The sequence below is a fragment of the Mycobacterium sp. IDUB_1 genome (assembly GCF_055419625.1).
Window position 1 is genome coordinate 782,449 of record NZ_JBVAYA010000001.1, and the last position, 56,540, is coordinate 838,988.

The following is a 56,540-nucleotide window of genomic DNA, read 5'->3' on the forward strand; positions in this document are numbered from 1 at the left end:
CCATCGTGCGCCGCGACACCCGGATGTTCGACGATCCGCTGCAGTTCTACAGTCGCGCCGTCAGTGCCGGCATCATCATCGCTGTCCTGATCTGCCTGGGCGCCGCGTTGCTCGCCTACTTCAAACCGCTCGGAAAGCGCGGCGGGGACAGCCTTCTCGTCGATCGCACCACCAATCAGCTCTACGTCGTCCTGCCTGACAGCGGCCAACTCCGACCGGTGTACAACCTGACCTCGGCGCGGCTGATCCTGGGCAGCGTCGGCAACCCGTCGGCGGTGAAATCCCAAGAGCTCGACAACATGCCGAAGGGTCAGCCGCTCGGCATCCCCGGCGCGCCGTACGCCACACCCGTCGCTGCGGCGCCGGAGACGCAGTGGAGCCTGTGCGACACCGTCATCAAGCCCGACAGCGTCGCCCCGACCGTCGACACATCCGTGCTGATCACCCCGCTCTCCCTGGACGGATCCGTCGGAGCGATGCGTCCCGAGCAGGGAATGCTGGTGTCGTTCAAGGGGGCCGACTGGCTGGTCACCTCGACCGGACGCCACGCGATCGACCTGTCCGACCGCGCGGTGACCTCGGCAGTCGGCATTCCGGTCACGGCCAAGTCGACACCCATCTCCGAGGGGCTGTTCAACGCGCTGCCCAACGCAGGGCCGTGGCGGCTGCCCGATATCCCCGCGATCGGTGCGCCCAACACGGTCGGCCTGCCGCCGGAGCTGGTGATCGGGTCGGTGTTCATGACCGTCACCGACTCCGACGAACAGAACTACGTCGTGCTGCCCGACGGGGTGGCGAAGGTCAACGCCACCACGGCCGCCGCGCTGCGCGCCACCAACTCCTTCGGCATGATCACGCCTCCGCCGATGGAGGCCAGTGCCGTGTCCCGGATCCCGGAGCGGGTGTACACCTCGCCGCTCCCCGATGTGCCGATGACCATGCTTGGCCGGCAGGACACCCCGGCCCTGTGCTGGGCGTGGCAGCGCGAACCGGGTGACCAATCTCCGAAGACCACGGTGATCGCTGGTCGCCACCTGCCGCTGCCGCCGAGCGCGATGTCCACCGGGATCAACCAGATCAGTGGAGATGCCACGGTGCACATCACCGGCGGGCAGTACATCCGGCTGCAGTCACCCGATCCGCGCTACGGCGAGAGCCTCTACTACATCGACCCCCAGGGCGTGCGCTACGGCATCCCGGACGAGAAGACCGCCGGGACACTGGGTTTGAGCGCACCAACGACGGCTCCGTGGCAGGTGGTCAGCCTGCTGGTGGACGGCCCGGTGCTGTCGAAGGAGGCGGCGCTGGTCGAACACGACACCCTGCCCGCCGACGTGAACCCCCGCAAGATCAGCACCGACGGTGCGGTGCCGGCGAGCAACGGAGGTGGCGGATGACGACACGCAAGTTCACGCCGATCATCAAGCGCGGACCCCGGTTGACGCCGGGCGAGATCAACGTCACCCCGCCCGACGACCTCGGCATCGACATACCGCCGTCCGGCATGCAGAAGGCTCTGCCGTGGGTGCTCGGCGGGTGCATGCTCGGCATGATCGCGATCATGATCTTCAGTGGGGTGCGCCAACTTTCGCCCTACATGCTGATGATGCCGCTGATGATGGTGATGGGCGCGGTGGGCCTGGTCGCCGGCGGTGGCAGCGGCGGCAAGAAGGTCCCCGAGATCAATGCCGACCGCAAGGAGTACCTGCGCTACCTCGCCGGGCTGCGGACTCGGGTCACGTCGTCTGCAGCCGCACAGGTGACGTTCTTCAACTATCACGCGCCGCACCCCGACGACCTACTGTCCATCATCGGCACCCATCGGCAGTGGTCACGCGCCGCCAACGCGGACTTCTACGCGGCCACGCGGATCGGTCTCGGCTCGGAGCCGGCGGTGGACCGGCTGCTCAAACCGGCCGTCGGAGGTGAACTCGCCGGCCCGACCGGCGCGCCGCAAGCGCATCTGGAACCCGTCAGCCACATGTGGGTGACGAAGTTCCTGCGCACCCACGGGCTGATCCACGACTGCCCGAAACTGGTGCAGCTCAAGACGTTTCCGACGATCGCCGTCGGTGGGGACGAAAACGGATCCACCCGCCTGCTCGCGGCGATGGTCTGCCACCTGGCGGTGTTCCACCCGCCGGACATGCTGCAGATGCGGGTGCTCACCGACAACCCGGAAGACCCGGCATGGGCATGGCTGAAGTGGCTGCCGCACGTGCAGCACCAGTCGGACACCGATGCCGCGGGAACCACCCGGATGGTGTTCACCCGTCCCGACGGCCTCAGCGATCTGGCCGCCCGCGGACCGCACACCGCCGACGCGACGCCGAACGGCCCGTACGTCGTCGTCATCGACCTGACCGGCGGCCGCGCCGGCTTCCCCGCCGACGGCCGGGCCGGCGTGACGGTGCTGACGCTCGGCAACCACCGGTCGAGCTACCGCATCCGGGTCAGTGCCGACGGCACCGCTGATGACAGCCTGCCGAATGCGCCGTTCCGTTTGGTGGCCAGCGACGTCGACGGGCTCTCACCCGCTGGGGCCGAGCGGATCGCGCGCAAGCTGGCCGGCTGGTCGATCACCGGGACGATCATCGACAAGAGCACCCGCGTACAGAAGAAGGTCGCCACCGAGTGGCACGAGATCGTCGGCGCGCAGACGGTCGAGGAAGTCACCCCGGCCCGCTGGCGGATGTTCACCGACACCGACCGGGACCGGTTGCGCATCCCGTTCGGGCACGAACTCAAGACCGGCGAGGTCATGTACCTCGACATCAAGGAGGGTGCCGAGTTCGGCGCCGGACCACACGGAATGCTGATCGGCACAACAGGTTCGGGTAAGTCGGAGTTCCTGCGCACGCTGATCCTGTCGCTGGCGGCCACCCACCACCCCGATCAGATCAACCTGCTGCTGACCGACTTCAAGGGCGGTTCGACCTTCCTGGGCATGGAGAAGCTCCCCCACACCGCGGCCGTGGTCACCAACATGGAAGAGGAAGCCGAGCTGGTTAGCCGCATGGGTGAGGTGCTCACCGGTGAGCTGGACCGTCGCCAGTCGATCCTGCGCCAGGCCGGCGTGCAGGTGGGAGCGGCGGGCGCGTTGTCCGGCGTGGCCGAGTACGAGAAGCACCGCGAGCGCGGCGCTGACCTGCCGCCGCTGCCGACGCTGTTCGTGGTCGTCGACGAGTTCGCCGAGCTGCTGCAGAACCACCCGGACTTCCTGCAGCTCTTCGACCGCATCTGCCGCGTGGGCCGATCATTGCGGGTGCACCTGCTGCTGGCGACGCAGTCGTTGAACACCGGCGGTACGCGCATCGACAAGTTGGAACCGAACCTGACCTATCGAATCGCGTTGCGCACCACCAGCTCGTCGGAGTCCAAGGCCGTCATCGGCACACCTGAGGCGCAGTACATCTCCAACAAGGAGAGCGGTGTCGGCTTCCTGCGCGTCGGAATGGAGGACCCGGTGAAGTTCCAGAGCGTCTACACCGGCACCCCCTATGTGCCGACGGTCGTCGGAGCGGGCGACGCCGACGCCGGCCCGCGCACCCAGGCCGACCGCAGCCTGCGGATCCACCGCTTCACCGCGGCGCCGATCATGGATGCGACGGTGAGCTCATGACGAGCAGCGAATCGCAGGTGCTGCGCGAGGTCGTCCTGGAGCAGCTCACGACCGGAGAGAACCACGCTTACCGGATGTGGTTGCCGCCCTTGGCCGATCCCACGCCGGTCAACGAACTCGTCGCGCGCGACTATGCGCGGCGGCCGCTGCGCATCGGCGTCGGCGTCATGGACGAGCCGCGCCGGCACCGCCAGGAAGTGTGGGGGATCGACATCGCCACCGCGGCCGGCAATGTCGCGATCGGCGGTGCGCCGCAGACCGGCAAGTCGACGTTCCTGCAGACGTTCATCCTGTCGGCCGCGGCATCGCACACACCGCGGCAGATACAGTTCTACTGCGTCGACATGGGTGGCGGCGGTCTCATGTACGTCGAAGACCTGCCACACGTCGGTGGTGTCGCGACCCGCGCCGAACCCGATCGGGTGAACCGCGTCGTCGCCGAGGTGAAAGCCGTTCTGCGGCAACGCGAGCAGACGTTCAAGCAGTACCGGGTCGGATCGATGGCCGACTACCGGCAGATGCGTGAGGATCCGAACAATCCCGCGTCGGCCGACCCTTTCGGTGACGTCTTCCTCGTCATCGACGGCTGGCCCGCGTTCGCTGCGGAGTTCACCGATCTCGAGCCGGTCGTGCAGGACATCGCGGGGCAGGGCCTCGCGTACGGCGTGCACACGATGATCTCCACGCCCCGCTGGACCGAGTTGCGCGCCCGTGTGCGCGACTACCTCGGCACCAAGGTCGAGTTCCGGCTCGGCGACGTCAACGAGACGCAGATCGACCGCATCACCCGCGAGATCCCGGCGAACCGGCCGGGCCGGGCCGTGTCGAGCGAGAAGCACCACCTGATGATCGGGGTGCCGCGACTCGACGGAGTGCACAGCGCCGAGGGACTGGTCCCGGCGATGGCCGAAGCCGTGCGCGAGATCGCGGCGCGGCACACCGACTCTGCGCCGCGTGTCCGCGTGCTCCCGAGCCGCGTCCATCTACAGCAGCTGGATCCGCAGCCGCCTGGCCCGGACGCCGATTACCGGACCCGGTGGACGGTTCCTGTCGGGGTGCGCGAGTCCGACCTCACGGTGGCGCACAACCACATGCACAACACCCCGCACCAGCTGATCTTCGGCGCCCCGAAGTCCGGCAAGACCACGATCGCCACCGCGATCGCGCAGGCGATCTGTGCCCGCAACAGCCCCCAACAGGTGCGGTTCATGATCGCCGACTACCGGTCGGCGCTGCTCGAGGCGGTGCCGGAGAGCCATTTGCTGCCGGCCGGCGGGATCAACCGCAACCACGACAGTCTGGTGGAGTCGGTGAAGGCGCTGGCGGCCAATCTGACGAAGCGGTTGCCGCCCGCCGACGTGACGCCGGCGCAGCTGCGTCAGCGGTCCTGGTGGACGGGCCCGGACGTGGTGTTGCTCGTCGACGACTGGCACATGATCGTCGCCGCCGGCGGGATGATGTCGCCGATGGTCCCGCTGGCACCGCTGCTGCCCGCCGCCGCGGACATCGGTCTGCACATTGTGGTCACCTGTCAGATGAGCCAGGCGCACCGGGCCACGATGGACAAGTTCGTCGGCACCGCGTACGGCGCCGGAACCCCCACGATGTTCCTTTCGGGAGAGAAGCAGGACTTCCCGTCCCGCGAGATCGTGGTCAAGAAGAGACCCCCTGGCCAGGCATTTTTCGTTACGCCGGATGCCAAGGAAGTCATCCAGGCCGCCTACGTCGATCCCCCCGCAGAAGAAGTGTTCGGAGCACCCCGCGAGGGCGGTTAACATGATTACTGCGGTCGTCCAGCAAACGCAGACCACGCGGGAGCGGCGACCGGGTCGGGGATTCAGCTCAGCGCAGAGCGGGTTATTCCCTGGACAACAGTAAAAAAACCCGTGTAGATGCGAGCAGGAGCGAGGAGCTAGCAAATGCAACCACTGAATCACGATCCAGGCGCCATCGGAGTCGGCGGCCAGGTCACCGCCAGCGGTGCACGTGGTCTGGCGACCGGAACCGCGGCCACCACCGAGGTCTCCGCGCTGGCTCCCGCCGGTGTCGACGAGGTGTCCGTGCACGCCATGGCGGCTTTCATGGCCGAGGGTGTGCAGACGCTCGGCATCAACGCTCTCGCGCAGGAAGAGATCGCTCGCGCCGGCGCCACGGTCATCGAACTGGCCGGCGTGTATGACGCGGTTGACGCCGCCAACGGCGCCACCCTGATCTGATCGACGAACCACGACGTCTGGTTGAGCAATGGCTGCGCCACCGATTCTCATTCCGCCTGTGTGGGGAGCGTTCCCCCCGGAGGTGAACACGGCTCGTCTGCAGGCCGGGGCCGGCCCCGCGCCGATGCTGCAGGCTGCTGCGGGGTGGGAAGCGTTGGCGATCTCGCTGGAGACCCAAGCCGACGAATTGGCGGCCAGCCTGGCTTCGCTGGCGCAGAACTGGCAGGGCACCGGCGCCGACCGGGCGATCAGCGCGGCGATGCCGATGGTGATCTGGTTGCGGATGCTGGCGCTGCAGGCCCAGAAGAGGGCCCTGCAGGCGTCGGCGCAAGCAAGCGCCTACACAACGGCCTTCGCCGCGACCCCGCAGCTCACCGAGATCGAGTTGAACCACATCACGCACGGCGTGCTGGAGTCGACGAACTTCCTCGGCGTCAACACGGTGCCGATCGGGATGAACGAAGCCGACTACATCCGCATGTGGGATCTGGCGGCCACGGTGATGAGCACCTACCAGGCCGAGACCGTGACCAACGCGACGTTCGAGCCGATCACACCGCCGAAGCCGATCGTGGTGCCCGGTGGCGCCGAGGCGGCGCTGGCGACGGGCCTGACCGGTGCGGCGCCGGGGATGGCCAGCGCGGTAGCGCGTGACGCCACGATCGCGAAAGTCAGCGCGAGCGGCAAGATCGACGAGGCGGGCCAGAAGGCCGGACACTTCGAGGGTGCAGCCAATCAGGCTGCGCAGCAGGCGAAGTCGCCGGCCGAGCAGGGTCAGCTGATGCAGCAGGGCCCGCAGATGGCGATGCAGATGGCCTCCCAGGTGGGGTCGACGCTGGCGCAGGCGCCGCAGCAGCTGATGCAGGGCGTGACGCAGCCATTCCAACAGCTCACGCAGCCGTTGCAGCAGATGTCGTCGCTGTTCGGGCAGATGGGTATGGGCGGCGACAAAGGTGCCCAGGTCGGAATGCTCGGCGCCACACCGTTTTCCAATCATCCGGCGATCGGCGGGAACGGACCGGCGGCCGGGGCGGGTTTGGTTCGCGCCGCGTCACTGCCCGGCGCCGGCGGGACATCAGCACGGACGCCGTTGATGTCGAACCTGGTCGGCAAGGAACTCCAGCCCAACCTGTCCGCGGTAGCAGTCGGCGCGGCCGCGGGAGGCGCCGCGGCCGGGCTGGCTCCGGTTGGTCAGGGCAGCGGTGCCGGTGGCGGCCCGATGGGAATGGCGGGCCACCGCGGCCAGGGGGGCGGGGGAGGCCACCGGTCTTCGCTGACCGCGCCCGCGCTTTTGGACTACGACCTCGACGAGGACGACACGGACGACTGGTAGGTCGTCCACCACCACAGACTTGCCGGCCACCAGGGTCGGGGAGCCCGCCGCAGCGGCGGGAACACAGTAAACCGGGAACGGTAAGAGAGGGAAGGTAGGGACATGGCACTTGAGGCAGATGTTGCTGCATTAAGTGCGGGAGCGGCTACGTTCGACCGGATCTCCGGCGAACTCCAGGCCGTCCGCGCTCATGTTGAGACGATCGCCGCGTCCGCGAAGGCAAACCTCGACAGCCCGCAGGCGGGCATCGCCCTGCAGGCAGCGTTGACGCGCTACCACGAGGCCGCCGACCAGCAGACTCGGTTGCTCTCCGATATTTCGCACAACATTCAGCAGAGCGGCTTGCAGTACGACAGCACCGACGCGGACAACTCGTCCAGCCTGACTCACGCGATGGGCAACGTGCTCGGCCACTGAGCGCCACCATCGGACGATCGAAACACTCAAGGAGACAACAATGAGCGGACCCATTTCCTACAACTTCGCCGGCATCGAGAATGATGCTGCGGATGTCCATGGCGCGGTCGGCCGCGTCAACGGGCTGCTGTCCGAGGGCCAGAGCGCGCTGAATTCGCTGCAGGCAGCGTGGGTCGGCACCGGTTCGGATTCGTACCAGGCCGTCCAGCAGCGCTGGAACCAGAATTCCGAGGAGCTCAATCAGGCTCTGCAGAACCTCGGTCATGCCGTGGCCAATGCCGGCCACGACATGGGTTCCACCGAAAAGGGTGTCGAAAGCACGTTTCACATCTGAACGAGGATGCCGGTGGGCGCCCGTCGCGCGTTTCGACCGCACGGACGCCCACCGCATACTCCCCACTCCCCAACCCCCTGAGAGGCACACATGTCCGCCGACTATGACCGGCTCTTCGGTTCACCGGATGCTGTACGGACGGTCGAGGACGAGCCCGATCGCGACACCCCGCCTGCGGGCCGGGATTCGGTGACCCCGCCGGCGATGCCGGCCGCCACCCCGCGGACGCAGGCCGCACCGCCGCCGCGGCAGGCTGAAGTCACCAGCCAGATGCCGCCGCTGCCGGTCACGGCACCCCAGCAGCTGCCGAGCAACGGCATGATGCGTGCCCCGCAGGCCCCGGCCGGCGCCCGCCACGAGCAGCCGCGGCACGCGTCAACGCCCGCACCCCGCCCGACCCCCGCGCCGGCACCCACACAACACTTCGCCGACGTCGAGGTCGACCGTCGACCCGTCGTGCAATCCGCGCCGACCTCGGCCGCCTCGATGGGTAACCATCGCGCCATCGACGCGCTCTCCCATGTCGGTGTCCGGTCCGCGGTCAAGATGCCGTCGCAGCGCGGCTGGCGGCACTGGATCTACCTGCTGACCCGCATCAACCTCGGGCTGTCCCCTGACGAGCTCTTCGAGATGGATCTGCACAACCGGATCCGGCGCAACGCCCGCGACTCCTATCAGATCGGAATCTTCGGCCTCAAGGGCGGCGTCGGCAAGACCGCGGTGACGGTGGCGCTGGGTTCGTCCCTGAGCTCCATCCGTGGCGATCGCATCCTGGCGATCGACGCCGACCCCGACGGCGGAAATCTCGCCGACCGAGCCGGGCGCCAGTCTGCCGCAACAATCTCGGACTTGTTGAGCGACAAGGAACTTCACCGCTACAACGACATCCGCGCCTACACCAGCATGAACAGCGCGAACCTCGAAGTGTTGTCCTCCGAGGAGTACAGCGCCGCGCGCCGTGAGTTCAACGACGAGGACTGGCGCGCAGCCACCGAAGTGGTGTCGCGGTACTACAACCTCGTTCTCGCGGACTGCGGTGCCGGGCTGTTCCAGCCGGGAGCACGTGGCGTGCTCTCCACGGTGTCGGGTCTGGTCATCGTGGCGAGCGCGTCGATCGACGGTGCGCGGCAGGCCGCGATCACGATGGACTGGCTGCGCCAGAACGGTTATCAGGATCTGCTCGGTCGGTCCTGCGTGGTGATCAACCATGTCGTGCCCGGCAAGCCGAACATCGATGTCGACGATCTGGTGCAGCAGTTCGAGCGGCACGTGGCACCCGGCCGAGTCATCGTGCTGCCGTGGGACAAGCACATCGCGGCAGGCACTGAGATCCAGCTCGACTTGCTGGGCAAGGACTTCCGCCGCCGCGTGGTCGAACTGGCCGCAGCGCTCTCTGACGACTTCGACAGGCTCGAGCGGCGTTGACCGCGACGGCCACACCTACGTCGTCGTCGAGTGTCGCCCCCGGGCGCCCGGCGACGACGCGCGTCACGATTCTGACGGGCCGTCGCATGACCGACCTGGTGCTGCCGTCGGCGGCGCCGATCGAGAGCTACGTCGACGAGACCGTGAACGTGCTCGCCGACATCCTGGAGGACACCCCGCCGGAATTATTGGCGGGCTTCGACTTCAAGGCGCAAGGGGTGTGGTCGTTCGCGCGTCCAGGCGCTCCGCCGATCAAGCTGAACGAGTCGCTCGACGATGCCGGTGTGGTCGACGGCTCGCTGCTGACGGTGGTGTCGGTCAGCCGCACCGAACGGTACCGGCCGCTCGTCGAGGACGTCATCGACGCGATAGCGGTGCTCGACGAGACGCCGGAGTTCAACCGGACCGCGCTGTACCGCTTCGTCGGGTTGATGCTTCCGCTCGCCGCACTGGTGATCACCGCAGTCTCGATCCTGTCGTGGACGTCCACGGGTCGTGACTGGTGGTGGCCGGTCTCGCTGGGTGTGCTCGGTGTGGCACTGATGGGCGGCAGCTGGCTCGCGCAAACCCGTTACGGCAGCCTCGATATGGCGGAGAGCCTGCTGGTGTCGTCACTGCTGACGCTCGGCGGGGGAGTGGCCCTGGCGGTTCCGTTGCCTCGTGGCGTCGAATCGTTGGGCTCACCACAGATCGCGGGTGCTGGTGCCCTGCTGTTGCTGATGGTGCTCGCCACCCGCGGAGGTCCGCGGCGACGGGCAGAGATCGCCGCGTTTCTGGCGGTGGTCGCGACGGCCGTGACGTTCGCCGCGGTTGCGTTCGGCTACGGGTGGCAGGACTGGGTCCCCGCGGGTGCGATCGCGTTCGGGCTCTTCGTCGTGACCAACGCCGCCAAACTGACTGTGGCCGTGGCTCGGATCGCGCTGCCGCCGATCCCGGCGCCCGGCGAGACTGTGGCCAACGACGAGCTGCTGGACCCGGTGACGACCGACGACACGTCGGAGGAGTCGGAGACATGGCAGGCGATCATCGCATCGGTGCCGGATTCCGCGGCGCGGCTCACCGAGCGCAGCCGGCTGGCCAAGCGACTGCTGATCGGTTTCCTCACTGCCGGCGCGTCGATCCTCGCGGTTGGCTCGATTGCCGTTGTGGTGCAAGGCCACTTCTTCTTGCACAGCCTGATCGTGGCGGCATTGGTGACGGTGCTGTGTGGGTTCCGCTCCCGGCTGTACGCCGACCGGTGGTGCGCCTGGGCGCTGATGGCCGCCGCAGTGGTGATCCCGACGGGTGTGGCGGTGCGCCTGTGCCTCTGGTATCCCGAGCAGGCCTGGCTGGTGCTGGCGATCTACACCGCGGTGGCCGTCGTCGCGGTGATCACGATCGGCGCGACGGATGGCGTGCGGCGCGTATCGCCGGTGACCAAGCGCATCCTCGAGCTCGTCGACGGCGCGACGATCGCCGCGGTGATCCCGATGCTGCTCTGGATAGCTGGCGTGTATGACCTGCTGCGAAATCTGCGGTTCTAGGAGGTTCTGGTGACCAATCCCGCTCCGCTGACGGTCGATCCGGATGCGCTAGCAGCTGCAGGTGGCGCATTGTCGGCAGCCGCCAGCGAATTGCCGGCGGCGCCGGAGCCTTTCATGCCGGTGGGGACCGATCCGTTGTCGACGACGATCATCGGACAGATCCCTGCTGTCGAGGGGCCGATCTACGAGCAGTTGCCGGCGGTGAAAGCTCAAGCGACGCAGACCGCGAGCAGTGTCAAGAACGCTGCCAACGCCTACACGGCCGCAGATCAGCGGATTGGCGGTGCCATCGATGCCGAGATGCAGGACGTTGCGGGAACGGGTGCTGGCGCCGCTGGGTCGGCTGGTGGAGCCGCGGGTTCGGCGGCCGGAGCCGCAGGATCGGCGGGCTCGGCGGGCGGTGGCATGAGCCAGATGATGAGCATGCCCATGCAGATGGCGTCGCAGATGTCTCAGATGCCGATGCAGGTGATGAGCGCCGTGCAGCAGGCACCACAAGGCGTCATGCAGGGGGTCCAACAGGTGGGGCAGCAGGTGCAACAGATGGTCGGCCAGTTCGGGGGTGTCGGAGGACAAACCGGTAGCGCCGGCGGCGAATCAGGCAGCGCGCCGAGCGTGGACGTACCGCAGGCCGAGCCGGCGCAGGAGACGACGGACGGCGCAGCCGGGAGCGATCCGAGTGCCGAGCGAGCGCCGGAGACAGAACCAAAGGACAAGGCAGAGGAAGACGCGCCCGGACGGCACCGTGCAGCGGATGATCGGATCAACCTGTGACCGGCTCGCTGCAGGTCAATCCAGGCGAATTGCGCTCTGCGGGGTCGACGTTCACGGGAGTTGCCGACAAGCTCGCGGCGCTCGACCCGGGCACACCGTTGGCCGACGCTGCTGCGGCAGTGCCTGGCCTGAAGACTGCCGGCGCGTGCTTGACTGCGAAAGAGTCGGTGGCGCAGCAGATGATCACGATCACCAGCGCTGCTCGCACCTACGGCGAGAACCTCACGTCGGCTGCTGACAAGTACGAAGGAACCGATCAGGCGTCGGGCAACAAGATCGCCGGGGTTCCGATGCCGACACCCGGCGGCTGATCAGACGGTCGCGGTGGCGTTGACTGCGTCGCCGATCATCACCCCGAGGTGCTGCCAGTAGACCCAGTCCGCGATCGCGGTCCGCTGAGATTCTGCATCGGTGGCTGTGTGGGCTCGGTGCAATGCATGGACCTGAGCGTGCTCGGCATAGGTGATGAAGGCTTGGAGATGAGCCACGCCGCGTTGTGGGCTGGTGCTCATGAGCGGCTTGGCGACCTCGAACCACAGCTTGGCGGTCTCGTCGGCGGGAGGGTCTTGATCGGCCGGGGCGGGTGGCAGTAGTTCGTTGAGCCCGTTGTCGCTGACGGCGTTGAGTTGCTGTGCGGCGGCGGGTGCGATCACATCTAACCGGCTGCGGCCCTGCATCTTTCCGCTGTCGGGCATGTCGTCAGCGGTGAGGATGACTTTGGCGACGCCGGGATCGAAGGTGGCGAACTGCTCTTCGGTTGCGACCACGGCACGCAGCTTCTTGTCGTGGTGCTGCGCCCAGCGCTGAATGGCGAGGATGGGGTAGGTCGCCCAGGTGGCGCGCTCGGACAGGGGAATCGATTCGTCGGCCGACGCCATCTTCACGGTGTCGGGCAGGTGGACCCCGTCGGGGATGTATCCGAGGCCGTAGCTGTTGGCGACGACGATCGTGCCGTCCATCGTGACGCCGGTGACCCAGAAGAAGCCGAAGTCCATGACGCCGACGTTGAGCGCGGCCGCGATGTGGCGGGCTCGTTGCAACGGATCGTGCCCAGTTGCCTTGCGGCGCAATGCTCCTGCGGTGGTGGCTGCCGCGATGGCGTCGCGTTCGGCACGGCTTGCGGACACGGGGACGGGTGCTGGCGCCGCCGCGGCGTTGGCTGCGGTGGCCGCGGACATGGGAGCAACACCCGGGCCGCCGGTGGCAGCGGGAGCAGTGCCGGGCGCGGGAGGCGCCGGCGGTGCTGGCGTGGTGGGAGGGCCGAGCGGCACTGGCGGGGGCGATGCGGGCGCGCCGCTCGGGGCGGACGCCACCGGTGCGGCTCCGGCCGAGCCGCCGCCCATGGCACCACCGGATGCCCCGCCCGCCGAGCCGCCTGCGGGGGGTGCCGCAGCTGCGGCTTGATTGACCGGGGCCTGAGTGGGTGCGGGAGACGCTGCGGGCGGGGGGGAGGAGAGCGGGGCAGGTGCCTGGCTTGCCAGCGGCTGGACGGGAGATGGTTTAGCGGCGTTTGCACTATTCGAGTTGGCGGTTCCACCAGCAGCTGTGTTTGTATTCGACGCGGCTGTGCCATTGGCGGCGCTGGGTTGGGCTGTTCCCGTGGGGCTGGATGCCGTGCCCGATTGGCTAAGTCCTGGTGAGCTACTTGACCCGGCTTGCGGTGAAACAGAGGATGGGCTCGTCCCGCCCCCCGTCCCCGACGAGCCAGCGCCACCAGCCAGCGCCGAACCGGGTGAAGCCGTTGCAGGGCTAGGTCCAGCTGCACCCGGGTCAGAGGGCGGCGATCCGGGAGCATTCGGTGTAGGCGCGGTTGCGGCTGCATTTGCGGGATTACGCTGTACGGTTTCTGAATTTCCTGAGTTGGGGGCTTGACCTCCGCGACTGTTCAGGAGGTTCCCTACATTTGGCTTTTGATTGCTCCCGCTGGGCATGGAATAGCCAGTACGTGTGATCGGCGGGTTTGTGGATGGCGCCTCGCTCGGATTCCTGTTCATAGGATCGACCGGCTGTTTGAGGAGATTAGATAGCGAATCCGCCGGAGGTTTCCAATCCTTGAAGGCGACGATTTGCCCCTCACTGGAGCTGACGAGAGTTTTGCAGGCGTCATGGGCCTCTCGCACTACCGTGTCGATCGCCTGTTGTCTTTCTGACTCACTATCGAAAGGCATATCCCTAATGATTTGAATGGCTGCTTCAGCCGCAGCAACAATATCCACGATCTGTTCTTTCACCGCCGCGACGATCGCAGCCGCATAATTCTGCCAAGTTATCGCACCCACAAGCTGACCCTGAAGCACGGTCAGCTGGCTTATCGTTCGTGAAACGGCAGAACCAGCGGCGTTTGCGCCGCTCCCTGACCAGAGTGGGGTACCGAAGATATGTCTTGATAGGTCCTGCCAACCAGTCAACGCGCGGGTCTCGTCTTGAAGAATGCGCGTCCACGTCGTGGCGCGTGTTCGAAGGGAGTCCTCGTCAATCTCTGGCCAAGCTGGGAACGCAGTGATGGCGGGTCCGTGTTCGCTCGTGGGCCGCGCGACGGTCATAGTCAGCCACCCACCGCGAGGCAGGCCTCATTGAGAGCACCCGCAACACCGGTGGCCACCTCATTAAGGTAGTTATCAGCTGGCACGTAGGTCGGCAACGCAGCTGCGAAAGTTCTCCGGTATTGAGCGGCGAGTAGAGAAAAGCTTTCGATAACCGCGTTACCGCTGCGCTTACCTATTTGCGCAATTCGGTCCGCAAAGGTGTTCATGACCGGAACTACTTCTTCGTTGACCGACCTCTGCTGTATATCCCACGTTGAGGCTGGGACATTTGGGTCTGTGGCTAGCCAGTCGACTGTCTGGGCAGATAGGTCAGCTATTAGCCCAGCGATATCGGGACAGACTGCGTTCGGCTGTGTCAAGAATCTGCTCGACGCATTGACTCCTGTGCCAGGAGCCTTTTCCTGCGTACCCGTCGGCGGTGGTTGAATTGACGCTCTAGAATCCGCTGAACCGAACGCTATAGCGTTGCAGATTGAGCTGATCGCCAGGGTGAGTCCCACGGTGACTCTAGCAAGATGGTCATCAATCGGTTCGTACAACGTGATTGCCTTTGCGTATGCACGCGCATAGGCAATGAATTGTTCGTAGAGCGTTTCAACAACTTTATTTGGAGTGCGGTTCGCGAGCGGCTCAGTCTGGTCCGCCGCAGCCTTCATCGCAGCGGCAACGGCGCGGTACTGAGCAAGCTGGTCTTCCCTCCACGCGCTTACAGGTACAGACGGATCGCGTTGCTTCCAGCCGTTATCCTCCGCTGCCGCGAGAGAGTTATTGATGGGATCCCAAGCGGCGCAGGTTGGCTCGGCCGTTATCAAGGAAATCTGTTGGCGTGACGGGTCGCCGCTGGCAGCGGTAGGACCGGAACCAACGGACACGCCCGGGGAATTCGATCGATCATCTGGGCCTTCCCGGGTCACCAGCAAGGTTGTTACTGCCGTGACGACTACGACTACTAGAATGGCAAGTCCGCCAAGAACCCACTTCGTTGTTTTGCCGCCCTTCGGTGATGGCGGGGGCAGCGGGCCCCACTGAGGAGGCGGCCCCTGCGGTGGCGGCGGCCATTGGCCGGACGGCGGCATCGTCATGCAGACCGCTCCGGTTCCTGCCGCAACATCCCAACCTCCCAGTCAACGCGTTTCAGCGACGGCTATCGCCAGGGTGTGACCAATCCAGCTTACGAGACACCCGAGGTGCCCCCTGGCACCGATTTCTCGACATCTCTCAGCGCAGACCTACTCCTGCGTCATCTCCGCGGTGATCTCCGCGACCACCGCATCGATGCGTTCCCGGTCGGCGTCGATCGACGCCGCCGCATCCGCGGACGCCTTCTGCAGCGCCTCGTTGACCCGGCCCTCGACCGTCTCGGCTCCCAGCCGCAGCAGACCGTCCTGGATGTAGACGTCCTGCAACCAGTGATGGCCGTTCAGCGTCACCTCGACAGTCTCGGTCTCGTCCGCCGCGGTGAACGATTCGCTGGCCATCTTGTCGAGCTGTTCGTCCATCAACGATTGCAGCCGACGTGCTTGGCGCAGAACCGCTTCCACCTCAGGGTGCATGTCCTCGCTCACTAGGACTCCTTCCTCGTGCCATCAGAGCCCGGCCGCCGACGCGGCTGCAGCCCGATCACCGGTTCGGTGTGCGGGCGCTCCTCGGTGTAGATCTCCTCGTCCTGCGACAGCTGCGGGTTGCGCTTCTTCTCCCCGCTCCCGCCGGCCCCGTGGGCACCGTGCATCGGCGCCATGCCACCACCCATGCCGCCTCCGGCCGCCGCACCACCGGCGGCCGCACCTGCAGCACCGGCCGCTGGTCCCGCCGCCGCTGCGTAGGGCGTCGGCGCCACCGTCTCAGCACCCACCGCCGGCTGCAACGGGACGCCGGGAACGCCGCCACCTCCACCGCCGCTGCCCCCGCCCGCGCCGCCTCCGCCGCGCGCCGCGGCGGGCCGCAGCTTGGGATCATTGGGCGACGTCGGATCGCCCTTGCCGAGACCCGGCATGCCGCCGCCAGGTGCGCCGCCGCCCGGTTGGCCGCCACCCGGTTGTCCACCACCGGGCGACCCGCCACTCGGGGCGCCGCCACCCTGACCCGCTTGCTGACCTGCCTGCTGCGCCGCTTGCGCCGCCTGTGAGGCCGGATCCCCGGCCGACATGGGAGACACCGGCGCCTCCTGCGGCGCCCCACCACCCGATCCGCCGCCGGGTGCCTGCTGGCCGCCACCGCCGCCACCGCCCGTCTGCTCGCCCTCGCGATATGGCCGGGCCCGACGATGATCCTCGGCAGTGACCGGCATGCCCGACACCACCGGTGCCGGCGGTTCGTCGGCCTCGACCTGGTTGACCACAGCCTCGCGGGCGTAGGTGTTGCGCAGCTCCTCGGACTTCTTCTGCTCTTCGGCGATCTTGTTCATCGCATCGGCGAACCCAGGAGAGCCGATCGGGTTGGCCAGCACCTGCTGCGACAACTCGCGGTAGCGCTGCGCGATCGGCTCGTGATCGCTCTTGGCCTTGCTGTGCGCCTTTGCCGCCACGTCGGCCTCATCGGCCAGGCGCTTCCAGGCTCCCGACAGCGAGATCAGCCAGTCGCGGTAGGCGTTGAACTTCGCGTACGCCGCGTCCGCGGCCTGGCCTTCCCAGTCCGTGGAGTTGACCTCGAACTCCTGCGCCGACGCGGCCAGCGAATCGGCGTTCGCCCGCCACATCGTGGCGGCAGCCCGCAGCGAGGCGCCGTCGTCACCGGCGTCGAGGGCCGCCTGCGCCGACTGCGGATCCATGAAGCCCTGCTCGGATGCCAACTGCCCCTTCGGGATCGGCATCTTCGGCGGGCGGGGCGGCGCGGGGATGTCCGGAGTCTTCGGCATCACCGGACCGCCGGGTGCACCGCCGGGGACGTCGAACGTCGATCCGATACCTTCACCCGACTGCTGGTCGATCTGGGTGTAGGCAGCCGCAACGTTGTCGAGCGTCTGAGCGAGACGCTGTCCCTCGATACGGCCGTATTCCTGGTAGGCCCAGAGGTTTTCGGCGTTCTGCGCGATGTTGGTCACCGCGACGCTGGCGATGATCAGCGCATCGGCGGAGATCAACGGCGGTTGCGCCTGCGCCGATGCAAACGTCAGACCGCGGATCTGATGGGCCTTGGCCGTCAGATCCGACGGTTGGACCCGCACTTCGTCACTCATGCGCGTTCTCCCTCCAGCACCGTCTGGTACCGGCTCTCTTCCCGCGGGTTGATCAGCCGAATCGGCAGCTGCTTGTGCCGTGGTGTGGCGATGAACGTGCTGCGCAACATGACTCGGCCCACCCCCGGATGCGGTCCCAGATATGTCGTCGCAGTCGGCCATGCCACCTTGGCGACCTGCCCGATGCGTGCGTTGACATAGCCCGCGAACTCTTCGAACTGCGGGCTGAGCGTGACGACGGCCCCGGCCGCGGCCGACCGGACCACGAACTGCGTGAACAGCCGCGCGTCGCCGAGGTTGATGCTGACGTCGACGTCGTCGAACGGCATGTACACCGGATAGCGATCCGCGGTCTCGCCGACGAGGATGCCGGCCGATCCGATCGGCAGCTCGTAGTGCCGGTCGCTGACCGGGCTCTCCCCCAGCAGGGCTGCGCGCTGGCCGCCGAACAGACACGCAAAGCCGCGTGGAGTGGACGGATTCGCCAGCGTGGTCAGCAGCACCGTCGTCGTCGGCGCGACACCGGGGGCGATGCGCACCCGGGTCAGCGTGTGGTCGGCCCGGGCCGACCACCACACGTCGGGGCCACCCGGTGCGCTGTACGCGGCGGTGAACGTGCTGCGCCCCTTGATCATCGACCACGTTTCTCGCTCGAAGCTGATCTCGGTGGCGCGGTCGAAGTCGTCGAAGCTGCGGGCCGGGCGGGCGTCGACGCCCTTGCTGGCCAGGTGATCGGCGATCCGCGTGGTGGACGCCATCAGGTACTGGGCCAACCCGGCCACCCCGGTATCGCGCCGCAGCGCTGCCTTCCGCGTCTTCTCCGGATCGGCGCGCAACACGATCCACGTCCGGCGATTCGCCGGCGCCGGATAGGGCCCGACTACCTGGTCGTAGAGCGCGACAAGGGCGGCTGGCGCCGTCCTACCGACCCGGTACCCGGCCGACACCACATCGGCCTCCAGATCGGGGCAGTAGGCCGCCAACAACTCTTCGATCGTGCGGGTGTCGACCACGTCGTCGGTGAACGCCGCGCCGTTGACGATCACCGTCGGAGTGAACGGGCGGGGTACCAACTCGATGACCGAGACCACGTAGTCGCCCTGCCACCGCAACGCGACATGGTCACCGGGGATGACGGTCGCTCCGACCGCCGGTTCCGACGGGGCCGGGGGAGGCTGGCGGTGCCGGCGCCGCCACGCGAAAAGCGCTGCGATCCAACCGGTCACGCGGCGGCCGCGCAGGGTGAGTATCGCGCCGATGCCGATCAGCACCGACAGCGTGATGCCCAGCCACATCAGATGCATCTGGGCGAACAGCAGCAGGCAGGCGGGGATCAGCACCGCCGCCCACAGCGCGTGCCCGGTGGTGAACCGCACCCCGAACACGGACAACACCCTGCTCATCGGCGCCTCAACGCCCGCCGTGCCATCGCGCCGATACCCAGCGCCGCGGCCACGCTCGCAGCGACGATCACGACCCACGTGATCGGGCTCCGGTCGGGTGGGGGCACGTACACCGGAGGCGGAATGGCTTTGATCTGGTACGGGATCGTGGCTGGCCCGGGCGGCACGTCCCAGGTCAGCGCCGCGACCGGATCGACCACACCGGCGCCGACGACGTTGTCCGCCCCTCCGCCGGGATGGCGGGCCGTTGCGGTGATGCGGTTCATGACCTGGGCCGCGGTGAGCTCCGGGAAGCGTTGCCGCACAAGCGCAGCCAACCCCGACACATAGGCGGCCGAGAACGACGTGCCGGCGATCGGGATGGGTCCGTCCTCCCCCTGCAGCGCGTTGACCGGATTGCCGTCGTAGCCGAGCGCCACCAGATTCTCGCCGGGCGCCGCGGCCCCGACCCACGGCCCCTGCATGGAGAACCCGCTGGGCGCTCCGTTGGGGCCGATGCTGCCGACGGTCAGTACCAGCGGCGAGTACCACGCCGGGGACACGATCGTCTGCACGTTGGCCCAGCCGCGCGGATCGGCGGGCACCGCGGCATCCGGCGGAGGATTCTGGGTGCACTCAGAGCCCGTGTTGCCGGCGGCGACGACGATCACCGCGTTCTTGACGTTGACCGCGTAGTTCACCGCCGCGCCGACGACGCTCTCGTTGATCGGGCGGGTCACCTTGTAGCAGGCCGCCTCGCTGATGTTGATCACCTGCGCGCCCAGGTTGGCCGCATGCACGATCGCGCGGGCGAGGCTGCGCAACGACCCCGCGGTCTGGGTCGAGTTGGGGTCGTTGGGATCGGTGCGCGTCCCCACCGGCTGGAAGCTGTCGGAGGTCTGGCGCAGCGACAGGATCCGGGCGTCGGGCGCGACGCCGACGAAGGCGTCGGTGGGGGCGGGCCGCCCCGCGATCACCGCGGCGGTCAGGGTGCCGTGCGCGTCACAGTCCGACATGCCGTTGCCGGCCTGGTCGACGAAGTCCCCGCCCGGTTCGGCGGGGACGCGCGGCGACCCGTTGACCCCCGTGTCGATCACAGCAACAGTTATGCCGGCCCCCGTGGCGAACCGTTGCGCGTCGGCCAACCGCAGATAGTCATTGGCCCAGGGTCGGTCAGCGAAGTTGGAGTTCGGGAACACCGTCGGGGCGGCACACACCCGACGCTGCTCCATCGGCTGATCCGGACCGGTCTCATCAGGCGGGATCGCAGCCGGATCGATGACCGGTGGCTCGATCGCGCTCGCTGTCGGCGGTGCCAGCAGAACGACGAGCATCAGAGCAGCAAACAGGGAAGCCAGTCGCCGCACTACTGGACTCCCCCCGCTCGACGTTGACCGACGGGCACCGCCCGCACCGACGTCAGCAAACATAGCGCCGCCTCGTTCGCGGCGCAAAAGGTCACGTCAGACGTCTTCGGTGCGGGCACATGGGCAAGCCTAAGGGCCCGCGGAGGGAGGTCGTTCCGCTTTCTTCGGGTGCCCTAGGCGTCGAGATCCTTCTGCACCAGCTCGGCGATCGTGTTCACCGCGGCCTCGTCGTCGGAGGCGACGGTGACCTGCGCACCGTTGCCCGCGCCCAGCGTCATGATCATCAGCGCCGAGCCGGCGTCCACCGGCTCACCGCCGTCGACCGAGAGCGTGACGGGTACACCGGCGTTGACCACGGCCTCGGCGATGATCGCGGCGGGCCGGGCGTGCAGTCCGATGGACGAGCCGACGATGACGGTCTTGGTGGGCATGAACTCTCCTCTTTCGATGGGTGGTGACGGGGTCGGTCAGGGATCAGGCGGCGACGAGCTCGCGCTCGGCCTTCTTGGCGCCGGGCTTGATGAACTGCTTGGCGGCGACCACGGCCATCGCGGCAGCGACGGTACCGGCGAGCAGGGCGATCACGAAGCCCAGCTTGTTGTCGATCGCGAACAGCACGAAGATGCCGCCGTGCGGGGCCCGCGACGTCGCGCCGAAGGCCATCGACAGCGCGCCGGTGATCGCACCGCCGAACATCATCGAGGGGATGACGCGCAGCGGGTCGGCCGCGGCGAACGGAATCGCGCCTTCGGAGATGAACGAGGCGCCGAGAAGCCATGCGGCACGGCCGTTCTCACGCTCGGGCTCGCTGAACAGGCCGGGGCGCACCGTGGTGGCCAGCGCCATCGCCAGCGGCGGAACCATACCGGCGGCCATCACAGCGGCCATGATCTGGATCGACGCGGTGGTCGAGGCGGCCAGTCCGGCGGTGGCGAATGCGTAGGCAGCCTTGTTGACGGGTCCGCCGAGGTCGAAGCACATCATCAGGCCGAGGATCACGCCGAGCAGGATGGCCGAGGTGCCGGACAGGCTGCTCAGCCAGTTCGTCAGGCCGGTGTTGATCAGCGCCAGCGGACGACCGACCAGGAAGAACATGATGAGGCCGACCACCAGGGAGGCGCCCAGCGGTGTGATGACCACCGGCATGAGCCCGCGGAACCATTGCGGCACTTTGAGATTGCTGATCCACAGCGCGGCGAAACCGGCGATGACGCCGCCGACGATACCGCCGATGAATCCGCCGCCGACGAAGACGGCGAGCGCGCCGGCGGTGAAGCCGGGTGCGATACCGGGTCGGTCGGCGATGGCGAAGGAGATGTAGCCGGCCAGTGCGGGGACCAGGAAGCTGAACGCCAGGCCGCCGAGGCTGAACAGGATGGCGCCCAGATACTGGGTGAAGCCGCCGCTGGGCAGGTTGGTCAGCGAGTTGTTGAGGGCGATGATGTTGCCCAGCGACTGCGTCGCCCCCTCGGGCTTGTTCGCGATCTCGTAGCCCGCGAACAGGAAGCCGAGCGCGATCAGCAGACCGCCCGCGGCGACGAACGGGATCATGTAGCTCACACCGGTCAGCAGGATCTGCCGGGTGCGGGTGCCCCATCCGACGTTTCCGCTGGGTGCGGAGCTCGCGCCTGCGCCCGCCGTACCCTCGACGCGCGGTGCGTTCGGATTGTCGGCTGCGGCAACGGCTTCGGCGACCATCTTGGCAGGCTCGTTGATCGCGCGCTTCACACCCGAGGCGATCACCGGCTTGCCGGCGAAGCGGCCTCGGTCCTTGACGCCCACATCGGTGGCGAAGATGACGGCGTCGGCCTTGGCGATGGTCTCGGCGGGCACCGGGGTGCTGCCGGAGGAGCCCTGCGTCTCGACGACCATGGTGACCCCGGCCTCTTTGGCCGCGGCGGCCAGCGCGTCGGCGGCCATGTAGGTGTGGGCGATGCCGGTGGGGCAGGCGGTGATCGCGATCAGCGTCTTGGTGGCCGGCTTCTCGGCGGAAGCTGCGGCGGGGGCGGGGGTGGCCGGAGCGGCGGCGGCAGGGGCCGGGTTGACCACCCCGTCGACCAGGGCGACGACCTCGTCGGCCGACGACGCGCTGCGCAGCGACTCGACGAAGTCCTTGCGCACCAGCGCCCGCGCCAGGCTGGACAGCAGCTTCATGTGCTCCTGGCCGCCGGAGTCAGGTGCGGCGATCAGGAACGCCAGATCCGCCGGGCCGTCGGGGGCACCGAAATCGACTGCGGGACTGAGCCGGGCGAACCCGATGGTGGGGGTGTCGACGTAGGGGGAGCGGCAGTGCGGGATCGCGATGCCGCCCGGCAGGCCGGTGGCGGACTGCTGTTCGCGGGCCATGGCGGCGCCGACGAGCCCTTCGGCGTCGTCGGTGCGGCCGGCCGCGGCCAGTGCCCCCACGATGCGGGTGATGACGGCCTGCTTGTCACCGTCGACGGCGGTGTCGAGGAGGACCAGATCGGTGGTGATGATCGGCGGTGATGAAGTGGTCGAGCTTGTCATGAGAGCTACTTTCGTCTTCGGCTGTTACTGGGTGGCGGGAATCGGGGAGATCGGCGCGACGTGTACGGCTGCCAGGTCGATCTCGGCGGGCGAGGGCAGGGTGGTTCCGGGAAGGGCGGCGGCGGCACTGCCGTAGGCGACGGCCATCTGGAGGCGCTGCGGGGAGACCGCGCCACCGACCTCGGCGCGGACGTATCCGGCCAGCGACGAGTCGCCGGCGCCGACGGTGCTGCGCGGCACGATCGGCGGCGGGGTCGCCATCCAGGCGCCGTTCCCGTCGACGAGCACGGCACCTTCGGCGCCCAGGGTGGCGAGCACCGCGCCGACGCCGCGGTCGACGAGCTGGTGCGCGGCGGCCACGACGGGCTCGGGATCTCCTTGTGCGACAGCCTCTTCGAGAGCTTCGGGGGACAGGCCCAGGACGCTGGCCAGTTCCTCGGCGTTGGGCTTGATCAGATCCGGCGCGCCTCGGTCGAGCGATGCGACGAGGGCGGCCAGCGGCGCGTCGGAGGTGTCGACGGCGACCCGGCACCGGCGCGTGGCGAGCATCGCCACCACGTCGCCGTACCAGGACGTCGGCATCCCCGGCGGCAGCGAGCCGGACAGCACGACCCAGTCGGCGTCGTCGGCGGCAGCCAGCACCGCGTCGGTCAGTGCGGTCACCGTCGCCGCGTCGAGCGTCGCACCCGGCTCGTTGATCTTGGTGGTGGTGCCGTCGGGCTCGGTGATCGTCAGATTGGTCCGGGCGGGCTCGGCCGTGGTCACCACGCGGTAGGACACCGCGGCGGCCTGCAGCGCGGTGATGAGCGGATCGTTCGCGCTGGCCGGGAGTACGGCGAGCGCGTCGAGGCCGGCCAGCGTCAGGGCCCGGGCGACGTTGACGCCCTTGCCGCCGGCCTGATCGGTCACGGACGTGACGCGGTGCACCGCGCCCCGGGTCAGGGGCGAGGGCAGCGACGCCGTGCGGTCGATGCTGGGGTTGGGGGTCACGGTGACGATCACGGTTGGTCTCCTGCGCAGACGATTTCGATGCCTTGCTCGGTCAGCGCGCTCCGGTCGGCGGCGCTGATCTCCGGGTCGGTGATGAGGGTGTCGACGCTGGTGATGGGCGCGAAACTGACGAAGTCCTCCCGGCCCACCTTCGACGAATCCGCAGCGACGACAACGTAATTGGCGGACTGCACCATGGCGCGCTTGACGGCGGCCTCCTCGCCGTCCGGGGTGGACAAACCGTGGCGCACGCTGATGGCGTTGGAGCCGATGAACGCGATGTCCACCCGCAGGGTGTCGAGCACACGCAGCGTCTGCTCGCCGACGGCGGCCTGGGTGACGCCGCGGACCCGTCCGCCCAGCAGCTGCAGCGACACCGTCGGCATCGTGGCCAGGCGCGCGGCGATCGGCACGGAGTTGGTGACGACGACGAGTTCACGGTCGGTCGGCAGGTGCGCGGCGATGCGCATGGTGGTGGTGCCTGCGTCGAGGAGCACGGTAGCGCCGCTGAGCGGGAAGAACTCGGCGGCTGCCGCGGCGATCGCATCCTTGTGCTCGGACCGGGTGACGTCCCGCTCGCCGACGCCGGGCTCGACGAGGTGCAGTGCGCGCACCGGCACCGCGCCGCCGTGCACCCGCCGCACGACGCCCGCCTTGTCGAGAACCGCGAGATCGCGACGTACCGTCTCGGTCGTCACGTCGTAGGCCGCGGCCAGCTCGGTCACCGAGGCGCGGCCCTTGGCCATGACCAGCGAGGCGATGGCCTGCTGCCGCTCTTCGGGGTACATAGAGCTCCGTTTGTGTGGGGATATGTGCGATTGGTTGTTGATATGGTTGGTTTTACTCTTGAACGTGTTGACTTGTCAACGGTTTTCTGTAACCTGGTTCACATGACTGCGATGTCCCTGTCTAGCTCACAGGCCTCCGAATCGGCCGCATCCAGCGCCGTCCTGCACGGCGTCCCCGTCGTGACCGGGGTGGCCTATGCGCCCGTGATCCGTCCGGGCACGCTGCCCGAGGTCGACGTGTCCGTTCTCCCCGAGATCGCGGACGCAGACCGGCCCGCCGAGAAGGAACGTTTCGGTGCGGCCGCGGCCACCGTGGCCACCCGACTGCGGGATCGCGCCGCCCACGCGACCGGCGCCGCCTCGGAGGTTCTCGCCGCGACGGCCACCCTCGCGCAGGACCGCGGCTGGCTCGGTGCAGCCGAGAAGCGCATCAACGACGGCGCGCCCGCCGTCCGCGCGGTCACGGCGGCGATCGACCAGTTCGTCGACATGTTCACCAAGCTCGGCGGCTTGATGGCCGAGCGCGTCACCGACCTGCGCGACATCCGCGACCGTGTGATCGCCGAGCTCAACGGCCTGCCCGAGCCTGGTGTGCCGCTGCCCGACAAGCCGTCGGTCCTGTGCGCCGAAGACCTCGCCCCCGCCGACACCGCCGGCCTGGACCCCGCGCTGATCGTCGCGCTGGCCACCACGCTGGGTGGGCCCACCAGCCACACCGCGATCATCGCGCGGCAATTGGGGATTCCGTGCGTGGTCGCCGTCACCGGGCTGGACGACGTGCCCGCCGGCACGACCGTGCTGGTCGACGGGACCCGCGGCACCGTGACCGTGAATCCCGACGCCGACGAGGCCCGCACCGCCGTCGACGATGCCGCGCGAGTGGCCGCCGCAGCCGCCGGGTGGACCGGTCCGGGTGCGACGGCCGACGGTCACCAGGTCGCTGTCCTGGCCAACGTCCAGGACGGAGCCGCAGCGCGGTCCGCGCGGGAGACCCCGGCCGAGGGCGTCGGCTTGTTCCGCACCGAACTGTGCTTCCTCAACACCGACGCCGAGCCCACCGTCGACGAGCAGACTGAGATCTACGGCGAGGTGCTCGACGCGTTCGCCGGGCACAAGGTCGTCATCCGCACGCTGGATGCCGGATCCGACAAACCGCTCAAGTTCGCCGGCCACCCGGACGAAGCCAACCCGGCGCTCGGGGTACGCGGCATCCGGATCGCGGAGAACAACCCCGGGCTGCTGGCTCACCAGCTCGACGCGATCGCCGCTGCCGCTGAGCGCACCGGCCAGAAGCCGTGGGTGATGGCGCCGATGATCGCGACTGCCCAGGAGGCGCAGAACTTCGCCGAGCAGGTACGCAGCCGCGGCCTCACCCCCGGCGTCATGATCGAGGTGCCGGCCGCCGCGTTGCTGGCCGACCGCATCCTCGAGCACGTCGACTTCCTGTCGATCGGCACCAACGACCTCGCGCAGTACACGATGGCCGCCGACCGGATGTCCGCCGACCTGGCCACCCTCACCGACCCCTGGCAACCCGCCGTCCTCGCATTGGTGGCGATGACCGTCCGCGCCGGCATCGTCGCGGGCAAGCCCGTCGGGGTGTGCGGCGAGGCCGCGGCCGACCCGCTGCTGGCGTGCGTGCTGACCGGTCTCGGCGTGACGTCGCTGTCGGCGGCAGCCGCCGCGGTACAGGGTGTCGGCGCGAAGCTCGCCACCGTGACGTTGGAGCAGTGCCGCGAAGCGGCCGACGCCGTGCTGGCGACGGCCAGCGCCGCTGACGCCCGCGCCGCGGCGCTCGAGGTGCTGGGCTGACGGCCCGGTCGGAATGAATCGGACCGCGGTCCGGTTAATCAGGGCATGCCCGCAATCACCGCAGACACCCTGACCCTGCCCCGGCTGTCCGCACCGTCGCCGGTCGACACCGAACGCCCCGTGCGCTCGGTGACCACCGGGCCCCGCGGCTACGAAGGGGAGGGCTTTCCCGTCGTTCGCGCCTTCGCCGGAGTCAACGCCCGCGACCTCGATCCGTTCGTCCACATGGACCAGATGGGCGAGGTGGAGTACCAGCCCGGCGAGCCGCGCGGCACCGACTGGCACCCGCACCGCGGCTTCGAAACCGTGACCTACATGATCGACGGCCGCTTCGCCCACCAGGACTCACACGGGGGCGGCGGCATGATCACCGACGGCGCCACACAGTGGATGACCGCAGGCTCCGGCATCCTGCACATCGAGACACCGCCGGCCGAACTGGTCGAGAGCGGCGGCTTGTTCCACGGCATCCAGCTCTGGGTGAACCTGCCCCGCAGCGACAAGTTCGCCGCGCCCAAGTACCAGTCCATCGAGGGTCCCCAGGTCGGTCTGGTCGCCTCCGAGGACGGCGGTGCCCTGGTCCGTGTGATCGCAGGCGCCATCGGCGGCCACGCCGGCCCGGGGGCCACCCACACCCCGATCACGCTGGCGCACGCCACGATTCAGCCGGGCGCACGAGTCGACGTGCCGTGGGACCGCGACTTCAACGCACTGGTCTACGTGCTGTCCGGTCGTGGCTCGGTCGGCCCCGTCGGCCACCCCATCGAACAGGGTCAGCTGGCGGTCCTCGGCCCCGGAGACCGCATCAGCGTCGCCGCCGCACCCACCCAGGACGCCCATCGCCCCGCGATGGAAGTGCTGCTGCTCGGCGGCCGGCCTCTGCGCGAACCGGTCTTCCAGTACGGCCCCTTCGTGATGAACTCGAAGTCCGAACTCATCGCAGCGGTCGAGGATTTCAACGCCGGCCGGTTCGGCACCATCCCGCCGAACGCGCTGATGCCGCACCGGTCAACCCGCTGACGCCGGATAGATCAGCTCCAGCTCGCCCAGCAGGGCGGCGACGGTGAGCAGCGGCAGAGCCGCCGAGATGCCGAGATCGTTCTCAGGAGCCGTCTCGCGCATCTCGGCGCGCATCTCTTTCCTCAGGGCCCGCACGAAGTCGTCGCTGATCGGTGTCAGCGACGGCACTGCGTCGGCACTGCCGGCCACCCGCTCGCGGATCGCCTTCGCATGCGATTCCACGACCGCGCGCACGCCCGGGTACGCCGACAGCGGCGGAGGTGTCGGGATGTCGGCGATCAGATCGGCTGCCATTCGCAGCCGGATCGCCCTGTTGAACGAGCGGACCACCGGCGCCCGGAAGTCAGAGTCGCCGCCGCTTTCCGAAAGATATTGACGCACAGCATCATCGATCACCCGGGAGGCCGCCAGAGCCTGATGACTCAGCGTCGTCACCTCGTCGTTGCGCTCCTCGTAGGCGCCGCGGGTGATGCGCAGCACCGCCGCCCACAGATAGCCGGCGAAGATCGCCCGCGCCGAGTCGATCGCCCGGGTCACGGAGGCCGTCGCACCCCGCGGCCACAGCAGCACCGACACCACCACACCGACCAACGCGCCGACGATCACGTCCTCGACCCGGATCAAACCCACCTGCCAGCCCGTCGGCACGATCAGGTTGAAGAAGATCAGCACCATCATCGTGAACGCGGCCTGCGCCGCGGTGAACGAGGCGATCTCGGGAACGTAGGCCGAGCCGAACACCGCGAACGGCATCAGCACCCACAGCACGGTCGGTTCCACCCCGACCAGACCGATGAGCAGGGCGCCCAGTAGAAATCCGATCGCTGTGCCGGTCACCGCGCGCCGCACCCGCGTCCCGGTGGACAACGCGCTGCTGCGCAGCACCGACAACGCGCCCAGCACCACCCAGAAGCCGTGCTCGACCGGGAAGATGTGGGTCACCGCGACCGCTATGGCCAACCCCAGGCCCGTGCGCACGCTGTTGCGTACCGCCACCGCACGATTCGCGAGGAAGCCCGACGTGATCTGCGCGGCCGCGGCGGCCTCGGGCAGCAACCGGTCCGATGCCCCTGTCGGCGGCAGACGCAGCCCCAGGGCGCGCGCCCACACCGGGCGGGCGTCGGCGGCTGCCGCGGCAGCGATGATCCGACCCGTCGCGCCGATAGTCGCGGCGATCGTGCGGCGCTGCAGCAGCGCACGACCCAACGCGACGGCCCGGTCGTCGTCGGGGGCGCTGAGGATCTCGTCGAGGTCCTCCCGCCAGCGACCCCGCGCGGTGGTGCGCAACACGTCGAGCGCCGCGTCCAGATCCATGCGCGCCACATCCCTGTCGGCCCGCCCAGAGATCCGCAGCACGGCAGCGGCGGATCGCAGCACATGCACCACCGCTTTCTTGTCGCGCAGCGTGACCCCGAGATCCTGCCCGACCCGATCGGCCACCCACTCGAGGTCGTCAACCACTCGGACCAGCGCCCTGCTGCCCGCGGTCAATCCGACCGGACGGAAGTCAGCCTCCAGGAACGTCTTTCGCAACTGGTCCATCGCGCGTCGCACGTCGTCCGCAGTGGCCGTGCCGTCGATGCGGTCGGCCAGCGTGCGGCACGCCCGGGCCGCGCGGCGGCGCAACTGTCCGTGATGCCGGGGCGGCAGCACGAACAGCGCGGCGGGCACGCACACCGCGAGCGCGATCGCCCAGCCCGTCAGTCGCTCACTGATAGGGCCGGGTGGCGTACACGCCGGCAAGACGAACAACAGCAACGTGGCCCGCTGCCCGGCCGCGACGGTCTCGCTCAACACACCCGAGAACGTCACCGCCACACCGAGGGCGAACATGATCGCCACCGCCGGCCACGGATAGGGGGCGATCAGCGTGCCCGCCGTGATCAGCACGAAGCCGTTGAGGCCCAGACCGGCATAGGCCACCGCGCGGTTCTGCCGATTGCCCGGGAAATCGGAGAACACCAGCAGGGCGACCGACCCGAACAGGGTGAACAGCGCGGTCTGCGGATTGCCGCCGCCGATCAGAAAACTCGTCCCCGCGGAGATCGGAACCACCGTCGCCGCCCGCACGGCACGCCGTAGTGCGTCGTTGTCGGGGTCGCGCTGATGCATCCGCCGGACGATGCGAGCACGTACGTCGAGTGTCGGCGCAGTCGTCAATGCGCGAGCACCTTCACGGCGATGACGAGCAGGCCCACCACGACCAGCGTTGCCACGGTGAGCGTTTGCTGCCACCACGGTAGCCGGGTGCGGCGCACGGCCAGCAACGCGATCAGGCCGAGCTCGCCGACGAGGATCCACTTCGCGACCCACATCGCGGTGTCGGTGTCGAGCAGCCCGAACCCGGCCGTCGCCAGCGCCGCCAGCGGCAGCACAGCGGCCTGCAGGATCTGCCCTGAGGCCTGCATGATCCGCCAGCGCTCCGCCCCGTGCGGCGCCTCCTCGTGCACGGCCAGGTGGGCGACCCAATCGGCCAGCAGGCTGGCCGCCCACAGCCCGCCCATGGTCACCGCGACGTCGAGCATCCGGGCCCAGCCGCTGGTGTCGTCTTCGGTGTAGCGCGTCAGGACCACCAGCGTGGCCAGACACGAGATGGCCCCGTACAGACGCTCCCGCAGCATCGCCACGACATGCTCGACGGGCGCTGCCTCGGCCTGGCCGCCGACGGGGTCAGTCACTGTCTGGCACCGACGCGAACCGCCCGGCGTCCAGACTCTCGAGCATTTGGGTCACCAGCCACTCCAATCCGTCCGGGTTGCGTGGCAACAGCGCCTGCTCGTATCCGACGAGCAGGTAGATCGACCACGACGCGAACATCTCAGCCTGCCGTCTGTTTCCCAATACTTGCAACGCGGCGTCGAACACTGCGTCGAAACGGTGACGATCGACCGCCGCCTGCGCGTCGTGCACGTGCTGGTCGATCGAACCCCAGACGCGGATCGCTGCCTCGGCACCGTGCGGCAGCGTCAGCCCGCCTTTGATCATCCGGTCCAGCCGTCGCCTCGGGTCGGGATCTTCGCCGACTTCTTCCACGCGGACCGTCATCCGGACCTGCCAGTCCGTGACGAGCTGGCGCGTGTAGTCCGACCAGCTCGCGAAGTGGTGATAGAACGATCCGCTCGTGACACCGAGCTTGCCGCACACCGAGGCGAGCTTCAGCCCGCCGTAGCCGGATTCGGCCAGCACATCGAACCCCGCCTGAAAGAACAACTCCCGTGACCCCGACGCCCCCATGTTCAAACTCTAAGTCGGCGGTTGGATGTTTGCTCGAATCCGCAGGTCGGTGTCAGAAACGACAGGCTGCGGGCACCCCCGGTGACGTGTGGCACAATTTCGAGGTGCCTTACACGGCGAGTAGAGGCCCAGGTCGACCCCCCGCGGCGAAGGCTGCCGAGACGCGGGAGCGCATTTTGCTTGCTGCGCGCGAGGTGTTCAGCGAGTTGGGGTACGACGCCGCGACGTTCCAGGCGATCGCCGTCCGGGCCGATCTGACCCGACCAGCGATCAATCACTACTTTGCCAGCAAGCGTGTGCTGTGGGGCGAAGTCGTCGAGCAGACGAACGCGACGATCGTCAGCACCGGAGTGTCACGCGCGCGGGAACGCACCGGCCTGGTCGACCGGCTGGCGGCGTTTTTGGCGGCGACCACGCAGGTGGACACCGAGGATCGCTCCGCCGCGGCGTTCCTGGTCACGTCGGTCCTGGAGACCCAACGGCATCCCGAACTGGTCAGCGACGACCACGATCCGCTGAAGAACTCCCGCTCCTTCGTCGCGTGGGCGGTCAACGACGCGATCGCTCGCGGTGAGCTCAGCTCCGACACCGACGTCGACCATCTGGTCGAGATGCTGGTCGCGGTGCTGTGGGGGATGGGCTTCTATGCCGGGTTCGTCGGGGATCGCGCCGCGCTGGGCACCGTGGTCCACAAACTCGAGCTGCTTCTTGCCAACAAGCTGTGGCATCTCGGTTCCTAGATTCACCCGGCCGTCGCGATAGTTAGACTCCCGAAGTATGAGCAGTTCGCGCACGGACAACGACACCTGGGACATCACCTCTAGCGTCGGCGCCACGGCCGTCATGGTCGCCGCCGCGCGCGCCGCTGAGACGCGGCGCCCCGACGCACTGATTCGCGACCCGTACGCCGAGATCCTGATCGCCGAGGCCGGCGACGGTGTCTGGGGGTTGATGCTCGACGACGACTTCATCGCACGGGTCACGACCTCCAACCCGGAGGTCGCCGCGATGTTCGAGAACATGAAGAGCTACCAGGCGGTGCGCACGCGGTTCTTCGACACCTTCTTCGACGAGGCGCTGACCGCGGGCGTCCGGCAGATCGTGATCCTCGCGTCGGGGCTGGATTCCCGCGCGTTCCGGCTGTCCTGGCCGGCAGGCACCACCGTCTTCGAGATCGACCAGCCCAAGGTGCTGGAGTACAAGGCCGCGACGCTGGCCGAGCACGGTGTCGATCCCACCGCCGACCGGCGCGCCGTGGCGATCGACCTGCGCCAGGACTGGCCCGCCGCGTTGACGGCCGCCGGGTTCGATACTGCACAGCCGACGGCGTGGCTGGCCGAAGGGCTGCTCATGTACCTCCCCGCCGACGCCCAGGACCGACTGTTCACGCAGGTCACCGAGCTGAGTGCGCCGGGAAGCCGCATCGCCGCGGAGTCGATGCGCCCGCACGCCGAGGACCGCCGCGAACGCATGCGGGAGCGGTTCGCCCGCATCACCGCGCAGTTCGATGTCCAGCCGATGGACATCAGCGAGCTCACCTACGACGACCCCGACCGCGCCGAGGTCGCCGAATGGCTCGACGCCCACGGTTGGCACGCCACTGCGGTGCCCTCGCTCGACGAGATGCGCCGCCTCGACCGCTATATCGAGGTCGAGGACGCAGACAGCGGATCGTTCTCCACCTTCACCACCGCGGTCCGCGACTGACGCGCGCCTGTTCACCAACTGGGTGGTTGGCTACGATTCGGGGTACTCGCCGGTCAGACCAAGGAGACCCTTCATGACCACCGATTCCGCCGTGCCCGTCGCACTAGACACCGACACCCCTGACATCGCAGCTACCGTCCGCAGGCTCCGGGAGACCTTCGCGACCGGCCGCACCCGCAGTGTGGAGTGGCGAAAGCAGCAGCTGAACGCCCTTGAACGGCTGATGACCGAGAACGAGGCGGCGATCGCCGCCGCGCTGGAGAAGGATCTCGGCCGCACCCCGTTCGAAGCGTGGCTCGCCGACGTCGCCAGCACCGCGGGGGAGGCCAAGAGCGCCGCCAAGAGCGTCAGCCGGTGGATGAAGCGCAGCTACAAGATGCTCGAGATGTCGCAGCTGCCCGGGCGTGGCTGGGTCGAGTACGAGCCATACGGCACCGTGCTCATCATCGGCGCGTGGAACTTCCCGTTCGCGCTGACGCTGGGCCCCGCCGTCGGCGCGATCGCCGCGGGAAACACGGTCGTGCTCAAACCGTCCGAAGTGTCGCCGGCATCCTCGGCGCTGATGGCCGAGCTGGTCCCGCGCTACCTCGACAACGACGCCATCGCCGTGATCGAGGGCGACGGCATGGTCAGCCAGGACCTCATCGACCAGGGATTCGACTATCTGCTCTTCACCGGAGGCACCGAGGTCGGGCGCAAGGTGTACGAGCGGGCCGCCGCGCACCTGACGCCGGTCACCCTCGAGCTCGGTGGCAAGAGCCCGGTCATCGTGTCGGCCGACGCTGACATCGACGTCGCCGCCAAGCGCATCGCCTGGACGAAGCTGATCAACTCCGGGCAGATCTGCATCGCTCCCGACTACGTGTTGGCCGAGGCGTCCATCCGTGACGAGCTCGTCGACAAGCTGCGCGACGCTGTCGCCGGCTTCGAGGCGAACAACCCCAGCGGTAAGCAGATCGTCAACGAGCGGCACTTCGCCCGGCTCACCGATGCCCTGGCCGCCACCAAGGGCACCGTCGCCGTTGGCGGGGACTCCGACGCGGCCACCATCAAGATCCAGCCGACCGTCGTCGTCGACCCGGACCCGGCCGAACCGTTGATGACCGACGAGATCTTCGGCCCGATCCTGCCCGTGGTCACCGTCCAGAACATCGACGAGGCAATCGATTTCGTGAACGCGCGGCCTAAGCCGCTCGCCGCGTACCTGTTCACCAAGACCAAAGCGGTGCGCGAGCGCGTCGTCAAGAACGTCTCTGCCGGCGGCATGGTGATCAACCACCTGCTGTTCCACTTCGCCACGCACAAGCTGCCTTTCGGCGGGGTTGGCCCGTCCGGCATGGGCGCTTACCACGGCAAGTTCGGGTTCGAGACGTTCAGCCACAAGAAGACCGTGATGACCAAGACGACTCGACCCGATGTCGGCGCCTTCATCTATCCCCCGTATACAGAGAAGGCGTGGAAGCTCGCCCGTCGGTTGTTCTGAAAGGGGATAGTCAATGCCAGGAGTGCAGGATCGAGTCGTCGTCGTCACCGGTGCCGGAGGCGGACTCGGGCGCGAATACGCGCTGACGCTCGCCCGTGAAGGTGCCAGCGTGGTGGTCAACGACCTCGGCGGGGCACGCGACGGCACCGGCGCCGGCCACAACATGGCCGACGAGGTCGTCCAGGAGATCAAGGATGCCGGTGGCCGCGCGGTCGCCAACTACGACTCCGTCGCCGAGCCCGAGGGCGCTGCCAACATCATCAAGACCGCCGTCGACGAGTTCGGCAAGATCGACGGTGTGGTCAGCAACGCGGGCATCCTGCGCGACGGCACGTTCCACAAGATGGAGTTCTCGAACTGGGACGCCGTGCTGAAGGTGCACCTGTACGGCGGCTACAACGTGATCCGCGCAGCCTGGCCGCACTTCCGCGAGAACGGTTTCGGTCGCGTCGTCGTCGCGACCTCGACCAGTGGACTGTTCGGCAACTTCGGCCAGGCCAACTACGGCGCCGCCAAACTCGGTCTCGTCGGCATGATCAACACGCTGGCCCAGGAAGGCGCGAAGTACAACATCAAGACCAACGCGATTGCCCCGATCGCGGCGACCCGCATGACGCAGGACATCCTGCCGCCGGAGGTCTTCGAGAAGCTCACACCCGAGTACGTGGCACCCGTGGTGGCCTACCTGTGCACCGAAGAGGTGCCCGAGACCGCATCGGTGTTCATCGTCGGTGGTGGCAAGGTCCAGCGGGTGGCGCTCTTCCAGAACAAGGGTGTGACGTTCACCGAGGTGCCGTCGGTCGACGACGTCGCGGGCAAGTGGGGCGAGATCACCGATCTGTCGGCCGCCGAGCGCGCGTCGTTCAACCTCGGCTGACCGCTGCATGAAAGCGCTTGTTGCGCAGGAGTTGTCCGGACCCGCGGGGTTGTCCTACACGGACATGCCAGACCCCGCGGGTGACGGGCAGGTGGTGATCGACGTCCGAGCCGCCGGGGTGTGCTTCCCGGACCTGCTTCTACTCCGCGGTGAGTACCAGTTGCGGCTGGACCCGCCGTTCATCCCGGGCATGGAAGCGGCGGGCACGGTGCGATCCGCGCCCGCTGGTTCGGCATTCACGGTGGGTCAACGAGTTTCGGCATTCACGATGCTCGGCGGGTATGCCGAGCAGGTGGCCGTCGATCCCGGGAGCGTGGTTCCGACGCCGCCCGACGTCGACGACGCCTCTGCCGCAGCTCTGCTGGGCAACTACTACACGATGTACTTCGCACTTCAACGCCGCGCGGCGCTGCGGGCCGGGGAGACGGTACTGGTGCTCGGCTCGGGCGGTGGCGTCGGAACGGCGGCGGTGCAGATCGCCAAGGGGCTGGGCGCCCGCGTGATCGCGATGGTTCACCGTCCCTCGGCGGTCGAATTCGTCGAGTCCCTGGGTGCTGACGTGGTTCTGCCGTTGACCGACGGCTGGCTGGACGCGGTCAAACAGCACACAGACGGCCGTGGGGTCGATGTCGTGGTGGACCCGATCGGCGGGTCGGCCTTCGATGACGCCGTACGAGCGCTGGCCACCGAGGGCCGGCTGTTGGTCATCGGCTTCGCCGCAGGCGGTATCCCGACGGTCAAGGTGAACCGGTTGCTGCTGCGCAACGTCAGCGTGGTCGGGGTCGGCTGGGGTGAGTTCGTCAACCGCACGCCCGGCGCGCAGGCCGAGGTCGGAGCGGGGTTGGCGGAGCTGGTGGCGCAGGGCTTGAGACCGCCTGCGCCGGTGCGCTTTCCGCTGTCGGCCGGAGCCGAGGCGTTGCAGAAGCTCGCCAATGGAGAGATCCACGGGAAGCTGGTCCTGGAGCCGTGATTCGAGCGCTGGCGTTCGACGTGTTCGGCACCGTCGTCGACTGGCGTTCCAGCGTGGCCCGCGAGCTCGCGGCCTTCGGCGCACGACATGGCGTCGAGGACGACTGGTCGGCGTTCGCCGACGACTGGCGGGCCGGTTACGCGCCCGCGATGGACCGAGTGCGGCGCGGCGAGCTGCCGTGGACGCGGATCGACGACCTGCATCGCGAACGGCTCGTGGAATTGTTCACCGACCACGGCATCGACGTCGACGACGCGGAGATCGACGACCTGAACCGAGCGTGGCATCGGCTCGACCCGTGGCCGGACGCGGTGGCCGGACTGACCCGGCTCAAGCAGCGCTTCGTCATCACCACGCTGTCGAACGGCAATGTGTCCCTGCTGACGAACATGGCCAAATACGCTGGACTGCCGTGGGATTGCGTGCTCTCAGCCGAGGTCTTCCGGCATTACAAACCCGATCCCGAGACGTACCTCGGCTGCGCCGAGATCCTCGACGTGGCGCCGAGCGAGCTGATGATGGTGGCCGCGCATCCGTCCGACTTGCGAGCGGCACGAGACGCCGGCCTGCGAACCGGTTTCGTGTTCCGGCCCACCGAGTACGGGCCGCAGCGCTCACTGCGCAAACCTGCTGAGGACGAATTCGACGTCGTGGCAGACGATTTCGGCGATCTCGCCGATCGACTCGGAGCTTGAAAGGATCGTTACCATGACCGCCACCCTGCCTGATGATCTCATCGACCTGCTGCGCAAGCCGAGCCCCTGCTTCGTGGCGACGCTGATGGCGGATGGCTCACCGCAGCTCACCGAGACGTGGGTGGCCACCGACGGCACCAACGTCGTCCTCAACATCGTCGGCGGTATGCAGAAGGAGCGGAACCTGCGCCGCGATCCCCGCATCGCGGTCAACGTGGCCGACCCCGACAACGTCGCGCGGTTCTACGAGGTGCGCGGTCGCGTGACGTCGATGACCAGCGAGGGCGGCAAAGCGCACATCGACGAGTTGTCGCAGAAGTACCTGGGCATCCCGTACCCGTACTTCAGCGGAAATCCCGACGAGACCCGGCTCATCGTCACGATCGAGGCCGACAAGGTCAATACCCCGATGGCGGGCTGACCCGGAGTGAGTGCTGCCGGCATCATCCTGGTCGGGCTGGTGATCGCCGTGGGCCTGGTGGGCATCCTGGTGCCGATCCTGCCCGGCGGAATCCTGGTGATCGCGGCGATCGGGGTGTGGGCGTTCGTCGAAGGGGGCGCGACCGCGTGGGTGACGTTCGGCGTCGCAGCGGCGTTCTTCGCGGCGGCGGCGATCATCAAGTACGTGTGGCCGGCGCGGCGGATGCGCGACGCTCAGGTGCGGACGTCGGTTCTGGCAGTGGGAGCGCTGGCCGGCATCGTGGGGTTCTTCGTGATTCCCGTCGTCGGGCTGGTGGTCGGTTTCGTCGCCGGTGTGTTCGGTGCCGAATTGGCGTCGCGGGGAAACCTGACGCGGGCCTGGGCCTCGACTGTGCACGCGGTCAAAGGTGTTGCGCTGTCGGTGGGTGTGGAGTTGACGGGGGCGCTGTTGGCGACGGTTGCGTGGGCGGTCGGGGTGTATCTGACGGTCTGAGCGCGTATGTGCCGGCAGCCCACTGTGAGCGACTGTGTCGGTGTCTGGTTAGTGGGTCTGTGTATCCGCCGAAAGTGTGGCTGAGGGTGTGCGGTCGAGCAGGGTGGGTCCGCGGGCGAAGGTTACGCCGCGGCCCGATCGTGGCAGCGGGGTGTCGGTGCGACGTGCAAGCCTTCGACCATGTCCGACCTGTACGTGATCCGCGGAATCGGCCTGCGCTCGGTGATCACCGACCACCTGTTCCGCGTCGGCCCCCAGACCATCCCCGATCTTCTCGACGCGCTCGAGTACCAAGGTTTCAGCGTCACCGGCCGGCCCGCCAAGACAGTCTTCGATGCCCTGCGCTGGGAGCGGGATCGCGGCCGGGTCCACCGACTCCGCCGCGGCAAATACGGCCCCGGAGAAATGCCCCGAACAACGGAACAGCGAATTCACCGCCGCGCCATGGAACTTCGCGCCCACGCCGGAATCGCTGCCGGTCGTGACGACGAACACTTCTGGGACCGAGTCGCGCTCTACCTCGACTAGCCCTGAAGCTGGGTGCGCAACCGGTCCAGATCCGCCGCGCCGAGCCCGCTGGCCTCCAGATAGCCTGCCAGAGAACCGAATTCGTCATCCACCGTGCGAAGCGCCGCGGCCAAGTATTCCTCGCGCACCCCCAGCACCGAATCGGTCAGCCGAGCCTCGGCGAGGTCCAGGATCTCCGGCGCCTCCGCCGCCCGCTGACGCAGGTTCGCCAAAATGCTCTCCCGCAACTGCGGCACCGCGTCATTGCTGCGGAGGTAATCAGCCATCACGGCGTCGCGGTCCACCCCCGCAGCCTGCAGCACCACCGCGGTCGTGAAACCCGTGCGGTCCTTGCCCGCGAAGCAATGCGCCAACACCCGTCGTCCCGAACCGAGCAGCGTGACCACCTCGCGAACAGCCCGCTGCGCCAATGGCGCACTCGCGATCCGTCCGTACTCCTCGGTCATGTACCGCGCCGCAGCATCGGCGATCGACTCACCGTCCGGCTTGTCGGTCATCATCCGCTTGAACGCGTGCTCGTGCGGCGCCTCGTCATCGGAGACCGTCGTCTCGACGAACGGCAGATGGTGGATGTCCACGCCCGCGGGCACCAGCCCCGGGCCGTGCCGCTCCACCTCGCGCAGCGTGCGCAGATCAGCCACATCCGTCACGCCGAACCCCCGCAGCGCCGAGCGCCCGGCGTCGTCGAGCTTGGACAGCTCACTTGCCCGGAAGAGCCGGCCGGGGACGATCCCGGTCTGCTCGGCGACATCGCGGAAGTTCCAGGCGCCCGACAGCTCGTTGCCGGCCGAACCCACTAGCTGGTCACCGCCGCCGCCAAAGCTGACTTCTCCCTGCCCAATTCGGCGCGGGCGATGGTGCGCATGTGGACCTCGTCGGGGCCGTCGAACAGCCGCATCGCCCGGTGCCAGCCGTACATCCGCGCCAGCGGGAAGTCGTCCGCGATGCCCGCTCCGCCGTGCACCTGGATCGCGCGATCGATGACGTCGCACGCCATCTTCGGTGCCACCGCCTTGATCTGCGCCACCAGCACCTGGGCGTCCTTGTGCTTGTTGCCGTGCTGATCGATGGTCCACGCCGCCTTGTGGCACAGCATCCTCGTCTGGTCGATAGCGTTGCGGGACAACGCAATCGACTCCCGCACCACACCCTGCTCCGCGAGTGGCTTGCCGAACGCCACGCGCTTCTGCACCCGGTCGATCATCAGTGCCAGCGCCCGCTCGGCCACGCCGATCGCCCGCATGCAGTGGTGGATGCGGCCCGGGCCCAAGCGCGCCTGGGCGATCGCGAACCCGCTGCCCTCCTGGTCGAGCAGGTTCGACGACGGCACCCGGACGTTGTCGAAAACGACCTCGCAGTGGCCGTGCTGATCCTGCCAACCGAACACCGGAAGCGACCGCTCGATCGAGACCCCGGGTGTGTCCGTGGGCACCAGGATCATCGATTGCTGCTGATGGCTGGCCGCATCGGGATTGGTACGGCCCATGACGATGAGGATCTTGCACCGCGGATCGGCGGCGCCGGAGATCCACCACTTGCGACCGTTGATCACGTAATCGTCGCCGTCGCGCAGCATCGTCGTCTCGATGTTGCGGGCGTCGCTGGATGCGACCGCGGGCTCGGTCATCGCGAACGCGCTACGGATCTCGCCGGCCAACAGCGGCTCGAGCCACTGCTTGCGCTGCTCCGGGGTCGCGAACAGATGCAGCGTCTCCATGTTGCCGGTGTCGGGGGCCGCGCAGTTGGTGACCTCCGGGCCGATCTCCATGCTCCAGCCGGTCAGCTCGGCCAGAGGTGCGTACTCGAGATTGCTCAGCCCCGACTCGTCGGGAAGGAAGAGGTTCCACAGTCCACGGCTCTTGGCTTCGGCCTTCAACTCCTCGATCACCGGCGGCACCGTGTGATCGTCGGGGCCGGCCTCACGCCGATAGCGCTCGTAGGACTCCTCGGCAGGAATGACGTTCTCGACCATGAAATCGGTCAGCCGTTGGTGGTAGTCGGCTGCCTTGGCTGACATCGCGAAGTCCATGCCCGTCACGATATGACACGTGTAAACGCCGTCGGCGTCGAGGCGGTCAGGACCAGCGCATCACTGCGCGCCGCGGCCTTCCCGGCTGTTGCGGTAGGCGGATGTGCGCAGCGACGTCAACCAATGCGGCAGCAACACCACCTCGGACCCGCTGCGTTGCGTCGGGTCGAACGGCTGGTCGCACTCGGGCTCGTCGCCGCACAACGCCCGATCGAACCGCAACGTCGCCAACGGCGCGAACGACCCGCCGCCGCGGGCCTGCTCGACGTCGAAGTCGACCGGCCCCGAGGCCAACCGGTCGCGCACCGAGGCCACCGACAAACCGTCGTCATCGAGTGGCGTCACCATCTGAGCCCGAAGCCAGTACACGCCGCCGCGGTAGCCCAGCGGCATCAGCGTGGAGTACTGCGCGGCCGGCCACGACCGTGTCGGCCGCAGCACGATGCGCGCCGTCGACGACACCATCAGCACGTCCCACGGCACCTGCGCGTCCGCGTCCCGCTGCATGCGCCACGCCAGACCGGCGAAGTCGGGAAGCGAACCGGGCGTGCCCGCACCCTTGGAGATCCGGCCCACGACGTCACCGGACACCAATGGCAGGCCGTCACCGTCGCGGGCCACCCGCGTCACGGTCCCGGCACACAGCACCCCGGTGGGATGGAAGACACGCCGGTCACGCAGCGCGGAACCGACCCGCAGGGGCAGCGTGGTCAGGTCGGAGATGCTCACCCCGGATATCTGCCCCGATCCGCGCCGCCCAAACGCGAGCGTCGTTTGACCGGAAATGCCGCGGGTACACGGCGCGCCATGCCTTCACTGTGGACGGACGGCCGTCTGGAAGCCCCCACCTCGGCCAGCGTGATCGACGACATCACCACCGCGGACATCGTCGTGGTCGGCGCCGGCATCACCGGCCTGACCACCGCGGCGCTGCTCGCGCGGGCCGGCAAGTCGGTCGTCGTGGTGGAAGCCCGGCACGTGGGCGCGGCGGCCACCGGCAACACCACCGGCAAGGTGAGCGTGCTCCAAGGCAGCAAGCTGGCCAGCATCGCCGGCAAGCACGGTAGCGACACGCTGCGCGCTTACGTCACCGGCAACACCGAGGGCCGGGACTGGCTGGTGCGGCACTGCGAGGAGCACGGGCTGAGCTTCCAGCGCGAAGACGACCACGCGTATGCGCAGAACGCCCCGGGTCTCAGCACAGCGCGCGACGTCATGTCCGCCTGCCGCGAGGCCGGACTCGATGCACAGTGGGTCGACGAGGCCGACGTGCCGTTCCCGTTCGCCGGCGGAGTGCGGCTCCGCAACCAGGCCCAGATCGACCCGATCCCCTACCTGTCCAGCCTGGTCGCCGAACTCGAACGCCACGGCGGCACCCTGCTACAGGGGGTTCGCGCCACCAAGGTCTCCGGCACCGGGCCGCTGCGGGTCGACCTGCGCCGCACCGCCGACGAGCAGGACACCCGCGCCGCCGAGCACACCATCACCGCGCAGCGCGTGGTGCTGGCCACCGGCATCCCCGTACTCGACCGAGGCTTCTTCTTCGCCCGCATGGAGCCAAAACGGTCCTACTGCATGGCTTTTGACGTGCCGGGTGACATCACCCGATCGATGTACCTCTCGGTCGACTCGCCGAGCCGCTCGGTGCGGTACGCGCCCACCGACGCCGGGGACAAACTCATCGTCGGCGGCGCAGGCCACACCGTCGGGCGCTCCTCGCACCCGAAGGATGCGGTGTCCGAGCTGGCGCGATGGGCGGCCCTGCACTTTCCCGGCGCCGTGCAGACCCACTACTGGTCGGCGCAGGACTACCACCCCATCGACGAGCTGCCCTACGTCGGACCTCTGCTGCCGAAGATGGAAAACCTGCTCGTGGCAACGGGATTCGACAAGTGGGGGATGACGAACGGGGTGGCCGCGGCGCTGGCGCTGTCCTCCCGCATCCTGGGCGGGCGCATGGATTGGGCTGCCGCATTCGCCAGCTGGAGCCCGCACGAACTCACCGGCATCCCCACCGCGATGCAGCTCAACATGCAGGTCGGACTGAACCTGGCGAAGGGGTGGATCACCCCGATCACCGCCTCGTCGGAAACACCCGAAGAGGGTCAGGGCGTGGTCAGCGGCGCGCCGTGGCGGATGACGGCCACCAGCGTCGTCGACGGCGTGACCCGCACCGTCTCCCCGGTGTGCCCGCACCTCGGCGGCATCGTCAACTGGAACGACTCCGACCTGGCGTGGGAGTGTCCGCTGCACGGCTCCCGGTTCGCGCCCGACGGCGCGCTCCTCGAAGGGCCCGCCACCCGCGGCCTGACCGCGTCCGAATAGGCCCGTCACCTGCGGGTGGCTGTGGAATGCTGATCGCCATGGTGGACCGCGTCAGCGTGGTGGTCGGCGACGACCACCCCATGTTCCGTGACGGCGTGGTCAGGGCGTTGCAGTCCAGCGGCTCCATCGACGTGGTGGCCGAGGCCGACGACGGGACGGCCGCGCTGGCCGCGATACGCGAACACCGGCCCCAGGTAGCGCTGCTCGACTACCGGATGCCCGGGATGGACGGCGCCGCCGTCGCCGCCGCGGTGGTCCGTGACGCGCTGCCCACCCGGGTGCTGCTGATCTCCGCGCACGACGAGTCCGCGATCGTGTACCGGGCGCTGCAGGACGGCGCGGCCGGATTCCTGCCCAAGGAGTCGACCCGCAGCGAGCTGGTCAACGCGGTGCTGGACTGCGCGAAGGGCCGCGACGTGGTCGCGCCGAGCCTCGCCGCCGGGCTGGCCGGTGAGATCCGCCGGCGCGCCGAACCCGACGCTCCGGTGCTGAGCCCCCGCGAACGTGAGGTGCTGGTCCTCATCGCCGGCGGCGCCAGCATTCCGGCGATGGCCAAAGAGCTGTTCCTGGCCCCGTCGACGGTGAAGACGCATGTGCAGCGGCTCTACGAGAAGCTCGGCGTGAGCGACCGGGCCGCCGCGGTGGCCGAGGCGATGCGCCGCAAGCTGCTGGACTGACATGCAGCGAGTGCGCGACTGGCGGGACTTCCTGGCCGCCGAACCGGTGCGTGTGTCGGCGCTGCTGCGGCTGCCCCTCATCGCTCTGATCGGCGTCCTGGTCTGGATCTGGGACGTCGACCACTGGCTGCCGCAGCTCTACGCCGCGATCCTGGGCTGCTACGCGATCGCCGCCGTGGTGTGGCTCATCGCCGTGGTGCGCGGACCGGTGCCGCGCTGGGCGGACTGGACGTCGATCGTCATCGACCTGACGGTCATCATCGCGCTGTGCCTGGTGTCCGGCGGCGCGACGGCCGCGCTGCTGCCGGTGTTCTTCCTGCTCCCGATCTCGGTGGCGTTCCAGGACCGGCCCGGGCTGTCAGCGCTCATCGGCGCGGTGACCGCCGTCGGCTACCTCGCGGTGTGGATCTTCTACTCCAAGCGTGACGACTCTGTCGGACTGCCCAACATGGTCTACACGCACTTCGGCTTCATGGTGTGGATGGCAGTGGCGACCACCGCACTGAGCTTCGTGCTGGCCCGTCGCGCCGCCCGGCTGACCGCATTGCAGGAGGTACGCCGGCAGCTCGTGTCCGAGGCCATGCGGTCCGACGAACAGCACAACCGCGAGGTCGCCGAGCACCTTCACGACGGGCCGCTGCAGACGCTGCTCGCCGCCCGGCTGGAACTCGACGACGCGCGCGAGCGTCACCCCGATCCCGCGCTGGACCTCGTCTACACCGCTCTGCAGGAGACGGCCGTGGGGCTGCGCTCGACGGTGTCCGAGCTGCACCCGCAGGTGCTCGCGCAGCTGGGACTCACCGCTGGCGTGCGAGAGCTGTTGCGGCAGTTCCAGACTCGCCACGACGTCGACGTCATCGCCGACCTCGAAGAGGTCGGCCACCCGGCGTCGCAGTCGCTGCTGTACCGAGCGGCCCGCGAGCTTCTCACCAACGTCGGCAAGCACGCGGCCGCCACGACCGTGCACGTCGACCTCGTGCGCCGCGGGGACCGCGTCATCCTGACCGTCACCGACGACGGCTGCGGATTCGACCCCGGCGTCGTCGGCCGATCGCTGGCGGCCGGGCACATCGGGCTCGGCTCGCTGCAGGCCCGGTTCGACGCGATGGGCGGATCCATCCACATCGAGTCGGCCGACGGGCACGGCAGCCGGATCGTCGCGACGTCCCCGCGAGAAACCGGGCTGACGATTCAGACGGGGCCCTGATCGTCTGACTCCTCAACGCGGCTCGTCCCTCGCCGCTTGATCGTCGTCAGACGGCGCCCTGATCGTCTGACTCCTCAACGCGGCTCGTCCCTCGCCGCTTGATCGTCGTCAGACGGCGCCCTGATCGTCTGACTCCTCAACGCGGCTCGTCCCTCGCCGCTTGATCGTCGTCAGACGGTCTGAGTCGCTCCCAGCGCTGCGTTGATCGCGTCGACCCGGTCCTTGGCGTCGCCGAAGAGCATCTGCGTGTTCTCGCGGAAGAACAGCGGGTTCTGTACGCCGGCGTAGCCCGAGGCCATGGACCGCTTGAACACGATGACATTGTCGGCGTTCCACACCGTGAGCACCGGCATGCCGGCGATCGGTGAGCCCGGGTCCTCCGACGCGGCCGGGTTGACGGTGTCGTTGGCGCCGATCACGAGGACGACGGACGTGCCGTCGAAGTCGTCGTTGATCTCGTCCATTTCGAGCACGATGTCGTAGGGCACCTTCGCCTCGGCCAGCAGCACGTTCATGTGGCCGGGGAGGCGGCCGGCGACGGGGTGGATGCCGAAGCGGACCTCGATGCCGCGCTCGCGCAGCTTGCGGGTCAGCTCGGCCACCCCGTACTGCGCCTGCGCGACGGCCATGCCGTAGCCGGGCGTGATGATCACGCTGCTGGCGCCTGCCAGCAGTTCCGCGGCGCCGTCGGCGGAGATCTCGCGGTGCTCGCCGTAGTCCTTGTCCTCGGCCGGGCCGGCCTCGATACCGAAGCCGCCCGCGATGACCGAGATGAACGAGCGGTTCATCGCCTTGCACATGATGTAGGACAGGTAGGCACCCGAGGAGCCGACCAGCGCGCCGGTGATGATCAGCAGGTCGTTGCCCAGCAGGAAGCCCGACGCGGCCGCGGCCCAGCCCGAGTAGCTGTTGAGCATCGACACCACGACGGGCATGTCGCCGCCGCCGATCGAGGCGACCAGGTGCCAGCCCAGCAGCAGCGCGAGCGCGGTGACCACGACGAGCAGCCACAGCTGCGGGTCGATGACGAACCACACCGTCAGCGCCGCGAACAGCACCAGCGCACCCACGTTGAGGGCGTTCTTGCCCGGCAACATCATCGGCGCGGACTTGATCTTCGCCGACAGCTTCAGGTTGGCCACGATCGAGCCGGTGAACGTCACCGCCCCGATGAACACGCCGATCACGACCTCGGCGGAGTGGATGCCGAGCATGCCCTCGCTGCCGAGCTGCACCGCCTCGGCGCCCGCGAGGTCACGTTCGACGTGCAGGTAGCCGTTCCACCCGACCAGCACGGCGGCCAGGCCGACGAAGCTGTGCAGCAGCGCGATGAGCTCCGGCATGCCCGTCATCTCCACGACCTTGGCGCGCCACAGACCGATCGCGGCGCCGATGGCCATCGCGACCACGAGCAGGCCCAGGCCGAGCGGCTCGATGTGGCGGGCCAGCGCCAGCGCGATCGTCGCGATCAGCGCGATGGCCATACCGGCGATGCCGAACGAGTTGCCCGCCCGCGAGGTCTCGTGCTTGGACAGGCCGGCCAGCGCGAGGATGAACAGCAGCGCGGCGACGACGTAGGCGGCGGTCGCCGCGGTTTCGAGAGTCAACATGGGCTTCTAGCTCCTCGAGAACATGGCCAGCATGCGGCGGGTCACCGCGAAGCCGCCGAAGACGTTGATGCTGGCGAGCAGGATCGCGGCGAAGGCCACCGCGGTGATGACGGGGTTGCCGTGCCCGATCTGCAGGAGGGCGCCGACGACGATGATGCCGGAGATCGCGTTGGTGACCGACATGAGCGGGGTGTGCAGTGCGTGGTGCACGTTGCCGATCACGTAGTAGCCGATCACGATCGCCAGCGCGAACACCGTCAGGTGGACCTGCAGTGCGGCGGGTGAGAGGGCGATCAACGCGAACAGCACCGCTGCGGCGGTGAACGTGAGGCCCAGCCGCCGCCCCATCGACATCGGTTGCTTCGCCGGTTTCTGCGCGACCGGCTCGGCAGCCTTCGCGGCGGGAGCGGCCGAGACCTGCACCGGGGGCGGCGGCCAGGTGAGCTCGCCGTCCTTCACGACGGTGACGGACCGTTGGACGACGTCGTCGAAGTCGAGGGTGAGCTGGCCGTCCTTCTCCGGGGTGACCAGCTTGAGCAGGTTGACCAGGTTGGTGCCGTAGAGCTGCGACGCGGTGGCGGGCAGCCGGCCGGCGAGGTCGGTGTAGCCGATGATCGTGACGCCGTGGTCGGTGACGACGGCCTGGTCCTTGACCGTGCCCTCGACGTTGCCGCCGTTGGCTGCGGCCATGTCGACGATGACGCTGCCCGGCCGCATCGAGGCCACCATGTCGGCGGTGATGATGCGCGGCGCGGGCCTGCCGGGGATCAATGCCGTGGTGATGATGATGTCGACGTCCTTGGCCTGCTCGGCGTAGAGCTGGGCCTCGCGCGCCTTGTAGTCGTCGCCCATCTCCTTGGCGTAGCCGGTCGCCGACACCTCGGCCGCGGCCGGATCGACGGCCAGGTACTCACCACCCAGGGACTTGACCTGGTCGGCGACCTCGGGACGCGGGTCGGTCGCGCGCACGATCGCGCCCAGGCTGCCCGCCGCACCGATCGCGGCGAGCCCGGCCACGCCTGCGCCGACGACGAGGACCTTGGCCGGAGGCACCTTGCCCGCGGCGGTGACCTGGCCGGTGAAGAACCGACCGAAGCGGTGCGCGGCCTCCACGACGGCGCGGTAGCCGGCGATGTTGGCCATCGAGGACAGCACGTCGAGTGACTGCGCACGCGAGATGCGGGGCACCGCGTCCATCGCCAGCACCGTGATCGGCCGCGCGGACAGCTTCTCCACCAGCTCGGGCTTCAGCGCGGGGGAGATGAGGCTGACCAGGGTGGCGCCGTCGCGCAGCAGGGCGATCTCGTAGTCGTTCGGGGCGTTGACCTTGAGGACGATGTCGGCGGCCCACGGGTCACCGACGGTGGCGCCGGCCTCGGTGTAGGCCTCGTCGGAGAAGCTCGCGGCGGACCCTGAGCCGGACTCGACCGTTACCTCATAGCCGAGCTTGAGCAGTTGCGCGACTGTCTGCGGAGTCGCGGCGACGCGCGTCTCCCCGGGCAGGGACTCTCTCGGTATCCCGATGATCATCGATGTCGATCCGATCTTGGCTTCGCGCACCGTGCCGCATGAAGGCACGTCGCTGGACGTGGAGGATGCCAGTGTAAAGAGACTCCCCGCGCTGCTCACAACCCGATGCGGGGTATCCCCCGGTCGGGGGAGGGGCGGGGGATACCCTCGCCCGGTGATGCGTCCTGGCTCCGTTCCCACTGTTCGACGGCCGATGCGCTGATGCCGACGGCCACCGCGGCACTGTCTTACGACCCGGCCGATCCCTTCGTCCTGACCGAGGTCCGAGTCGACGAACCGCGCGGCGACGAGATCTTGGTGCGGATCGAGGCGTCGGGCATCTGTCACACCGATCTGGTCAATCGGGCTGTCGGAGCGGCAGATCGGCCGGTCCTGCTCGGCCACGAGGGTGCCGGCGTCGTCGAGGCGGTGGGTGATGCGGTCGACGGGGTACGGCCCGGTGACCGGGTGGTGTTGACGTTCCGGTCCTGCGGCCGCTGCCGCAACTGCCTGACAGACAGGCCCGCCTACTGTCGTGATGCATTGCGTCTCAATGGTTTCGGGCAGCGCGCCGACGGATCGGCACGCGTGATGTTGGGTGACACCCGGGTGCTCGACGGCTTCTTCGGCCAGTCCAGCCTCGCGGGGTACGCACTGAGCACGCCCGACAACACCGTCGTGGTGGGCGCCGACGTCGATCCCGCGGTGGCGGCGCCGCTCGGGTGCGGCTTCCAGACCGGTGCCGGCGCGGTGCTCAACCTGATGAAACCCCACCCTGGCAGCTCTGTCGCCGTATTCGGCGGCGGCGCAGTCGGTCTCGCAGGGGTGCTCGCCGCACTGGCCACCGAGGCGCAGACCGTGGTGGTGATCGAACCGTCCCCGCAGCGCCGCGCACTCGCCGAGAGCCTCGGAGCGCACGCGAGTCTGGCGCCCGGCGACGACGTCGTGGCGGCGGTGCGCGATCTCACCGGCGGCGGCGCCGACCACGCGCTGGACACCACAGGCCGGCCCGACGTGCTCGCCGATGCGGTGGCCGCGCTGGCGGTCGGGGGGTCGGCGGTGGCAGTGGGACTGGGCGCCGGGGTGCCGGAGATCGATCTACGGGACCTCGTGCTGCGCGGCAAGACGGTGCACGGCTGTCTCGAAGGCGATTCGGTGCCCGCCACGTTCATCCCGCAGCTGCTCGAGCTCCATGGTCAGGGTCGGCTGCCGATCGACCGCCTGGTCACCTCGTTCCCGCACACGGACGTGAACGAGGCGCTGGCAGCACAGCACCGCGGCGACGTCGTCAAACCCGTCCTCACCTGGTGACCGGCACTTAAATTCGCGCTGAGCACAGCACTTACGCAGCCCTGACGGTTCCGTCAGCATCTCCCGGTGTCTGTTTTCGTCGACATCACGCCCGAGGACGCCGCCACCGCGGCGCCCGTCGCTGACGCGCGCTCGCGAGGAGGTCGGTGGCGGGGCCGGCTGACACGGGCGGCGTTGCCGCTGCTGTCGGTCGTCGTTTTCGGGGTGGTGTGGCAGATCGCGGCCGCCAGCGGCATCTGGAACCAGACGTTCGTGCCCTACCCCGCCACGGTGTGGCGGGCGTTCCTCGACGTCTCGACCACCCACGACGGCACCCGCGGTTACGCCGGTTTCCTGCTGTGGGAGCACCTCTACATGACGCTGCGCCGGGTGCTCGCCGGCGTCGTCATCGGCGTGGCGCTCGGTGTCGCACTGGGGTTGCTGATGGGCTCGGTGAGCTGGCTGCGTTCGGTGCTGGAGCCGTGGTTGACGTTCCTGCGCGCGCTGCCGCCACTCGCGTACTTTTTCCTGCTGATCATCTGGCTCGGTATCGACGAGGCGCCCAAGATCACGCTGCTGGCGCTGGCCGCGCTGCCGCCCGCTGCGGTCGCCACCACCGCCGCGGTCGTGGCCGCGCCCGTCGCCCTGCAGGAGGCCGCACGCGCGCTCGGCGCGACGCGGCGCCAGGTGATCCGCGACGTCGTCGTCCCGTCTGCACTGCCCGAGACGTTCACCGGGATCCGGCTGGCCGTCGGCATGGCGTACTCGTCGGTGGTCGCCGCCGAGCTGTTCAACGGCATCCCCGGCATCGGCGGCCTGGTCAAGGACGCGAGCAACTACAACAACACCCCCGTCGTGCTGGTCGGCATCTTCGCGATCGGCTTCTCGGGCCTGGTCATCGACGGACTGCTCCGCGCGCTGGAACGGCGCGCTGTCCCCTGGAGAGGAAAAGTATGAAGCTGAAATGGGTTCTCCCCGTGCTGGTCTCGGCCCTGGTGTCGGTGCTGGCGCTGAGCGGCTGCTCCGTCGGCAACACCGGGCAGGACGCGAGCAAGGAGACCATCCGCATCGGATACCAGGCCTTTCCCAGCGGTGACCTGATCGTCAAGAACAAGCGCTGGCTCGAAGACGCGCTGCCCGACTACAACATCAAGTGGACGAAGTTCGACTCCGGCGCCGACGTGAACACCGCGTTCATCGCCAAGGAACTCGACTTCGGCGCGCTGGGCTCGAGCCCGGTGGCGCGCGGCCTGTCGGCTCCGCTGAACATCCCCTACAAGGTGGCGTTCGTGCTCGACGTGGCCGGCGACAACGAGGCGTTGGTCGCCCGCAACGGTAGCGGCGTCGACACCATCGCGCAGCTGAGGGGTAAGCGCATCGGCACGCCGTTCGCGTCGACCGCGCACTACAGCCTGCTCGCGGCACTGAGCCAGAACGGCTTGTCGCCCAACGACGTTCAGCTCGTCGACCTGCAGCCGCAGGCCATCCTCGCAGCGTGGGAGCGCGGTGACATCGACGCGGCGTACACGTGGCTGCCGACGCTGGACCAGCTGCGCACCACGGGCAAGGATCTGATCACCAGCCGCCAGCTGGCCAAGGACGGGAAGCCGACCCTGGACCTCGGGGCCGTCTCCGACGATTTCGCCGCCAAGCATCCTGACGTCGTCGACATCTGGCGTCAGCAGGAGGCTCGCGCGCTGTCGCTGATCCAGAGCGATCCGCAGGCGGCCGCCACGGCGATCGCCGCCGAGATCGGGCTGACCCCCGATGCGGTCGCCGGACAGCTCAAGCAGGGCGTGTACCTGACGCCCCAGCAGGTCGCGTCGCCGGAATGGCTTGGCGCAGAAGGCAAGCCGGGCAACATCGCGGTGAACCTGCAGAGCGCGTCGCAGTTCCTCGCCGAGCAGAAGCAGATCCCTTCGGCGGCAAACCTGCAGACGTTCCAGGACGCGATTTACACCAAGGGTCTGCCGGATGTTCTCGCGCCATGACCGCGACCACTGACACGGCGATCCGCGTCAACGCCGTGTCGCACCGGTACGGCAGCGGCGCGCACGCGGTGACCGCGGTCGGTCCGGTGGATCTGACCATCGAACCGGGCTCCTTCGTGGTGCTCGTCGGCGCGTCCGGATGCGGCAAGTCCACGCTGCTGCGGCTGCTCGCCGGGTTCGAGACCCCGACCCAGGGTTCGGTCGAGATCGGCGGTGCGCCACCGACTCCCGGCGTCAGCGCAGGCGTGGTGTTCCAGCAGCCGCGTCTCTTTCCGTGGCGGACGGTAGGCGGCAACGTGGACCTGGCGCTCACCTACGCCAAGGTGCCTCGGGAGCAGCGGTCGCTGCGGCGCGAGCAACTGCTCGAGCGGGTGGGGCTGTCGGGCATGGCGCATCGCCGCATCTGGGAGATCAGTGGCGGCCAGCAGCAGCGCGTCGCGATCGCCCGGGCGCTCGCGGCGGAGACGCCGCTGTTCCTGCTCGACGAGCCGTTCGCCGCGCTCGACGCGCTGACGCGGGAGCGGCTGCAGGAGGACGTGCGGGCGGTCAGCGCCGAATCCGGGCGCACCACCGTGTTCGTCACGCACAGCGCCGACGAAGCGGCGTTCCTGGGTTCGCGGATCATCGTGCTCAGCCGTCGGCCGGGGCAGGTCGCTCTCGACATCCCGGTCGACCTGCCGCGTTCGGGTGTCGATCCCGACGAGTTGCGTCGCTCGCCGGAGTACGGCCGGCTGCGCGCCGAGGTCGGCCGGGCGGTCAAAGCCGCCGCTGCCTGACTTTTGGGTCGGTCTCGAAACGGCACCGATCTCGCATCGACTCCGACCGGACCGGTGCGTTAGCTGGGCTGTGAGCCGCACGATAACCGCGTGAGCATGGTGGTTGAGCGTGGCCTGGCGAGGTGTCCGCGGTGCGTGTCGATGGCCGATTACGTCTTCATCGAGTCCGTTCCGCATGGCATGCGGTACGAGGTGCGGTGCCGAAAGTGCGGCGAACGCTACTCCGAGGACATGTGGCCGGCGCCCGGTGCAGAACTCGTGCGAGTGGAGCCTCCGTTGATGTGGCCACCCGACCGCGAGCCGGTGCCGCCGAGGGATTGGGCCGCCGAGATTCGCGGCCATGTCTCAGCCGCGGCGGTATGGAGCCGGGCTGAACTCGACGAAATGGTGCGACGCACTCGCACGGTCATGCCCAAACTGGCGCCTCACGGGCGGTTTGGGCGAATGGTGGCGGCGGCGGATTAGACCGGCGGGTACGAGGGTGGCGGGTACACCCCGCGCAGGATCCAGGCGAACCAGTTGATGCCGTACTCGAGTTCGTCGCTCGCGTCGTAATCGGGATTCGGGTCCACCGCAATACCTCCGTCAGGCCGGGCGTGCACGCTGCAGCCGAGTCTAGACCGGACGAGACCGCGGTCACAGGGCAACCACCTAGACTGAACCAACCAGTTAGTGGAGCGCGGACCGCCGGGTCCCTTCTAGAGTGAGTCACCATGTCTGAGACCGCTGTCCCTTCCGGGACGGGCAACGGGATGTCCCGTCGCGAAGAGTTGTTGGCCGTCGCGACGAGGCTGTTCGCCGCGCGCGGTTACCACGGCACCCGGATGGACGATGTCGCCGACGCCGTCGGGCTGAACAAGGCGACCGTCTACCACTACTACGCGAGCAAGGCGCTGATCCTCTACGACATCTACAAAGGGGCCGCGGACTTCACGGTCGACGCACTGCACGACGACCCGTCGGCGTCGGCACGCGAGACGATCTACCACTTCACCCGGCGGCTGCTGGTCGGCATCGCCGGCAACATCGAACGCGCCGCCGTGTACTTCCAGGAAGCCCCGTACATCACCGAGTGGTTCACCGAGGAGCAGGTGGCCTACATCCGGGAGAAGGAGAGCCAGGTCTACGAGCACGTACGCGACGTCATCGACCGCGGGATCGCCAGCGGCGAGTTCTACGACTGTGACTCCCACGTCTTGGCGCTCGGCTACATCGGGATGACCCTGGGCTCCTACCGATGGCTGCGCCCGCACGGTCGTCGCACCGCCCAGGAGATTGCCGTCGAGTTCAGCACGGCGCTGCTCCGCGGCCTGATCAAGGACGAGGCCGTGCGCGAGACCACTCCGCTCGGCGTCGACCAGGCCCAAGCCCGCTCGGGCGCGTAGTCGGCCTAGTCGGCCGGGCCCGATGATCTCCGAGCAGTGCTGATCGTCAGACAGCGGGGTACTCGAGCCCCTGTGACGATCCGCATCGGCACCTCGGGGTGGTCCTACAACCACTGGATCGGAGTGCTGTACGAACGAGGCCTGCCGGCCGCGCAGCGATTGGCGCGGTATTCCGCGGAGTTCGACACCGTCGAACTCAACGGCAGCTTCTACCGGTGGCCGCCGGACGCCTGGTTCGCCCGCTGGCGCGACCAGGTGCCCCCCGGGTTCTCGATGGCGGTGAAAGCGCCGCGGGGTCTGACGCACGCGCGCCGGCTGCGGTCCCCGGAGGTGTGGGTCGAGCGGTTGCACCGCGGGTGGGGCGAGCTCGGGGACCACGCGGGACCGTTGCTGGTGCAGCTGCCCCCGACGATGGAACGCGACGCGGTCGCCCTCGATCGGCTCGACGCCTTCCTGGACGTACTGCCCGCAGCGATTCCCGTCGCGGTGGAGTTACGACACCCGTCGTGGCTCGATCCGACCGCGTTCGACGTGCTGGAACGCCACGGTGCGGCGTATGTGGTGATGAGCGGTGCGGGGTTGCCGTGCGTCCTGCGTGCGACGGCCACGTTCGTCTACGTGCGATTGCACGGCCCCGACCCCGGTGCGCTCTACGGCGGCTCCTACAGCGACGATGACCTGCGCTGGTGGGCCGACCGGGTGCGGGAATGGGACGGCCAGGGCCGCGACGTGCTCGTGTACTTCAACAACGACCTCGGTGGCAACGCGGTCCGTAACGCGCGGGACCTCAAGACCGCGCTGAGTTTGGGGGCATCGGCACCGGGGTAGACCCCACCGCCATGAAGGCCCCACGGATCCTCACCCGAGTGCGCGCCTTCGTGCGCACGGGTTACCCGCCCGCGGCTCCGCGGCACGGCTACGTCTGTGCACTCGCGCTGCTTCCCCCGTCGACGGGGAGCGCCGGGCGCTGATCGACACGATCGTCCGGTGGCTGATGACCACCGGGCTCCACATCGCGCTCGTGGTGGTGTTCGCCATGCTGGCCACCCGGGCGATCAGGGCACTCGCGCGTCGGCTCAGCCGGCGGCTCGCCGCCCATGACGATGCGTCGCGCTCCGAGCGGGTCAAATACCGGCAGACACTGGCGTCGGTGCTCGCCTCGGTACTGATCACGCTCCTCTATATCGGGGTGGCGCTCGACATCGCCGCGCGACTGGGCTTTCCGATCGGCTCGCTCGTCGCCCCCGCAGCCGTCCTCGGCGGAGCGCTCGGGTTCGGCGCGCAGCGCATCGTCGGCGATCTGCTGAGTGGGTTGTTCGTGATCACCGAGCGGCAGTACGGGTTCGGCGATCTGATCGAGCTCACCATCACCGGCGGCGGCACCGCCCGCGGCACCGTCGAGGCCGTCACGCTGCGGGTGACCCGGCTGCGGACCGGTGACGGTGAGGTCTACACGATCCCCAACGGCACGATCGTCAAGGCGCTCAACCTGTCGAAGGACTGGGCGCGTGCCGTGATCGACATCCCGGTGCCCGCCACCGCCGACATCGTCGCCGTCAACGACGTGCTGCGCGACGTATCCGCTCAGGCGTTGCGGACCGACCGCCTCTCCCACCTGCTGCTCGACGAGCCCCAGGTGATGGGGGTCGAGAGCATCAAGGTGGACACCATCAACGTGCAGATGGTGGCGCGCACGCTGCCGGGTAAGCAGTTCGAGGTCGGTCGCGAGTTGAGGGCGCTGGTCGTGCCCGCGCTGCGCCGGGAGGGCATCGCCACGTCGGCATGAGGCGCGGTGCGCACTCGCTATGCTCAGCCGATGCCGCTGGTGAGTAAGACCGTGGAGGTCGCTGCCCCCGCCGAGTCGATCATGGCGATCGTCGCCGACTTCGAGGCCTACCCGCAGTGGAACGAGGAGATCAAGGGCTGCTGGATCCTCGCCCGCTACCCCGACGGCCGGCCGAGCCAGCTGCGGCTCGATGTGGTGGTGCAGGGCCAGGCGGGCACGTTCATCACCGCGGTCTACTACCCGGGGGAGAACCAGATCTTCACGATGCTGCAGCAGGGCGATCACTTCGAGAAGCAGGAACAGAAGTTCTCCGTGGTGGCCATGGGGCCGACGTCGCTGCTGACCGTCGACCTCGACGTCGAGACCACGCTGCCGCTGCCCAAGCCGATGGTGAAGAAGGCGATCAGCGACACCCTGGACTACCTCGCCGACAACCTGAAGGCACGCGCCGAACAGCTGGCTGCGACCTAGGGGACAGGTCCCCACAGGCCGGTCCGGTCGAGATAGCCCAGAAGGCGGGCCAGCCCGTCGGCGAACTGGCCTTCGGTCAGGCGCACCACGGCGTCGACGTCGCGGCGGCGCAGCGCCTCGATCATCACCTCGTGGCCGGCCACCGCGTCGGCGCCCCATGTGCGGTCGGAGGCGAACACCTGCGGCGGGAGGTAGCGGCTGGCGTGCAGCAGGAACCAGGCCAGCTTGATCCGTCCGGAGGCCCGGTTGACCGCGCGGTGGAAGGCGAACTCGGCGCGCGCGATGCCGTCGTCGTCCTCCCGGTGCACGGCGTCGGCCATTGCGGCGTTGAGCTCCACGAGCTCGTCGATCTGAGCGTCGGTGATGCGCCGGGTCGTGGTGGCGGCCAGTTCCTGCGCGATCGTCGACTGCATCCAGAAGATGTCTTCGATGTCGGTGCGCGACAGCGGCATCACGCGGTGGCCACGGTGGCGCTCGAGCTCGACCATGCCTTCGCCCCGCAGCGTCCGCAGGGCTTCTCGCACCGGGGTGATGCTCACGCCGAGGCGAGCGGCGGTCTCGTCGAGGCGGATGAACGCGTCCGGCCGCAGCGCACCGGTCATGATCTCCGTGCGCAGTTGAGTGGCCACCTCGTCGGACAGTTGTTCCCGCCGAACGGCGCCGGACCGCGTCGTCCTGGCCGGAGCTGTCATGGCGACGACGCCCTTTCCCCGGGGGCTGTGCGACGGGTTGTCCCGGCGCCGCCTGAGCCATAGTGTGACCGAGGCAACACAATGTTTGATCAAATATCATCACCGCGCAACTCACGAATTCTGGGAACGACGGAGCGAACCTGGTGACAACCCATCTGGAGCAGCCGTACCTGGCCCGGCGGCAGAACTGGGCCAATCAGGTCTCCCGGCATGCGCTGATGCAGCCGCACGCCACCGCGCTGCGGTTCCTGGGCGCCACCACCACGTGGGCCGACCTCGAGCGTCGCGTCAGCGCGCTGGCCGGGGCGCTGCACCAGCGCGGGGTCGGCTCCGGTGATCGCGTGCTGATCCTGATGCTCAACCGGCCCGAGTTCATCGAGGTTACGATCGCGGTCAACAAGCTCGGCGCGATCGCGGTTCCGGTGAACTTCCGGATGACGCCGCCGGAGATCGCGTTCCTGGTCTCCGACTGCAGCGCGTCGATCGTCGTCACCGAACCCGTGCTCGCCGGGGTGGCCAAAGCAGTGCGAGACCTGGACGCCACGCTGCAGACGGTCATCGTCGCCGGCGAAGAGACCGATTCTGGAGTGCTCGGCTACGAGGAGCTGCTCGCCGAGAACGCGCCGTGTCCCACCGTCGACGTGCCCGACGATTCGCCCGCACTGATCATGTACACCTCCGGCACCACGGGGCGGCCCAAGGGTGCGGTGCTCACGCACAACAACCTGGCCGGTCAGGCGATGACCCACCTGTTCACCAACGGTGTCGACCTCAACCACGACGTCGGGTTCATCGGAGTGCCGCTGTTCCACATCGCGGGTGTCGGCAGCACGATCGTCGGACTGTTGCTCGGTCGTCCGACGGTGGTCTATCCGCTCGGCGCCTTCGATCCGGACCAGCTGCTCGACGTGCTCGCTGCGGAGAAGGTGACGGGCATCTTCCTGGTGCCGGCCCAGTGGCAGGCAGTGTGCGCGGCGCAGCGCGCCAACTCCCGCGACCTCGCGCTGCGGGTGCTGTCCTGGGGTGCCGCACCCGCCTCCGACACGCTGCTGCGCGAGATGGCCGACACGTTCCCGGGCGCGGCAATCCTCGCGGCGTTCGGGCAGACGGAGATGTCGCCGGTGACCTGCATGCTGTTGGGCGAGGATGCGCT

At 68.5% G+C, this 56,540-nt stretch carries 55 protein-coding genes and 1 pseudogene (2 of these 56 only partly in view); 36 read left to right on the forward strand and 20 right to left on the reverse strand.

The genetic code is table 11. The features are described 5' to 3' along the window. From eccB to ACZYYX_RS04080, 11 genes are all read left to right on the forward strand, one after another. Positions 1–1,397 carry the 3' portion of a type VII secretion protein EccB gene (gene eccB / locus ACZYYX_RS04030; protein WP_463813132.1) on the forward strand. The gene continues 73 nt to the left of window position 1, outside the view, so only the last 1,397 of its 1,470 coding nucleotides appear in the window; its start codon lies beyond the left edge, outside the window; it ends in the stop codon at positions 1,395–1,397. After that, positions 1,394–3,622 (forward strand): type VII secretion protein EccCa, encoded by a 2,229-nt coding sequence (eccCa, locus tag ACZYYX_RS04035; protein WP_463813133.1) that lies wholly within the window; start codon positions 1,394–1,396, stop codon positions 3,620–3,622. Before eccB ends, eccCa begins: the two co-directional genes overlap by 4 nt. Next, positions 3,619–5,397, forward strand: a complete 1,779-nt coding sequence (eccCb, locus tag ACZYYX_RS04040) for a type VII secretion protein EccCb (RefSeq protein WP_463813134.1) — start codon at positions 3,619–3,621, stop codon at positions 5,395–5,397. Before eccCa ends, eccCb begins: the two co-directional genes overlap by 4 nt. A 144-nt stretch (positions 5,398–5,541) precedes the next feature. Further along, on the forward strand, positions 5,542–5,838 hold the full coding sequence (locus tag ACZYYX_RS04045) for a PE family protein (protein ID WP_463813135.1): 297 nt from the start codon (positions 5,542–5,544) through the stop codon (positions 5,836–5,838). A gap of 28 nt (positions 5,839–5,866) precedes the next feature. After that, positions 5,867–7,171, forward strand: a complete 1,305-nt coding sequence (locus ACZYYX_RS04050; protein WP_463813136.1) for a PPE family protein — start codon at positions 5,867–5,869, stop codon at positions 7,169–7,171. A gap of 102 nt (positions 7,172–7,273) precedes the next feature. Further along, positions 7,274–7,588, forward strand: a complete 315-nt coding sequence (locus ACZYYX_RS04055; RefSeq protein WP_463813137.1) for a WXG100 family type VII secretion target — start codon at positions 7,274–7,276, stop codon at positions 7,586–7,588. Between the two features lie 40 nt (positions 7,589–7,628). Continuing rightward, positions 7,629–7,922: a WXG100 family type VII secretion target gene (locus ACZYYX_RS04060; protein WP_463813138.1), complete on the forward strand. Its 294-nt coding sequence runs from the start codon at positions 7,629–7,631 to the stop codon at positions 7,920–7,922. A gap of 90 nt (positions 7,923–8,012) precedes the next feature. Continuing rightward, positions 8,013–9,347 (forward strand): MinD/ParA family ATP-binding protein, encoded by a 1,335-nt coding sequence (locus tag ACZYYX_RS04065; RefSeq protein ID WP_463813139.1) that lies wholly within the window; start codon positions 8,013–8,015, stop codon positions 9,345–9,347. Further along, on the forward strand, positions 9,344–10,870 hold the full coding sequence (gene eccD, locus ACZYYX_RS04070) for a type VII secretion integral membrane protein EccD (protein ID WP_463813140.1): 1,527 nt from the start codon (positions 9,344–9,346) through the stop codon (positions 10,868–10,870). Before ACZYYX_RS04065 ends, eccD begins: the two co-directional genes overlap by 4 nt. A gap of 9 nt (positions 10,871–10,879) precedes the next feature. Beyond that, positions 10,880–11,644, forward strand: a complete 765-nt coding sequence (locus ACZYYX_RS04075; RefSeq protein ID WP_463813141.1) for a hypothetical protein — start codon at positions 10,880–10,882, stop codon at positions 11,642–11,644. Next, the gene (locus tag ACZYYX_RS04080) at positions 11,641–11,955 is read left to right on the forward strand and encodes a type VII secretion target (protein ID WP_463813142.1); all 315 of its coding nucleotides are present in this window, start codon (positions 11,641–11,643) and stop codon (positions 11,953–11,955) included. The genes ACZYYX_RS04075 and ACZYYX_RS04080 overlap by 4 nt, the downstream gene beginning before the upstream one ends. Here the strand turns inward: ACZYYX_RS04080 and ACZYYX_RS04085 are convergent, their stop codons facing one another. From ACZYYX_RS04085 to ACZYYX_RS04130, 10 genes are all read right to left on the reverse strand, one after another. Further along, positions 11,956–12,822 carry a secretion protein EccK gene (locus ACZYYX_RS04085; protein WP_463813143.1) on the reverse strand — a complete coding sequence of 289 codons (867 nt, stop codon included), beginning with the start codon at positions 12,820–12,822 and terminating at the stop codon, positions 11,956–11,958. A 1,367-nt stretch (positions 12,823–14,189) separates the two neighbouring features. Continuing rightward, complete coding sequence (locus ACZYYX_RS04090; protein ID WP_463813144.1) at positions 14,190–15,002, reverse strand: hypothetical protein; 813 nt, start codon at positions 15,000–15,002, stop codon at positions 14,190–14,192. A 417-nt stretch (positions 15,003–15,419) separates the two neighbouring features. Beyond that, complete coding sequence (locus tag ACZYYX_RS04095; protein ID WP_276131532.1) at positions 15,420–15,755, reverse strand: YbaB/EbfC family nucleoid-associated protein; 336 nt, start codon at positions 15,753–15,755, stop codon at positions 15,420–15,422. Then, positions 15,755–17,365, reverse strand: a complete 1,611-nt coding sequence (locus ACZYYX_RS04100; RefSeq protein ID WP_463813145.1) for a PPE domain-containing protein — start codon at positions 17,363–17,365, stop codon at positions 15,755–15,757. The genes ACZYYX_RS04095 and ACZYYX_RS04100 overlap by 1 nt, the downstream gene beginning before the upstream one ends. After that, the gene (gene eccE, locus ACZYYX_RS04105) at positions 17,362–18,768 is read right to left on the reverse strand and encodes a type VII secretion protein EccE (protein ID WP_463813146.1); all 1,407 of its coding nucleotides are present in this window, start codon (positions 18,766–18,768) and stop codon (positions 17,362–17,364) included. Before eccE ends, ACZYYX_RS04100 begins: the two co-directional genes overlap by 4 nt. After that, positions 18,765–20,081 carry a type VII secretion-associated serine protease mycosin gene (gene mycP / locus ACZYYX_RS04110; protein WP_463813147.1) on the reverse strand — a complete coding sequence of 439 codons (1,317 nt, stop codon included), beginning with the start codon at positions 20,079–20,081 and terminating at the stop codon, positions 18,765–18,767. Before mycP ends, eccE begins: the two co-directional genes overlap by 4 nt. Positions 20,082–20,287: 206 nt before the next feature. After that, positions 20,288–20,545, reverse strand: a complete 258-nt coding sequence (locus ACZYYX_RS04115) for an HPr family phosphocarrier protein (protein WP_046364643.1) — start codon at positions 20,543–20,545, stop codon at positions 20,288–20,290. Positions 20,546–20,588: 43 nt separating this feature from the next. Then, positions 20,589–22,622 carry a PTS fructose transporter subunit IIABC gene (locus tag ACZYYX_RS04120; RefSeq protein ID WP_463813149.1) on the reverse strand — a complete coding sequence of 678 codons (2,034 nt, stop codon included), beginning with the start codon at positions 22,620–22,622 and terminating at the stop codon, positions 20,589–20,591. A 24-nt stretch (positions 22,623–22,646) separates the two neighbouring features. Continuing rightward, positions 22,647–23,624 carry a 1-phosphofructokinase family hexose kinase gene (locus ACZYYX_RS04125; RefSeq protein WP_463813150.1) on the reverse strand — a complete coding sequence of 326 codons (978 nt, stop codon included), beginning with the start codon at positions 23,622–23,624 and terminating at the stop codon, positions 22,647–22,649. Continuing rightward, complete coding sequence (locus tag ACZYYX_RS04130) at positions 23,621–24,400, reverse strand: DeoR/GlpR family DNA-binding transcription regulator (protein WP_463813151.1); 780 nt, start codon at positions 24,398–24,400, stop codon at positions 23,621–23,623. Before ACZYYX_RS04130 ends, ACZYYX_RS04125 begins: the two co-directional genes overlap by 4 nt. Positions 24,401–24,442: 42 nt before the next feature. Between ACZYYX_RS04130 and ptsP the strand changes: the two genes are divergently transcribed. Beyond that, on the forward strand, positions 24,443–26,212 hold the full coding sequence (gene ptsP, locus ACZYYX_RS04135; protein ID WP_463813152.1) for a phosphoenolpyruvate--protein phosphotransferase: 1,770 nt from the start codon (positions 24,443–24,445) through the stop codon (positions 26,210–26,212). A 45-nt stretch (positions 26,213–26,257) separates the two neighbouring features. Then, on the forward strand, positions 26,258–27,232 hold the full coding sequence (locus ACZYYX_RS04140) for a pirin family protein (protein WP_463813153.1): 975 nt from the start codon (positions 26,258–26,260) through the stop codon (positions 27,230–27,232). Here ACZYYX_RS04140 and ACZYYX_RS04145 read toward each other — a convergent pair. The 3 genes from ACZYYX_RS04145 to ACZYYX_RS04155 are packed head-to-tail and all read right to left on the reverse strand — an operon-like array spanning position 27,221 to position 30,466. Further along, on the reverse strand, positions 27,221–29,344 hold the full coding sequence (locus ACZYYX_RS04145) for an FUSC family protein (RefSeq protein ID WP_463813154.1): 2,124 nt from the start codon (positions 29,342–29,344) through the stop codon (positions 27,221–27,223). The two genes, ACZYYX_RS04140 and ACZYYX_RS04145, sit on opposite strands and share 12 nt — an antisense overlap. A gap of 44 nt (positions 29,345–29,388) precedes the next feature. Then, a complete protein-coding gene (locus ACZYYX_RS04150) occupies positions 29,389–29,853 on the reverse strand; it encodes a hypothetical protein (RefSeq protein ID WP_463814795.1) in 465 nt (154 codons plus the stop codon). Positions 29,854–29,902: 49 nt separating this feature from the next. Next, the gene (locus ACZYYX_RS04155; protein ID WP_463813155.1) at positions 29,903–30,466 is read right to left on the reverse strand and encodes a TetR/AcrR family transcriptional regulator; all 564 of its coding nucleotides are present in this window, start codon (positions 30,464–30,466) and stop codon (positions 29,903–29,905) included. 104 nt (positions 30,467–30,570) lie between these two features. Here ACZYYX_RS04155 and ACZYYX_RS04160 point away from each other — a divergent pair, with 104 nt between their 5' ends. The 9 genes from ACZYYX_RS04160 to ACZYYX_RS04200 all read left to right on the forward strand — a co-directional run bounded on the left by ACZYYX_RS04160 (position 30,571) and on the right by ACZYYX_RS04200 (position 37,639). Next, positions 30,571–31,206, forward strand: coding sequence for a TetR/AcrR family transcriptional regulator (locus tag ACZYYX_RS04160; protein WP_463813156.1), 636 nt, complete (start codon positions 30,571–30,573; stop codon positions 31,204–31,206). A 37-nt stretch (positions 31,207–31,243) separates the two neighbouring features. Beyond that, complete coding sequence (locus tag ACZYYX_RS04165) at positions 31,244–32,173, forward strand: class I SAM-dependent methyltransferase (RefSeq protein WP_463813157.1); 930 nt, start codon at positions 31,244–31,246, stop codon at positions 32,171–32,173. 73 nt (positions 32,174–32,246) lie between these two features. Then, a complete protein-coding gene (locus tag ACZYYX_RS04170; RefSeq protein ID WP_463813159.1) occupies positions 32,247–33,656 on the forward strand; it encodes an aldehyde dehydrogenase family protein in 1,410 nt (469 codons plus the stop codon). Positions 33,657–33,669: 13 nt separating this feature from the next. After that, the gene (locus ACZYYX_RS04175; protein WP_463813160.1) at positions 33,670–34,533 is read left to right on the forward strand and encodes an SDR family NAD(P)-dependent oxidoreductase; all 864 of its coding nucleotides are present in this window, start codon (positions 33,670–33,672) and stop codon (positions 34,531–34,533) included. 7 nt (positions 34,534–34,540) lie between these two features. Then, the gene (locus ACZYYX_RS04180) at positions 34,541–35,503 is read left to right on the forward strand and encodes an NADPH:quinone oxidoreductase family protein (RefSeq protein WP_463813161.1); all 963 of its coding nucleotides are present in this window, start codon (positions 34,541–34,543) and stop codon (positions 35,501–35,503) included. Next, positions 35,500–36,198: a haloacid dehalogenase type II gene (locus tag ACZYYX_RS04185; protein ID WP_463813162.1), complete on the forward strand. Its 699-nt coding sequence runs from the start codon at positions 35,500–35,502 to the stop codon at positions 36,196–36,198. The genes ACZYYX_RS04180 and ACZYYX_RS04185 overlap by 4 nt, the downstream gene beginning before the upstream one ends. Before the next feature lie 13 nt (positions 36,199–36,211). Then, positions 36,212–36,619: a PPOX class F420-dependent oxidoreductase gene (locus tag ACZYYX_RS04190; protein ID WP_463813163.1), complete on the forward strand. Its 408-nt coding sequence runs from the start codon at positions 36,212–36,214 to the stop codon at positions 36,617–36,619. 6 nt (positions 36,620–36,625) lie between these two features. Beyond that, entirely contained in the window at positions 36,626–37,111 is a 486-nt protein-coding gene (locus ACZYYX_RS04195) for a DUF456 domain-containing protein (protein WP_463813164.1), read from the forward strand. 180 nt (positions 37,112–37,291) lie between these two features. Then, the gene (locus tag ACZYYX_RS04200; protein WP_463813165.1) at positions 37,292–37,639 is read left to right on the forward strand and encodes a hypothetical protein; all 348 of its coding nucleotides are present in this window, start codon (positions 37,292–37,294) and stop codon (positions 37,637–37,639) included. Here ACZYYX_RS04200 and ACZYYX_RS04205 read toward each other — a convergent pair. The 3 genes from ACZYYX_RS04205 to ACZYYX_RS04215 all read right to left on the reverse strand — a co-directional run bounded on the left by ACZYYX_RS04205 (position 37,636) and on the right by ACZYYX_RS04215 (position 40,397). Next, entirely contained in the window at positions 37,636–38,436 is an 801-nt protein-coding gene (locus tag ACZYYX_RS04205) for a tyrosine-protein phosphatase (protein WP_463813166.1), read from the reverse strand. The genes ACZYYX_RS04200 and ACZYYX_RS04205 overlap by 4 nt on opposite strands. Further along, positions 38,436–39,656, reverse strand: coding sequence for an acyl-CoA dehydrogenase family protein (locus ACZYYX_RS04210; RefSeq protein ID WP_463814797.1), 1,221 nt, complete (start codon positions 39,654–39,656; stop codon positions 38,436–38,438). Before ACZYYX_RS04210 ends, ACZYYX_RS04205 begins: the two co-directional genes overlap by 1 nt. Positions 39,657–39,728: 72 nt before the next feature. Continuing rightward, positions 39,729–40,397 (reverse strand): phosphodiesterase, encoded by a 669-nt coding sequence (locus ACZYYX_RS04215; protein WP_463813167.1) that lies wholly within the window; start codon positions 40,395–40,397, stop codon positions 39,729–39,731. 78 nt (positions 40,398–40,475) lie between these two features. Between ACZYYX_RS04215 and ACZYYX_RS04220 the strand changes: the two genes are divergently transcribed. From ACZYYX_RS04220 to ACZYYX_RS04230, 3 genes are read left to right on the forward strand one after another with little or no spacing between them, the layout of a single operon-like run. Then, positions 40,476–41,993, forward strand: a complete 1,518-nt coding sequence (locus ACZYYX_RS04220; RefSeq protein WP_463813168.1) for an FAD-dependent oxidoreductase — start codon at positions 40,476–40,478, stop codon at positions 41,991–41,993. Between the two features lie 26 nt (positions 41,994–42,019). After that, the gene (locus ACZYYX_RS04225) at positions 42,020–42,670 is read left to right on the forward strand and encodes a response regulator (RefSeq protein WP_463813170.1); all 651 of its coding nucleotides are present in this window, start codon (positions 42,020–42,022) and stop codon (positions 42,668–42,670) included. Between the two features lies 1 nt (position 42,671). Next, positions 42,672–43,877, forward strand: a complete 1,206-nt coding sequence (locus tag ACZYYX_RS04230; RefSeq protein ID WP_463813171.1) for a sensor histidine kinase — start codon at positions 42,672–42,674, stop codon at positions 43,875–43,877. Positions 43,878–44,047: 170 nt separating this feature from the next. On the opposite strand, the gene pntB is transcribed toward ACZYYX_RS04230, so the two are convergent. After that, positions 44,048–45,487 (reverse strand): Re/Si-specific NAD(P)(+) transhydrogenase subunit beta, encoded by a 1,440-nt coding sequence (pntB, locus tag ACZYYX_RS04235; RefSeq protein ID WP_463813172.1) that lies wholly within the window; start codon positions 45,485–45,487, stop codon positions 44,048–44,050. A gap of 6 nt (positions 45,488–45,493) precedes the next feature. Further along, on the reverse strand, positions 45,494–47,017 hold the full coding sequence (locus ACZYYX_RS04240) for a Re/Si-specific NAD(P)(+) transhydrogenase subunit alpha (RefSeq protein WP_463814798.1): 1,524 nt from the start codon (positions 47,015–47,017) through the stop codon (positions 45,494–45,496). Positions 47,018–47,218: 201 nt separating this feature from the next. Between ACZYYX_RS04240 and ACZYYX_RS04245 the strand changes: the two genes are divergently transcribed. From ACZYYX_RS04245 to ACZYYX_RS04265, 5 genes are all read left to right on the forward strand, one after another. Then, complete coding sequence (locus tag ACZYYX_RS04245; RefSeq protein ID WP_463813173.1) at positions 47,219–48,307, forward strand: NAD(P)-dependent alcohol dehydrogenase; 1,089 nt, start codon at positions 47,219–47,221, stop codon at positions 48,305–48,307. Positions 48,308–48,373: 66 nt separating this feature from the next. Then, positions 48,374–49,243: an ABC transporter permease gene (locus ACZYYX_RS04250; RefSeq protein ID WP_463813174.1), complete on the forward strand. Its 870-nt coding sequence runs from the start codon at positions 48,374–48,376 to the stop codon at positions 49,241–49,243. Further along, positions 49,240–50,277, forward strand: coding sequence for a taurine ABC transporter substrate-binding protein (locus tag ACZYYX_RS04255; protein ID WP_463813176.1), 1,038 nt, complete (start codon positions 49,240–49,242; stop codon positions 50,275–50,277). Before ACZYYX_RS04250 ends, ACZYYX_RS04255 begins: the two co-directional genes overlap by 4 nt. Beyond that, positions 50,274–51,053, forward strand: coding sequence for an ABC transporter ATP-binding protein (locus ACZYYX_RS04260; RefSeq protein ID WP_463813177.1), 780 nt, complete (start codon positions 50,274–50,276; stop codon positions 51,051–51,053). The genes ACZYYX_RS04255 and ACZYYX_RS04260 overlap by 4 nt, the downstream gene beginning before the upstream one ends. A gap of 96 nt (positions 51,054–51,149) precedes the next feature. Then, entirely contained in the window at positions 51,150–51,518 is a 369-nt protein-coding gene (locus ACZYYX_RS04265; protein WP_463814799.1) for a hypothetical protein, read from the forward strand. Here the strand turns inward: ACZYYX_RS04265 and ACZYYX_RS04270 are convergent. Further along, positions 51,515–51,631: pseudogene (locus tag ACZYYX_RS04270) on the reverse strand (CAP domain-containing protein); the annotation flags it as partial. The gene ACZYYX_RS04265 and the pseudogene ACZYYX_RS04270 sit on opposite strands and share 4 nt — an antisense overlap. A 135-nt stretch (positions 51,632–51,766) precedes the next feature. Here ACZYYX_RS04270 and ACZYYX_RS04275 point away from each other — a divergent pair. From ACZYYX_RS04275 to ACZYYX_RS04295, 5 genes are all read left to right on the forward strand, one after another. Continuing rightward, a complete protein-coding gene (locus tag ACZYYX_RS04275) occupies positions 51,767–52,438 on the forward strand; it encodes a TetR/AcrR family transcriptional regulator (protein WP_463813178.1) in 672 nt (223 codons plus the stop codon). Positions 52,439–52,510: 72 nt separating this feature from the next. Beyond that, positions 52,511–53,266, forward strand: coding sequence for a DUF72 domain-containing protein (locus ACZYYX_RS04280; RefSeq protein WP_463813179.1), 756 nt, complete (start codon positions 52,511–52,513; stop codon positions 53,264–53,266). Between the two features lie 11 nt (positions 53,267–53,277). After that, the gene (locus tag ACZYYX_RS04285; protein WP_463813180.1) at positions 53,278–53,409 is read left to right on the forward strand and encodes a hypothetical protein; all 132 of its coding nucleotides are present in this window, start codon (positions 53,278–53,280) and stop codon (positions 53,407–53,409) included. Between the two features lie 23 nt (positions 53,410–53,432). After that, positions 53,433–54,224 carry a mechanosensitive ion channel family protein gene (locus ACZYYX_RS04290; protein ID WP_463813181.1) on the forward strand — a complete coding sequence of 264 codons (792 nt, stop codon included), beginning with the start codon at positions 53,433–53,435 and terminating at the stop codon, positions 54,222–54,224. A gap of 30 nt (positions 54,225–54,254) precedes the next feature. After that, entirely contained in the window at positions 54,255–54,695 is a 441-nt protein-coding gene (locus ACZYYX_RS04295; RefSeq protein ID WP_335329834.1) for an SRPBCC family protein, read from the forward strand. Here the strand turns inward: ACZYYX_RS04295 and ACZYYX_RS04300 are convergent. Beyond that, complete coding sequence (locus ACZYYX_RS04300) at positions 54,692–55,387, reverse strand: GntR family transcriptional regulator (RefSeq protein WP_463813182.1); 696 nt, start codon at positions 55,385–55,387, stop codon at positions 54,692–54,694. The two genes, ACZYYX_RS04295 and ACZYYX_RS04300, sit on opposite strands and share 4 nt — an antisense overlap. 143 nt (positions 55,388–55,530) lie before the next feature. Here ACZYYX_RS04300 and fadD5 point away from each other — a divergent pair, with 143 nt between their 5' ends. Then, positions 55,531–56,540, forward strand: the 5' portion of a protein-coding gene (fadD5, locus tag ACZYYX_RS04305; protein ID WP_463813183.1) for a fatty-acid--CoA ligase FadD5. It continues 640 nt past the right edge of the window; the window shows 1,010 of its 1,650 coding nt (coding positions 1–1,010); it begins with the start codon at positions 55,531–55,533; the stop codon falls past the right edge of the window.

Excerpts from the sequence above, each read along its gene's own strand:
- ACZYYX_RS04050 (WP_463813136.1), top strand. The coding sequence starts at position 5,867 with ATGGCTGCGCCACCGATTCTCATTCCGCCTGTGTGGGGAGCGTTCCCC.
- eccCa (WP_463813133.1), top strand. The coding sequence starts at position 1,394 with ATGACGACACGCAAGTTCACGCCGATCATCAAGCGCGGACCCCGGTTG.
- ACZYYX_RS04045 (WP_463813135.1), top strand. The coding sequence starts at position 5,542 with ATGCAACCACTGAATCACGATCCAGGCGCCATCGGAGTCGGCGGCCAG.
- pntB (WP_463813172.1), bottom strand. The coding sequence starts at position 45,487 with ATGTTGACTCTCGAAACCGCGGCGACCGCCGCCTACGTCGTCGCCGCG.
- ACZYYX_RS04240 (WP_463814798.1), bottom strand. The coding sequence starts at position 47,017 with ATGATCATCGGGATACCGAGAGAGTCCCTGCCCGGGGAGACGCGCGTC.
- ACZYYX_RS04165 (WP_463813157.1), top strand. The coding sequence starts at position 31,244 with ATGAGCAGTTCGCGCACGGACAACGACACCTGGGACATCACCTCTAGC.
- ACZYYX_RS04285 (WP_463813180.1), top strand. The coding sequence starts at position 53,278 with ATGAAGGCCCCACGGATCCTCACCCGAGTGCGCGCCTTCGTGCGCACG.
- ACZYYX_RS04220 (WP_463813168.1), top strand. The coding sequence starts at position 40,476 with ATGCCTTCACTGTGGACGGACGGCCGTCTGGAAGCCCCCACCTCGGCC.
- ACZYYX_RS04255 (WP_463813176.1), top strand. The coding sequence starts at position 49,240 with ATGAAGCTGAAATGGGTTCTCCCCGTGCTGGTCTCGGCCCTGGTGTCG.
- ACZYYX_RS04245 (WP_463813173.1), top strand. The coding sequence starts at position 47,219 with ATGCCGACGGCCACCGCGGCACTGTCTTACGACCCGGCCGATCCCTTC.
- ACZYYX_RS04265 (WP_463814799.1), top strand. The coding sequence starts at position 51,150 with ATGGTGGTTGAGCGTGGCCTGGCGAGGTGTCCGCGGTGCGTGTCGATG.
- ACZYYX_RS04115 (WP_046364643.1), bottom strand. The coding sequence starts at position 20,545 with ATGCCCACCAAGACCGTCATCGTCGGCTCGTCCATCGGACTGCACGCC.
- ACZYYX_RS04295 (WP_335329834.1), top strand. The coding sequence starts at position 54,255 with ATGCCGCTGGTGAGTAAGACCGTGGAGGTCGCTGCCCCCGCCGAGTCG.
- ACZYYX_RS04155 (WP_463813155.1), bottom strand. The coding sequence starts at position 30,466 with ATGGGGGCGTCGGGGTCACGGGAGTTGTTCTTTCAGGCGGGGTTCGAT.
- ACZYYX_RS04230 (WP_463813171.1), top strand. The coding sequence starts at position 42,672 with ATGCAGCGAGTGCGCGACTGGCGGGACTTCCTGGCCGCCGAACCGGTG.
- ACZYYX_RS04200 (WP_463813165.1), top strand. The coding sequence starts at position 37,292 with ATGTCCGACCTGTACGTGATCCGCGGAATCGGCCTGCGCTCGGTGATC.
- ACZYYX_RS04210 (WP_463814797.1), bottom strand. The coding sequence starts at position 39,656 with ATGTCAGCCAAGGCAGCCGACTACCACCAACGGCTGACCGATTTCATG.
- ACZYYX_RS04170 (WP_463813159.1), top strand. The coding sequence starts at position 32,247 with ATGACCACCGATTCCGCCGTGCCCGTCGCACTAGACACCGACACCCCT.
- ACZYYX_RS04180 (WP_463813161.1), top strand. The coding sequence starts at position 34,541 with ATGAAAGCGCTTGTTGCGCAGGAGTTGTCCGGACCCGCGGGGTTGTCC.
- ACZYYX_RS04100 (WP_463813145.1), bottom strand. The coding sequence starts at position 17,365 with ATGAGTGACGAAGTGCGGGTCCAACCGTCGGATCTGACGGCCAAGGCC.
- ACZYYX_RS04225 (WP_463813170.1), top strand. The coding sequence starts at position 42,020 with ATGCTGATCGCCATGGTGGACCGCGTCAGCGTGGTGGTCGGCGACGAC.
- eccE (WP_463813146.1), bottom strand. The coding sequence starts at position 18,768 with ATGAGCAGGGTGTTGTCCGTGTTCGGGGTGCGGTTCACCACCGGGCAC.
- ACZYYX_RS04150 (WP_463814795.1), bottom strand. The coding sequence starts at position 29,853 with ATGCTGCGGGAGCGTCTGTACGGGGCCATCTCGTGTCTGGCCACGCTG.
- ACZYYX_RS04175 (WP_463813160.1), top strand. The coding sequence starts at position 33,670 with ATGCCAGGAGTGCAGGATCGAGTCGTCGTCGTCACCGGTGCCGGAGGC.
- ACZYYX_RS04060 (WP_463813138.1), top strand. The coding sequence starts at position 7,629 with ATGAGCGGACCCATTTCCTACAACTTCGCCGGCATCGAGAATGATGCT.
- mycP (WP_463813147.1), bottom strand. The coding sequence starts at position 20,081 with ATGCTCGTCGTTCTGCTGGCACCGCCGACAGCGAGCGCGATCGAGCCA.
- ACZYYX_RS04065 (WP_463813139.1), top strand. The coding sequence starts at position 8,013 with ATGTCCGCCGACTATGACCGGCTCTTCGGTTCACCGGATGCTGTACGG.
- ACZYYX_RS04085 (WP_463813143.1), bottom strand. The coding sequence starts at position 12,822 with ATGTCCGCGGCCACCGCAGCCAACGCCGCGGCGGCGCCAGCACCCGTC.
- ACZYYX_RS04120 (WP_463813149.1), bottom strand. The coding sequence starts at position 22,622 with ATGACAAGCTCGACCACTTCATCACCGCCGATCATCACCACCGATCTG.
- ACZYYX_RS04055 (WP_463813137.1), top strand. The coding sequence starts at position 7,274 with ATGGCACTTGAGGCAGATGTTGCTGCATTAAGTGCGGGAGCGGCTACG.
- ACZYYX_RS04260 (WP_463813177.1), top strand. The coding sequence starts at position 50,274 with ATGACCGCGACCACTGACACGGCGATCCGCGTCAACGCCGTGTCGCAC.
- ACZYYX_RS04275 (WP_463813178.1), top strand. The coding sequence starts at position 51,767 with ATGTCTGAGACCGCTGTCCCTTCCGGGACGGGCAACGGGATGTCCCGT.
- ACZYYX_RS04145 (WP_463813154.1), bottom strand. The coding sequence starts at position 29,344 with ATGCATCAGCGCGACCCCGACAACGACGCACTACGGCGTGCCGTGCGG.
- ptsP (WP_463813152.1), top strand. The coding sequence starts at position 24,443 with ATGGTTGGTTTTACTCTTGAACGTGTTGACTTGTCAACGGTTTTCTGT.
- ACZYYX_RS04190 (WP_463813163.1), top strand. The coding sequence starts at position 36,212 with ATGACCGCCACCCTGCCTGATGATCTCATCGACCTGCTGCGCAAGCCG.
- ACZYYX_RS04140 (WP_463813153.1), top strand. The coding sequence starts at position 26,258 with ATGCCCGCAATCACCGCAGACACCCTGACCCTGCCCCGGCTGTCCGCA.
- eccCb (WP_463813134.1), top strand. The coding sequence starts at position 3,619 with ATGACGAGCAGCGAATCGCAGGTGCTGCGCGAGGTCGTCCTGGAGCAG.
- ACZYYX_RS04290 (WP_463813181.1), top strand. The coding sequence starts at position 53,433 with ATGACCACCGGGCTCCACATCGCGCTCGTGGTGGTGTTCGCCATGCTG.
- ACZYYX_RS04300 (WP_463813182.1), bottom strand. The coding sequence starts at position 55,387 with ATGACAGCTCCGGCCAGGACGACGCGGTCCGGCGCCGTTCGGCGGGAA.
- ACZYYX_RS04130 (WP_463813151.1), bottom strand. The coding sequence starts at position 24,400 with ATGTACCCCGAAGAGCGGCAGCAGGCCATCGCCTCGCTGGTCATGGCC.